Source organism: Nitrospira sp. (assembly GCA_024998565.1).
Lineage (GTDB): Bacteria > Nitrospirota > Nitrospiria > Nitrospirales > Nitrospiraceae > Nitrospira_A.
This window is the reverse complement of sequence record JACOEM010000001.1, coordinates 281,914-339,411: the sequence shown is the minus strand read 5'-3', so window position 1 is coordinate 339,411 and position 57,498 is coordinate 281,914. Positions and strand designations below refer to the sequence as shown.

The following is a 57,498-nucleotide window of genomic DNA, read 5'->3' as shown; positions in this document are numbered from 1 at the left end:
AGCTGTCGTGCAACCGGTTGTCGAACGATTCAAGCAGATCTACAGCGGACTGACGGTTCGCTCGTTGGGACTGCTGAACGAGTTGTACAGCGACGACGTCGAATTTCAGGACCCTTTTCGCCGGATCGCCGGACTCCCCGCCCTGCGCCACTATCTGGCTGCGCTCTACGCGCAGGTGGAGGCCTGTTCATTCCGGTTCGAGGACGATGTCCGGCAAGGCAATTGCGCCGTATTGACCTGGACCATGCAGCTGAATCACCCGAGGCTGAATGCCGGCGCGGTGGTGACGGTGCCCGGTTCGACGCTCATTCGTTTTCGAGACAAGGTGTTCTACCACCGCGATTACTTCGATGCCGGTGCGATGGTGTACGAGCAGCTTCCACTGATCGGCATGCTCATCCGGACGATCAAAGACCGAGTGTGACCTATGAGCCGAACCAGCCTCAATGCGCGACGGGTGTGGGTGACCGGCGCCTCGACCGGTATCGGCCGGGCGGTCACGCTGGAACTCGTTCGTCGTGGGGCCACCGTCTTTGCCTCGGCGCGGAACGAATCGGCGCTCAACGAGCTCGTCCGTGAATGCGGAGACGATCGTGTCACGGCGCTTCCGTTCGATGTGACCGACCGGGCCGCCAATCAGCGCGCGGTGAACGACATGCATCGCCGTGCAGGGGGCTTGGACATTGCCGTTCTCAACGCCGGCACCTGTGAGTACGTGGATGTGGCGGCATTCGACAGTGCGCTGTTCGAGCGGACGATCCGCACCAACTTCCTGAGCATGGTCTATGGGATTGAAGCGGCGCTCCCGCTGTTGCGGCAGTCACCGGCACCGCAGCTCGTGGGGATGAGCAGTACGGTGGCCTATCGCGGGTTGCCTCGCTCCGAAGCCTACGGGGCGTCGAAGGCGGCGATCAAGAACCTCTTCGAATCGCTGCAGGTCGATCTCGCGCCCGAAGGCATCAGCGTGTCGGTCGTGTGTCCGGGGTTCGTACGGACACCCTTGACCGACCGGAACGATTTCCCGATGCCGTTCAGGATCGAAGCCGAGGACGCGGCCCGACGCATCGTTGACGGGATCGAGGCCCGGAAGCCGGAGATTCATTTCCCGCGGCGATTCAGCCTGCTCTTCAAGTGCCTGGCCCTGATCCCGAGCCGCTGGTACATCGGCCTCTGCGCCAGGATGGTGAAGCAGCCATGAAGCTTGCCATTGTCGGCACGGGCATTGCGGGAATGACGGCGGCGCATGTGCTGCACCGGGATCATGACCTCACCGTCTTCGAGGCCGGTGCGTACATCGGGGGCCATACCAACACGGTCGATGTGGACCTGCAGGGGACGACCTATGCAATCGATACCGGGTTTATCGTATTCAACGACTGGACCTACCCGAATTTTATGGCGCTGCTGGATCGCCTGGGTGTGGCCTCGCAGCCGAGCGACATGAGCTTCAGTGTGCGGTGTGAGGAGACCGGGTTGGAGTACAACGGCACTACGTTGAACAGCCTCTTCGCCCAGCGGCGCAATCTGCTGCGGCCCTCGTTCTATCGCATGATCCGGGATATTCTCCGCTTCAATCGGGAGTCGCTGGAATTACTGGATGAACCGGGCCCCGGCCCTTCGTTGGGCGCGTATCTGGAGCAGAACCGTTACTCGCCGGCGTTTATTCGTCAGTACATCGTTCCCATGGCGGGGGCTATCTGGTCGGCCGGCCGCGCCACAATGCAGGAGTTTCCGGCGCGGTACCTCGTTCAGTTTTTCAAGAACCACGGCATGTTGTCGGTCGATGCGCGTCCGACCTGGAGGGTGGTGACCGGCGGCTCACGGCAATATGTCGAGCGCCTGGTGCGGCCTTTCCGTGACCGCATCCGGCTTCAGTCTCCGGTGGAGTCGGTCACCCGTTACGCGGACCGTGTCGAGGTGCGGGGATGCGACCCTCGCGGGATCCACCGGACCGAGTCATTCGACGGAGTCCTTCTTGCCTGCCATAGCGACCAGGCGTTGGCGCTGTTAGCGGACCCGTCTCCCCTGGAGAAGGAGATTCTCGGGGCGATCCGTTATCAACCGAATGAAGCAGTGTTGCACATAGACCGATCGCTCCTTCCGAGACGCCGCCTGGCCTGGGCGGCCTGGAACTATCATCTGGTGCCGAACCCGCCGGACCATGCCTTGGTGACCTATCACATGAATCGACTTCAGGGGCTGAGCGCGCCGTACGATTTCTGTGTGACGTTGAATCACAGCGCGGCGATCCATCCGGCGACGATTCTCCAGCGCATCACGTATCACCATCCGGTCTTTTCCCCCGAAGCGATCGCCGCGCAGCAACGGCACGGGGAGATCAACGGACGTCGGCGGACGTGGTATTGCGGGGCCTATTGGGGCTTCGGTTTCCATGAAGACGGCGTGAAGAGCGCCATGACGGCCTGTCAGGCGCTCACGGCGGGGCATGCATGAAGAGCTGCGTGTATGAGGGAACGGTCAGGCATCGACGCGATGTGCCGGTTCGCCATTCGTTCCACTACTCGATCTTCATGATGTATCTGGATCTGACCGAATTACCGGACCTCTTCCATGAACGCTGGTTCTGGTCTCCCGCGACCCCGAACCTGGCCTGGTTTAGGCAGAGCGACCACCTGGGCGATCCGGAGAAGCCTCTGGATCAGAATGTGCGTGATCTCGTCGAATCGAAGACCGGTCGCCGGCCGGCCGGTCCGATCCGGCTGCTTACGCACCTGCGCTACTTCGGGTACGGCTTCAACCCGGTGAGCTTTTATTATTGTTTCGACCCCGCCGATCGGCTGGTTGAGACCGTGGTGGCTGAAGTGACGAACACACCGTGGGGCGAACAGCATTGTTATGTGCTCGGTGCGTCCCTGGATGAGGGGATCGGTCGTCGACACCGGTATCGCTTCGGCAAGCAATTTCACGTCTCTCCGTTCATGGGCATGGATGTGGACTACGATTGGCGGTTCGGCACGCCCGGTGCAGCGCTTTCGGTGCACATGGAGAATTTCCACGGTGGAGAACGGTTCTTCGATGCCACGATGGTCCTGCGCCGGGAGGAGATGACCGGTAGGTCCCTGGCCCGTGTGTTGCTGCGGTACCCGCTGATGACGACGCAGGTGATTGCGGCGATCCATTGGCAGGCGTTGCGCCTGTGGTTGAAACGTTGTCCCGTCATTCCCCATCCCGACAGGTCCAGGCATTCCGTCGATGCAAGGAGGATATCCGGATGAATGACCTCGTGCCGACCGACTGTTCACCCGCCGTGGACCGGCGGCCGCCGCATGCCGCAGAGTCTGACCCTTCTCCCGGCCTGCTGGTCCGGATTGCCAGACGCATCGTCCGTGCCCGTCTGCGCCGGCTCATCCAGGGAACGATCACGGTGGTGGAGGGGCCGAGCCGCACGGTCTTCGGCGAGCCCTGCTCCGTCTCAACGCTCAAGGCGACGATTACCATTCTCGCGCCCGACTGTTATCTCGACATCGCGTGGAGCGGGACGGTGGGTGCGGGAGAAAGTTATGCCCGGGGCGACTGGCATTGCGACGACCTCACGGCGCTGGTCCGGATTTTCGCGTTGAATCGATCGCTCGTGGACGGTATGGAGCGGGGGGTGGCGCGCTTGTCCGCACCGCTGCTCAAGGTTGCGCACCGGCTTCGACGGAATACCAAAACGGGAAGCCGGCAAAACATTGCGGCCCATTACGACCTGAGCAACGAATTCTTTGCGCAGATGCTGGATCGGACCATGATGTATTCCTGCGCCTATTTCCAACGTCCCGACAGCACGCTGGAGGAGGCTTCGCGCGCCAAGCTCGATTTGATCTGCCGCAAGCTCCATCTGACGGAAGACGACCATCTGGTGGAAATCGGATCCGGCTGGGGCGGCCTGGCCTGCCACGCCGCGAAGACCTACGGTTGTCGAGTGACGACGACCACGATTTCCCGAGCGCAGTACGAACTGGCGGTTCGCCGGGTGCGTGAGGACGGCCTGTCCGATCGTGTGCGGGTGCTGCTCACCGATTATCGGGATTTGCCCGCGCTCGGCTTGCGGTTCGACAAGCTGGTTTCGGTGGAGATGATCGAGGCCGTGGGCCATGAATACTACCCCGCGTTCTTCGATGTCTGCAGTCGCCTGTTAAAGCCCGACGGGCTGATGCTGCTCCAGGCGATCACCATCGATGAGCGGTACTATGAGCGGGCGAAGCGGTCGGTCGATTTTATCCAACGCTTCATCTTCCCCGGTAGTTGCATCCCTTCCGTGAATACCTTGTGTCGGGCCATGGCGCAGGCATCGGACTTCAGCCTGTTGCATCTACAGGATATCGGCGCGCATTACCCGCCGACCTTGCGAGGCTGGCGCGAGAACCTGCGGAGGAATGTCGAGTACGTGGGGCGGCTCGGATTTCGTTCCGAGTTCCTGCGGCTGTGGGAATTTTATTTGTCCTACTGCGAAGGCGGATTCCTCGAACGGTCGATCTCGACAGCCCACCTCCTGTTCGCGAAATCCGGGTGGCGGCAGGATCCCCTGGCAGGATGAGCAACGCCATCGCTAATGCGGTGGTCTTTCAGGTCGGCTGGTGGATCGCTGTCCTTGGCACGGGTTGGGCCTATCACTGGATGGGCCCCATCCTGGTCGCCTGCCTGGTCGGTGTGAATGTCTGCTCCTCGGCCGACCGCCGCGCGACCGCTCGAATCGTTATCGTGGTTGGACTGTTCGGAACGCTGCTGGACAGCGCCCTCAGCTTCGCCGGTCTCCTCCTGTTTGTCGAGAACCCCTTCGCGCCCTGGCTGTGTCCGCCCTGGTTGATCGCACTCTGGTGCCTCTTGGCGACGACGTTGAACGGGTCTCTTCGTTGGTTGGCGGGGCACAATCGGCCGGCGGCGCTTGTCGGGGGGATCTTCGGTCCGTTGAGTTACTACGCAGGACAACAACTCGGAGCGCTCCGGCTTGGCCGCAATGAGACCCTCTCGTTGTTGTTGCTGTCTATCCTGTGGGCGGTCGTGCTGCCGCTGTTGTTGCGCTGGGCTTCGGGGCGGAGGAGCGCAAGTGGGTCCGGTGATGCTTGATGGGGGGATGCCGGACCGTCAGGCGGTGAATCAACGATCAGTACGCGGTTGCGTCTTCGGTGCCGGAGGGTGGCGTGAGGATTGTGGCTTCGGGTGCGCAGGCGCCGGTCGGGGTGCAAGGAGGGATTTCACGGGCCACGTGGTCTTTGTCCATGAAGACATCCATGCGCGTTCCCTCGACCACGTCTTCCGGTAGATAGGTCGAGAGAATGCTGTACCATAAGGGGTTGGACGCGTGGCGCATATACCAGGGGATGGCGGACGCCACGTTGAACGAGGGGATCGTGCCGAACCGGCAGGCATTGAAACAGACAAGGCCGGGGGGGGCATTCAGCATGGTGAGCGCCTGGCCGGGGAATACGGTGCCGTTCAGAAAGGCCGAGATGCCGAAACGGGCCGCCGTCGCATGAATGCCGAGGGTGCCGGCGCTCACATGCACGGTGATCGGCGCGACTTGCGTTCCGACCACTCCGTTGAGCGCCTGCAAGGATGAGTTCGCGCCTGCGGTGACGTTCATGCCCGAACCTGCTGTGCTCAACACCGACCCGCCGCTCGATATCACAGTCACTCCTGCACCGGTGCGCAGGGACCCCAGGGTAATATCTGCTCCTGCGGCATAGGCGATGGCGCCGGTGTCGCTGCTGGTCGTGGCGGTGGGCGCCATGGCCAACGGGCCGCTGGGCGCAGTGACCGTGATCGTGTGGGCGCCGGTCACCGAAAGGTGGGCCAGCTGGGTCACCGAGTTCGTGCCGGTCAGAGTCAGGTTGCCGCCACTTGACGTCAGCGCGCCCCCGATCGTCAGAGTGCCGGCATGGGCGTGCAGGTTCCCGGTGATGGTGGATGTGGCGAGCCTGAGCGCATTCGTGTCCGTGAGCGAGACGTGGTTGCCGCCGGTGATGCTGACGCTGTTGAAGTCGTTTCCGGCCTCGATCAAGGTGATGTCATAGGAGCCGGAGGCGAGCGTGGCGGCGCCGCCCACGGTCAATGCCCCACTTTGGGTGAGTGCGCCGTTGGTGGCGATGTCCAGGGTGCCGTTGACGGTTGACGCGCCGAGCACCAGCGCATCGCTGTCCGTCAGGGCGACATGGTTCGCACTCGTGATGTCGACACGCGAGAAATTATTGCCGGGCTGTGTGAGTGTGATGTCGCTCGCTCCTGCAGCGAGTGTCGTTCTGCCGGTGACGGTGAGAGCCCCGCTCTGGGTGATGGCGCCGCTCGTAGTGAGATCGAAGTGATCCGGGATATTCGAGGTGCCGAGAATGACGTCGCTCGCATCGGTGTATTGTACGTGGTCGGTCGTATTGGCTGAGAATGCCGTCACCTCATTTGTGTGGTCTGTCAGCGTGAAAGGGCCGCTGCCCAGAAGTCTCAAGCTTGAGCCGAGAATCCGCTGGGTTTGCGTGACTGCGCCGCCGCTCTGAAGAGTAATGGCGCCGCCTGCGCTCACACCTGTGACGGCGGGATGGAACCCGTCTGCGGTAGCTGTCACTGCGCCGATCGTGAATCCGTTGTTATTCGTGAAGGTCAGGTCGCCTGCCGTCGTCCGAGCCGCCAGTGTGACTACGTCATTGAGGGGCTGTGCCAACGTGATCCCGCTTGTCGCGGAGACCCCGGCGGTCTCCGCGATGAGGGTTCCTGCCGTTTGCGAAATCGCTCCCGTCGTCGTCAACCGCAAGGTCCCGGTCCCAAGCGTCAGGTCTTGCCCAATGGTGATGCCGCCGGTTCCGCCGGTGACTCCGAGGGATTGGTTTCCGCCGACATAGGGGGAGTTTTCAAAGGTGACCGCTCCCGCTCCGCCGTTCACGATCTGGATCGAACTGGGGGCTGCCGCCACGCCTGTGACGAAGATGTTGCCGCTGTGGGTCGGGCGGCCTATGGTAAAGCTGCCGGCCGTCAGACTTCCGAACAGGGATCCGTAATACACCGTGGTCGCCCGCGCAGTGTTTACATCGCCGAACTCGATGGTGTTCGTCAGGGTAGTCGGCGACAGTGTGAACGCGCCCGTTCCCGCGTCGATATTCGCTCCGTTGGGATTAAAGCTGTTCGTCAGGAATCTGATCGGGCCGCTGCCGGTCGTGGCCACCGTCTTTCCGCTTGTGAGCGAAAGGGTGGGTGCCTCGACCGTCAGGCCGGCTCCCGCCAGGGTATTGGTGGCGTGTTCCGCAAACGTGATGGCCCCGCCGGTGGAGGCGACGGTTGTGAGCTGGTTCATGGTCACGGCATCGTTGTAGGTCTGGTTGCCGGATGTGGTGACCGCTCCGCCGTTCACGGCGGTGGTGCCGCCGGAGTCGGTGGTCAAGCTCGTGAGCGCCGTGGTGGTTCCGACCGGCCCGCCGAAGGTAGTCGTGCCGGTCGTATTGACGGCCAGAGCCCGCGCTCCGTTGACGGTGCTGTTGAACGTGATGTCGTGATTGCCGGAGCTTGTCAATGTGGTGCCGCCGGCCAGTGTGACCGCGTCGCCGAATGTTTGCGCACCGGTGGTACTGAACGCGCCGGTGAGGCTGGTCGTCCCTCCATTGCCGCTCACGAACTGATTGATGCCGGTAAAGGCGGCCCCGTTGATGACGGTCGTCCCACTGAAGTTCAGCGTGAGATCAAACCCTCCGCCTGTGAGGGTCGAGCCGAAGGTCGGGGTGGTGCCGGTCATCGTCGAATGGGCGAGCAGCGTGAGCGGGTCGTTGTAGGTCTGCACACCGGTCGTGGTGACGTTGCCGCCGACTCTGACGCTTCCCGGCGCATCTGTGGCGAGAGAGGTCAGCGCGAATGTCTCCCCGACTGCTCCGGTGAAGGTTGTGATGCCGTTCGTATTGACGGCGAGTGTGCGGTTGGATCCGGATGAATCGACGGTATTCCCGAATGTCACGTGGCCTCCGGTGCCGGCACCTGCGCTGCCTCCGCCGGCAGCGATGGTCGTGGCGGCTGAGAGCAGCGATGCATCGGCCACGGAGATGTCCCCACCCGTCCCCGCGGTCCCGCTGCCGATCCGGTTGCCTCCTGTTGTCGTCACTGTCTGATGAGTGATCGTGGGTGTTGCACCGCCTGCATCGAGCGAGACCGATCCCCCATTGCCCCCGTTGGCGTTTCCGGCGAGCGCATTGCCGCCGATGGCCGAGATGGTTCCGACTCTGACATGGCTTCCTGTCGAGGTGATGCTGAGGGTGCCGCCTGCGCCGCCGGGTTGATCGGCGCCGTTGCCGTGGCTGCCGCTGGCGGTCAGGGTGGTCGCGGTGAGCGTGTCGGCACTAGCCAGGGTGAGGGCGCCGGCGGGGCGTCCGGCCGTCCCGGCCAGCGCGGTACCCCCGGAGGTGGTGACGGTGGTCAGGGTGGTCGCGCCCGTGGTGGACGTGATGGCGACGGCGCCGCCCGCGCCGTTGCTGCCGCCGGTCGTCGTGAGCGGCCCCGAAGTGACGGCGGTGCCCGTCAGCGTGATCGAGCCGGCGCCGCCGCCCGGCCCGGTGCCCGTGGCCGCGCCGGTGGATGCCGTCACCCCGGCGGTGGTGGTGACGGTCCCGGTGCCGGTGACGGCGACGACGCCCGCCTGGCCCCCGGCCTGATCGGTCCCGACCGCTGCGCCGCCGCTGGCCGTGATCAGGCCGGTGATCGTGCGGTTGACGCCGGTGATGGTGACATCGCCGCCGGCGGCCCCGGCATGAGTCCCGCCGGTCACGGCTGCCCCGCCGGTCGTGGTGATCGTACTCGTCACCGTGACGTGGCCCATCGAGTCCAACACGACGGCGCCGCCGGCACCCTGAGTGCCGCCGCTGGTGTTGATTGCGCCGGTTTGGAGCGTTGCCCCGGCCGTCGCATTGGTTTGCGTGACGGACACCGTCCCGGCCGCCCCGGCGAGCCCGGCGCCGCTGGCGTTGCCGGTCCGGCTGGTCAAGGCCCCGGTGGTGACGTTGCCGGTGGTGGGCGAGGTATTGGTGACCGAGAGGGCGCCGGCGGCCCCCCCGGCCGCGTTGCCGGTCCCGGCGTTACCGCCGCTGGCGGTCAGCGCCCCGGCCGAGGTGGTCACCGTGCCGGCCGCGGTGATCGAGAGGGCGCCGGCCTGGCCGCCGGGTTGATCGGCGCCGTTGCCGTTACTGCCGGAAGTCGTGAGGGCGCCGGTGGTGGTGACGGTGCGTCCGGTGATCGCGAGGTCCCCGCCGGCGCGTCCGGCTGTGCCGGCCACGGCTGTGCCGCCGGTGGTCTGGATGGTCGCGGCGGTCGCAAACTGGACGCCGCTTTGTGAGGACAGGGTGACGGGACCCCCGTCGCCGTTGGAGCCGCCGACGGTGCTGATGGCGCCGGTTTGCAAGAAGGCGCCGGCGGCCGCGTTGTGCTGGGTGATGGTGACGGTGCCCCCGGGGCCGCTGGCACTGGTGCCGCTGGCGTTGCCGGTGCGTGCGGTGAGGGCGCCGACGGCGAGGTTGCCCGCGGTGCTGTTGGTGACGGCGAGGCTTCCGGCCTGTCCTCCGGCAGCGGTGCCGGGGCCGGCGTTGCCGCCGCTGGCGGTCAGGGCGCCGGTCGTGACTCCGTTGGTCGAGGTGATGCTGAGGGTGCCGCCTGCGCCGCCGGGTTGATCGGCGCCGTTACCGTGGCTGCCGTTGGCCGTCAGGGTACCGGTGGTGACTCCGACGCCTGTGATTGCTACCGTGCCGCCGGCTCGCCCGCTGGTGTCGGCGCCTGCGGTTCCGCCGTTGGCTGTGACGGCACCCCGTAGATTGACGGCCCCGGTCGCGTTGATTGTGATGTGGCCCGCGTCTCCGCTCGCCAGTCCGGTCGTGGTGATCGTTCCGGCCGTGCCGCTGGTGATGCCGTCGCCGGAAATTTCAATGCCGCCGAGTCGGGCTGAGATCGCGGCGTTGAGGGCGACGTTGCCGCCTCCGATTCCATCCTGATCTCCGATCAGGCGGAGGATGCCTAATCCGGTGGAGGAAAGTCCGGCGTTGACGGTGATCGTATTGTGGGCGCGCAGGTCGAGGGAGTTGGCGCTGGACCAGGTCACGGCATTCGAGACCGTGATATTGCCGGCGCTCGCAAAGGGGCTCGTCGTGTCGACGATGACATTGTTGGTTGCAAGTGCGGTTTGCAGCGTGGTCACGTTCAGCGTCGATGTGGCGGTTGTGCCCGTGAATGTCGGAGCGGCGCTGATATTGGCGTTGGCCGCCGATGAGATGGTGATGTTGCTCGGGTCCAACAGGAGCGTTCCCGTGTTCCCCGCCGGTGCGGTCGTGTCCACGCGGCCGGTGAAATCAAGAGCCTGCTTGCCTGAGACTTCCACGAAGCCGCCGTGGCCCCCTGAGGCTCCGCCTTGTGCCGAAATGGTTCCGGCGTACTGAGTGTGGCCGTCTGCCCAGACAATGACTGTGCCACCGGAACCTTGTGTGAGAGCGTCTGCCGAGATGGATGCATGGTCGGCGACGCGGGTCGTGGTCGCGGTCGGTTCTGTCCCCCGTCCCTGGAACTGCCCGCCGATCAGCGCGGTGCCTCCGCCCCCGTCACCGGAGACATCGATGCGCGCGGTCGGTGTTAGCGTGACCGATTCGCCGAGCAGGGACACGCGGCCACCTGTTCGGCCGGGGGCAGGCCCGGAGGCGTCGATGCTTCCCGCCACTGTGACCTGCCCGCTGTTCCCTCCGTCGAGTCGCACGATTCCATCTTCGTGTGTGAGGCTGCGGGCGCGTACCACTCCACTCTGGTTGACGACGGAGGAGAAAATGTCACCAGCGGCGCTGGCCTGCAGAATGACCTGTCCGCCGTCCGCATGAATGGTCCCGCTGTTCTTCACCGCCGAGCCGGGGGCGGTTTCGTCGATACCCGTGACCTGTTCGAGGACTTTGCCGGCGAGCGCATAGTTGATGAGACCGTCGCCCATAAGATCGACCGTCAGTTTCTGTCCGGAGCCCAGTAAGGTCGTGCCCAGATTGGCGACGATGATGCCTTCGTTGGAGACGGCAGGTGCCGCGAGGATGACAAAGCCGTGTTCGGAGACCTGCAGCCTGCCCTGGTTGACGACGGTCTTCAGCCCCTTCAACGGATCTTGGGCAAAGAGGTAACGCCCGGCCATGAATTCTTCATCGCGCGTGTGCAAGGTTGACGCGAGGAGGCCGCCGACGTTGATCTGTGCGCCGGCGCCGAAGAGGATGCCATTGGGGTTGAGGAGGAAGATGCGCCCGTTGGCCTGCAGTCGGCCCAGAATGACGGAGGGATCTCCTCCGATCACCCGGTTGAGCGCAATAGCGTCGGCCGATGGTTGTCTGAAATGCACCGCTTCATCGGCGGCGATGGAGAAGCTCTTCCAATTCAGAATGGCCTTGTCGGTGGTTTGTTGGATGGTGATCGATTTGGGGGTGGATTGAAGGGTTGCGCCACCTCCCGCGACCCGGCCGTCTGTGGGGAGGGCGAGGGTAAGGCAGGGAACCAGTAAGTGGACTGCGGCGAGCAATCCGCAGAAGATTCGCTCTCTCCGCAGCGATGGCTTGCTGAAGGCGTAGGAAGCGGGGCCCGTTTTTGGCACCCGTGCCGGCGTATGATTGGGTGAATCGTGCATCAGAATCTGGTCGCCGCCTGGAGATACATCGTCGGGCTACGGTCCCCGGTAACGGTTCCCCCGCTCGGTTGTGGACCGACCGGAAACCCCAGGTCTGCTCGCAGGTGGATCGAATAGTACGGGAGTTCAGTCTGAAGGCCGATACCGGCTCCGCTCAGACTGCTGTATCTCCGCTCTCCCGGTTGAGGGTTTCGCAGGTGACCGGCGCCGTGATCGAAGAACAGTGCGGCTTGCGTCGAGGGGAGCATGGAGGGCAGGAGCGGGATCCGTGTTTCCGCGGTTACCGCGTAGCCCTCGTCCACGAATCGTTCCCCGAGTTGATAGCCCCGGACCGAATCCGGCCCGCCCAGTAACATCTGTTCGATGACGACCATGGGGCCGCTCGTGATTTGTCCGGTTCCTTTGAGGATCAACAGCGCGTCATGACCCAGGCTCTGAATACGCCCCACGGCGAGCGTGCCTTTGAGAAACCGGTTGTCGGCACCCGGCCTGGTGCTGATGGCCGTGTGATCGTCCATCCCGCCCAGGATTTCTCCCAGGCCATGGAAGCCATAGGCCGATAGATAGGTCCGGCCGTAGAGGTCCACTCGATCGTAGTTCACCCCGAGTTTGGCCATTCTGACGGTGTCATGACCGGTGAGAGTGCCGTTAATGAACAGGCGATTATCTTTGGCGGCGAATCCGGTATCGAGCAGGAGGGAGTGCCAGCGTGTCTTCACCACCGGATGTGTGATCGACAGGTCGTAGGTCTGTATTTTCCCGCGAATCTGGAGGGCGGCCAGCTCGGCGCCCACGTCGAACCGGCCCGTGGATCCGGAGAGCACCACCTTCGTGCCGTGCACGCCCACCGGCAGGGTGTATCCGCCGGTGATGAATTGCAGCCGTTCGGGATGGTCCCCCACGATTCCGTTGACCGTCAGTAGGGCACCCTCCCTTAACGCGTTCCCGACCTCAATGCCGGCTCCGAACCGGTTTCTCGAAATGTTGTTGAAGCCGTAGTTGTTGTAATCGAGCGTGGCGTGAATCGGTCGCTTGTCCTCAACACTGGCGCGTACATTGGTGCTACCTGTGAATTCTCCCGGTTCGAGCGCCGCGGAGACCTTGAGGTCAGGAGAGTCGTTCAGCAACAACAGGGCTCGCTCCAGGTCGGTATTCCTGATCACCCGTGCTTCCATCACGCCGGCGAATCCGCTGCGAATGAATTCCGTCGAGTAGAACCGGTTCCCGGAGACCGAGATGTCGCCGAGACGGCCTTCGAGCACGCTGATCTCGACCATCCCGAACTGAATACGCTGTTGGGGAATGTACGCGCTTGCGAGGGTATACCCCCGCTGTTTGTAGAGGTCGGCGACGGCGGCGGCGATGCGTTCGAGATCGGGGAGGGTCAGTGCCTGTTCGACATAGGGCTGCGTGAGGGCTTCGAGCTCGGCTTGGGAGATCACGGTGTTCCCGCTGAATGAAAAGCCCTTCACGAGCACAGCGGCGGGAGCGGCCGGTTGTTCGGCTGCGTGCGACGCAGAGATCGTCCACAGGCAAGTCACGATCAGGAAATCCCGGCCGAGTCGCGAAAGAAGTCGACACATCGTGTGGCGCATCTACCCTTGCTTCACTTTGCCGCCGGGCTATGTCAGAATGCCCCGACATCGAGCCCGTCAATGGTTCCCCGCGAGGCGGTGGTGTGCTGAAGTGGTTGCTGCTTCTGAGCGTGATCGGGATGTGGTCAGGCTGCGCGAGCCCTTCGGACCACTCTGCTGAGTCAAGCCCTCGGCCGGCTGCCGGTGAAGCGGGGCCTCCTCCCGCGATCGAACACACAGCACTACCGAAGCGGCCGACGACCACGTGCCCGCCTGCGATGAGAGGATCCTGTTAGGTGTCTGTCGCGCAGGGACGGCTCTATTGAGTAGGGCCATTTGATCGTACCCTGAAGGGTGGGCGAGGTCCATCTATATTCATGTTTTCGTGACGTTGAACTCATTAGATGTGGATACGTAAGATTTCATTACCGCATGGAAAGAACGGTTATGCTGCACGATGATCTGATCGCCGCGTTTCACAAGACTCAGTCGTTCAAGTGGGATCCGAAGGGCGGCTTCAAACTCGCCTCGGGTCTGACGAGCCCGTTTTATGTCGATTGCCGGACCTTGATGGCCTTTCCTCACGCGCGTCACTTGATGGCGCAACGGGCGTGGGAAGTGACTAAGGGGCTCGACATCGATTGTCTGGGAGGGTTGGAGATCGGAGCGATCTCGATTGCGACGACGATTTCAGACTTTGCTTATTTGGCAACGCCTCGTCGGGAGTGGCGGACATTTTTTGTCCGGAAGCAGCCGAAGGACCATGGGTTGGGCAGATTGGTTGAAGGTGTCGTGCAGGCGGGAGATCGGGCCCTCATCGTCGATGATGTGTTGACCAGCGGCGGGTCCGTGCTGAAGGCCATCGCGGCGGCGCGAGAGGCTGGGTTGAAGGTGACCGATGCGTTGGTCATCGTCGATCGGAAAGAACAGGACGGTCGTGCCCGCGTGGAGGGCACGGGAGTGAAGGTCGTGAGCCTCCTGACGATCGAGGATCTTATGCAAGGGCGCCATAGTTCTTCCTAGCTCATTTGCACTGAAACTGAATGCCCCAACGGCGTTCTTCGACGATATCGTTCGAGCTCGCGATGGGACTGGCCTGGCGCAGCCGTCCTTTAGTTTCCCCTTCGCGCACCGTCGTCCATCCCCCTGGGCATTTCTGCTCCATGAGCCGCACCGCTTCCTTCCGGAAGGACGAGAGTAAATTGCCCTGTTCGGCGCGATAGGGGTAGATGACTACGCCGCCGTTGTCGACTTCTTTGACCATGATGGCCCCTTCCCCGCAGCCGGATGCGCTCAGGAGCAAGGAAACGGCAACCACTCTTGACCAGCTTTTCATAAGGCTCCTATCATAGGACGTTCGTCAACCTTCTCGGTGTGAGCAAAGGAGCGGCGACGATGAGATATCTGAGTGGTCTTCTCAGCCTGGGTGTGCTCTGCGGTCTCCTCTTGGAGTGGCCGCAGCCCACCTTCGCGTATCATTCCTATACCTTGACGGTTCAGCAACTGCGAGCCGGGCTGCTTAAGGCACCATCGACTGGAGCGAAGGGGTTCCTGTTGGTCGATGTGCGTTCGCCCGAGGAGCATGCGTCCGGCATGATTCCGGGGACCGATCGAAATATCGACTTTCGCGAGATGAAGACGCGACATCGGGAGCTCGGTGCGGCCTTGAACGACCATATCGTCGTATATTGCCAGTCCGGCCATCGCAGCAACATTGCGGCGGAGACGTTGGCCGATCTGGGCTATACGCACGTGTACAATGTCGTGGGCAGCATGAACGCCTGGACTGAGGCCGGCTTTCCCGTCTCGCCTGGGCGGTAGATCGGCCTTGGTCATCGGCCGCGTGATGATGGTGAGGCATCCGGAGCGGGTATGGTGCGCGGGTGTGTCCGGGGGCTGATGCCGATGACGGTCGGCAGCGGGATGTGTACGCCGATATTACCTGCCAGGAGTGATCGCCAGGTGGCTTGCGACGTGGTTTCCTGGGCGGCATGGAGAAGGTCCGGGCTGGCGATCACATCCGAAGAGGCGCCCCCGTCCATGGCCATGGCCTGTTGGATCGACGGGATCTGTCGATGGAGACAGTCGGCCAGGTGGTGGAGCGAGACGACATCCACCGTCTTGATCACAAGTATTGCGCCTTCCCCTTCTTCGGCAACCACGGTTTGAAACGCCCGTTTCCCGCTGTCCCGGACCCGGAGTTTTCCCGTCCGGTCGAACAGCATCAGCGATTGTGCGGCCTCCCGGTAAGGAGGGGTTTCTTCTGTAAATCCGTCGAAGGCAAGGTCCAGCACACGGGCTTTCCGGAGCCTCCCGTCGGTCGGTTCCGCTGCGAATAGTCCCTGCCATGAGTGATGTTTCTTTGTACCGAGCGACCGCCCTTCTTTCAATAAGACACCCAAGTACGAGTAGTCTTCTCGAAACAGGCCCGCATTGAATAAGACGTACGCATCGGTCCGTTGCTGCCAGTCGTGGATCGAGAGCGGGGCGCGGAGACCTTCATCGCGATATTGATAGATGGAGAACCGGAACCGTTCCGGATCGATGTGCAGCATGAGCAGGGACGGAACCTGGGGGCAGGCCTCGATGGGGCTCCAGAGCGCCACCTGCATACCTGTGGTCAAGCGCTCCCATGGCACCCCGGCGGGAGGCGCCGCATCGGCTTGGGGTCCGTTACTGAGGCAGAGCGCGAGCAGGCAGCCGCAGAGGAGCCTCAACCGGTGAACGGATCGTCGGTCCTTCAGGCAGCGGCCACGCATGACGAGCGTCTCTCTTTCCTCCTGTCGATCTCTGTGAATGTGCTTTCCCGATCTCGCGCGACCTCAGTATAAAAAGGATGCGCAAAAGGGTCAAATTTCCGGTGGTGTCTGCGGTGTGCGCAGACGCGCCGTCAGGAGGCTCGTGCGGTGCGCGGTGCCTGGTCGGGAGGGGAATGGTGTGGTGCGCTCCCCGTCGCGGAAGCGGAGGAATCGAGCAACGCCCGTACCGTGCGCAAGAGGAGGTCGGGCGTGAAAGGCTTCTGGAGGAACGTCGTTCGATGCGGGTCCATGCCGCTGTTCACGGAGATATCGTCCAAATAGCCCGACATGAACAGCACCCTGAGGTTCGGCTTGATGACGGACAGATGTTGTGCCAGTTCGCGACCGTTCATCCCCGGCATGACCACATCGGTGAGCAGAAGGTCCACATGGTAACTCTGCTGTGTGGCCGTGAGACAGGCCTCGACGCCATTCTTGGCCTCGATCACCTGATAGCCGGTCTTGACCAGTTCGTGACGGACCAGATTGCGCACCCCGCTATCGTCCTCGACGAGAAGGATGGTTTCCGATCCCTGGCGGAGGCGGCCTTGCGGTGCGGTGGCATTCGCGGTAGGGGCTTGCGGGGTGACGCGCGGAAAATACAGGTCAAAGGTGGTGCCATGCCCGACCTGGCTCCACACATCGATCCCGCCTCCGCAGGTGGTTACGATGCCGAAGACCGTCGACAGCCCCAGTCCGGTACCCTTGTGTTCTTCCTTCGTCGTAAAAAACGGTTCGAATAAATGGGCGAGCACGTCGGCATTCATGCCGCATCCGGTATCGGTGACAGTGAGTTTCACATACTGTCCCAATGGCAGCGGGTGGAGATGATGCATCGGAGTCCGTGCCAGTTCCGTTTGCGAGGTTTCGATCGCCAGGAGGCCGCCGTTGGGCATGGCATCCCGGGCATTCACGACCAGATTCATGAGGACCTGTTCCAGTTGTCCGGGGTCTGCCTTCACATGGCCGTTAAAAGGATCAGGGCGGATCACGAGTTGAATGTCTTCACCGATGAGTCGCCGGAGCATGCTTTCCACATTGCCGACGATCGAATTCAAGGGGAGGATTTTTGGCTCCAGCGGCTGCTTTCGGCTGAAGGCCATGAGTTGGCGAATCAAACTCGCGGCCCGCTCCCCGGCCTTTTGCATCTCTTCGATCTTGGCGCGGATGGGATTGCCTGAGGGCAGTTCCCCCATGAGCACCTGGCTGTGTCCCATGATGACCGTCAACAGATTGTTGAAATCATGGGCAAGTCCTCCTGCGAGACGTCCGACGGCTTCCATCTTCTGGGCCTGACGAAACTGCTTTTCGCTCACACGCAGGGCGTCCTCCGCCCGTCTCCGTTCCAGCCGCTCGTCCAGTTCCCGCAAGGTTCGTTTGATGGAGGGAACGAGCCGCCCCAGGCGCTGCTTGGAGATGTAATCGGTGGCTCCGTGCTGCATCATGTCGATGGCAAACTCTTCTCCTTGTGTGCCGGAGACAAATAGAAACGGCACGTCAGGATGCAGGGTGCGGGCGAGGGAGAGGGCTGCGGCTCCGTCGAAGCCGGGGACGGTGCTATCGGCTAGGATGAGACTGAACCCCTCTTGGCGAAGTGCAGCCAGAAACTCCTCACGTGTCTGCGCCTGTTTCAGTTGGCACTGAATGCCGGCGTCCCGGAGGGTTGTGGCAACCAGCTCCGCGTCGGCGGGGTTGCTCTCAAGATGAATGAAGCGCAACGGCTGAGTCATCGTGTGTATCGGGAACAGAATCCTGAACAGGGGGAGGTCACCGGCCGGTTGCTCGGCTCGCCCCCTCGGGAGGCGGTTCGTTGATTATCCCCCAGAACACACCGAGCTCTTTCACGGCCTTGAGAAACTGATGAAACTCGACCGGCTTGACCACATAGGCATTGGCGCCCAATGCATAACTTTCAACCAGATCCCGTTCTTCCCTGGATGAGGTCAGCATCACCACCGGGATGGGTTTCAGGGCGGCGTCGTTCTTGATGGTGCGCAGGACCTCGAGGCCGTCGACTTTGGGCATTTTCAAGTCGAGGAGCACCACCGCGGGATTACCCTGGAGCCGGGCTTTGAAGTGGCCACGGCAGTAAAGGTAGTCCAATACTTCCGCACCGTCGTGACAGAGGATGACTTTGTCGGCCAGGTGATGTTCTTCCATCGCCGCCAAAGCGAGCTCGGCATCGCGTGGATTGTCTTCCGCCAGTAATATGGGTTTGGTCAGGGTCATGCCGATGTCCTCGCCAACGGGAGGCTGACGTAAAAAGTTGCGCCCTCGCCGAGCGCACCTTCTGCCCAGGTTTTCCCGCCATGCCGGTGAATAATGCGTCTGACATTGGCCAGGCCGATACCCGTCCCCTCGAACTCATCCGCTCGGTGGAGCCGCTGAAAGACGCCGAACAGCTTGTTCGCGTAGCGCATATCAAATCCTACCCCATTGTCGCGTACGAATAACACCGCTTCCTCCAGCCCGTTGTCACGGCTTCCGATCTCGATGATGGCCTGCGGCCGCGTACCGGTAAATTTGATTGCGTTGGCCACGAGATTCATAAACACCTGCCGCAGCATGGCTGCGTCACCTGTGACTTCCGGGAGTTGAGCGATTGTCCATGAGATTGTCCGATCTTGCAAGTCATGTCGCAGATCGTGCAGTACGGAGGCGATCAATTGGTTCAGGTTGACCGTTCCACGCAACATTTCCTGCCGACCCATTCGTGAAAACACTAACAGATCGTCGATGAGTTGCCCCATCCGGGTGGCGGATTCAGAAATCGTCTGGAGGTACCGCTTGGCCTTGTCGTCAAGCGAGATCGAGGCGGCTTTGGCCAGCAGCGAGGCATAGCCGTCGATATGCCGCAGCGGGGCCCGTAGGTCATGGGATACGGAATAGCTGAACGCCTCGAGCTCTTTATTGGCGGCCTCCAGGAGTTCCCCGCGGCGCTGGAGCTCATCGGCGATCCGCCGCCGTGCCGTGATGTCATGCCGAATCAGGTAGTACACGGCAGCCAGCAGCACGAACAGCAGAAGGGCGCCGATGATGAGGAGGATGATGCTGGAGCGTGTGGTGGTGGTGGATTCGATGACGCGTTGCGCGAGGGCCTTGGTTTCGTCCTGCTCCATCTGCGCTTGCAGGCGACGGGCGGAATCGAGCGCGGTTGTGGCGACACCGGCCAGGGCCATTGTCCGAACGGATTCGAACCCCGTTTCGTTTCGCAGGTCGATCGCGGCTCGCTCTTCCCGCAGCTGCTGTGTGATCAATTGTTCGAGTTGTGTCACGCGCTCGCGCTGAATGCTGTCGGGTTCCGTGAGTTCACGCAAGTAGCCGAGATACTCCGGTGCACGTTCTCGCAAGGTGTTGTAAGCGGCGAGGTAACTTTCATCCCCGGTGACCAGGAATCGTCGATGACCATTCTCCGCATCGTCGATGGCTTCGCCGGTTGCGGCCAGGGATTGGATGAACTCATGACTTCGCTGGTCGTGATGACCGTTTCTGATGAGGATCGTCATATTGCGATAGGAAATGGCGGAAATGACCAGGATGCCGGCGAACACGAGGCCGAATCCTGCGAGTACGCGTTGTTCGATGGAGCGTTTCTGGAATGCCAGCACCAACGGCCTAAGAAAGGAGATGCGCAAGAGAATCCGCTCGCTCCAGGGGAGGGCGGGCAGAACGCACTCGACGTCGGGATTGACGGCCTGTTGGGACTTCGGTTCGTCCATGCCCATGCGAGATCCAGGCGGATGAATTGGGGCGAGCCCACACAAGGCTGCGGAGCCTCGGTGAACCGCTCAGAGATCAGGAGATTGTATTGTAGCAGAAGCTATTGATAAGCGAAGGGATTTGATTGAAGTCGTAAGGCGTATCCTGGCCGGCCTTATCCGCCGAACGGCGCGACTGGTACGGGAATGGAAGCGGCAGGGCCGAGCAGATTGGAAAACATCAACGTGGCTGCCACGGCCCAGTCGAGGAACGGCTGTGGGTAGATGCCGATCACGAGTGTGCCGGCCAATCCGACATAGATGACCGCCCGCAACGGACCCGTCGTCTTGATGGGGGAAGAATCGAGTGGTTCGCTGATGTACATCTTCTTGACGACGATCAGGTAGTAGTACATCGACACGACGATGTTGACGAGGCCGACCGTGATCAGGATATAGAGCCCCTCCTTGATCGCCGCGACAAAAATATACAATTTGCCGATGAAGCCGGCGAGCGGAGGAACTCCGGCCAGCGACAACAGGAAAATCAGCATGGCAAAGGCGAGAAACGGCGAGCGCCGGTTGAGTCCGCTGTAATCGTCGATTTCATCGCTGCCCACTGCATTGCTGATCGCCATGATAACGGCGAAGGCTCCGAGGTTCGCAAAGAGATAGGTCAGGAGGTAGAACAAGATGGAATCGGTCCCCATCTTGGTCCCTGCTGCCAGGCCGATGAGCACGTTGCCGACTTGCGCGATACCGGAATAGGCCAGCAGCCGCTTCACATTTCGTTGTGCGATTGCCACGATGTTGCCGTAGGTCATCGAGAGGATGGAGGCTGCCACGATGAGCAATGCCCAGGCCGGCTTGAAGGTGGCCAGCGCCACTAAGAAGAGGCGCAGCAGAATCGCAAAGGCGGCTACCTTGGGCGCGATTGACAGAAACGCGGTGACCGGCGTCGGTGCGCCGTGATAGGTGTCGGGGATCCATGAATGGAACGGGACCGCGCCGATCTTGAATCCCAGGGCGGCAAAAATAAGAAGGAAGCCGATGACGAGGCCGGTAGTCGGGGCTGCGCCAGTCATGTCCGAGAAGACGAGTTTGCCTGTTTCACCATAGACGAGGCTAATGCCATAGGCGAGCAAGCCCGCCGCAAAGACGCCCAGGATGAAGAACTTGAGCCCGGCTTCGTTGGATGCCATATCGTCACGGAGATAGGACACCAGGACATAAAAGCCGAATGTCGCGAATTCCAGGGTCACGAAGAGCGACAGCAAGTCGTTGGCGGAGGTCATGAACATCATGCCTAATGCCGACATGACGACGAGGAAATAGTATTCCCCCCGGAAGAAAGAAAAGCGGTGGACATAATCGATCGACAAGAGAATGACCAGGATCGTGGCGAGGAGGATCATCACTTTGAAGAAGATCGCCATCCGATCGAGAACGAACATCTTGCCGAAGAGAGTGCCGGTGATGCCGGTGACATCGAACCAGGCCAGGCAGGCCAGCGTGATGACCAATCCAAGAATGCTCAGGTACGCGAGCTGTTCTTGAACGATCCGCTTGAATGAAAAATCGACAATCAGGACGACGCACAGCCAGGCAGTGAGGAACAGCTCCGGTAGCAGGAGCAGAAGATCGCTGACTGACAGGGTAAGGGAAAAAGTCATCGCGGGGTCACCTTCGCAAGTGCTTCACGGGAAGCGGATGTGGGTACGGTTGGCGAGGTGGCATGTGGAAGGTTCATAGGGTGCTCCGCAACCGGGACGACCTTGGTGATACGAGCGATCAAGGGATCGACTCCGGATCTGACGACGGAGTAGAGGTGCCCCGGGAAAATTCCGAAACTGATGCTGACGGTGATCATGATCAGCAGCGGCATACGATCAACGACGGTCACGGCATCGTGGGAGTGGCTGTATTTTTCCGCCATGGAGCCATAGAACAGGCCGCGCATCATCTTGAAGAGATAGGCCATGGTCAGCACGATACCCAGGACGGCAACGACGACCTGGAAGGGATATTTGTTCCAACTGCCGACGATGATCATGACTTCAGCGATAAAGTTCACGGTCCCGGGCATTCCGATCGAGGCCATGCAGCCGATCACGAAGGCGGCGGAAATAAATGGCATCCGGTTGGAGAGGCCTCCCAGCGAGGGAATGTCGCGGGTGTGGGTTTGATCGTAGACCCAGCCGGCCATGGCGAAAAGCATCCCGGTGGCCATAGCGTGAGCGAACATATAGATGACGGCCCCGCTCAGGCTGATGTAGTCGAGCGCGGCCATGCCAAGGAACACGTAGCCCATATGGCTAGAGCTGGAATAACCGATGACGTACTTGGTGTCCTTTGCATAATAGGCGACGAGTCCGCCGTAGATGATGCTGAAGATGCACAGCACCGCGGCAATGGGCATGAGTTCGCGGGTGGTCTCCGGCAGGATTTCGAAAGCGACCCGGATGATCGAGAAATGTCCCAATTTCATCAGCACGCCCGCGTGCAACATGCTGGTGGCAGCCGGGGCGGCCGCGTGGCCGACGGGAGACCAGGAGTGCAGCGGCCAGATCGGAGCGATCGACGCAAAGCCGAAAAAGATCAACAGCCAGATCAGCGTGGCCAGGGGACCCGAGAAATGGGCCTGCTCACGCAACACCAGAATGTCGAAGGTATTGAGTCCTGAGAACTTGTAGATCAGGAGAATACCCATCAATGCCGCGACGGCGAAGGCGGACAGAAACAGGACCAGCTTCATGGCCGCATATTCTTTGCTGTTCGCGCCGAAATTGAAGATAAAGCCGACGGAGTCGCGCTGCTTGAGGCCTTCGGCGTCCGTCATCTCGAGATACTTTTTCGTATGGCTCCCCCACATGCCCAAGAGGAGATACATGGGGATCACGGACATTTCGTAGAAGAAATACAGGAAGAACAAATCCAGCGACATGAAGACGCCGATCGTCGCTGCGGCCAGAATGAGAATCCAGATGTAAAACTCTTTAACCCGGTCTTTGATATGCCAGGAGACGAAAATGCCGGCGAAGAGGAGGATGCCGGAGGCCAGGACCAGCGGGGTGCCGATTCCATCCACCCCGAGGTGAAGGGAGATCCCCAGTTGTCGTGACCATTCAATCCGCTGGATAAACTGGTAGCCGCCTTTCAACGGGTCGTAAGCGTAGAAAAGATAGACGGAAGCGATCAATGAGACAAAAGCCGAGCCGGCTGCAATGCCGCGGACCAGCGAGAGCTGGCGGTTGGAGACGAAGATCAGAGCCAGGGCCCCGACAAACGGCGCGAAGAGAATAATGAGCAGCGTGTATTCAGCCATGGTCCTACTTAGCCGGCACGTGGATGACAGTGTCTACCGAGGCCACTTTGGCACGATCCAACCGATCGACGAGAGCTTGAATCGATCCATTCATCATTCTCAAAAAGGGTGACGGATACAGGCCGATCCACAGAATCATCACCGAGAGTGAGAGTGCGATGGTGATTTCCCGCATGTGCAGGTCCTTGATCGTGGCGGAAATATTCTTGCTCAGCGGGCCGAGCATGGCTCGCTCGTAATACCACAAGAAATAGGCTGCTCCGAAGATGACCCCGGTGACCGCCACGGCTCCATACCACCATTTGGCTTTGAAAGCGCCGAGGAGGATCAGAAATTCCCCGACAAAACCATTGGTCCCAGGCAGTCCGATGGAGGCCATGCCGATCAACAGGAGGAATGAGGCCAGGAGCGGTACCTGTTTTGCGAATCCTCCGAAGGAGGACAATTGGGAACTCTGTTGTCTGGTGGATAAGAAGCCTGCCATGAAGAAGAGACCGGCGGTGCTGAAACCGAGGTTGATCATGGTCAGGAGGCTCCCCTGCAAGCCCTGAAAATTCAGGGCAAAGAGCCCCACCACCACAAACCCAAGGTGGCTGATGCTACTGAATGCGAGGAGGCGCTTGAAGTCCGATTGAATGAGTGCCACCACCGCCCCGTACAGAATTGCCGCGAGGGCCAGGACCATGACGATTGAGACGACGCCTTCGCTCTTCGATGCATCGGGCAGCAACGGGAAGGTAAAACGAAGGAAGCCATAGGTGCCCAATTTCATGCCGGCCAACATGACGGCCATACCGATGGGTCCTTCAACGAGGGCATCAGGGAGCCAGGTGTGAAATGGGAACACCGGCGCTTTGAAGGCGAATCCCATGAACATCAGCCAGAAGATCAAAATCTGCTGGGAGAGCGGGATCGGGACCGAGAGTAACTCCAGCAGGTCGAATGAGTAGACGTGGTCGAGGTGGTGAGTCACCGCCCACTGGTGATAGTTGATGTCCAGCAAGGCGATGCCGACCAGCATGAAGACGCTGCCCAGGAGTGTGTAGAGCACATACTTGAGGGCTGCGTAATGGCGCTCTGCTCCTCCGCCCCACAATTTGATCAGGAAGTAGCTCGGGATGAGCATGAGTTCCCAGAAGACGAAGAACAGAATCAGGTCGATCGAGGCAAAGATACCCATGGTGGTGGTCTCGAGGGCCAAGAGCGCCATGAAGTACAGGCGGACCTGATTGCGCACGGTATCCCAGGAATAGATGACGACCAGCACGGTGAGAAAGGCAGTCAGCCCTACAAAGAGTACGCTGATGCCGTCGACGGCGAGGTGGTAGCCGATGCCGAGCGCCGGCATCCACCGCGCATGCTCGGCGAATTGCATGGCAGCGGAATCCGGCACGAAGCGCACGAGCACCAGGCAGGCCAGGGCCAGTTCCACCAGGGTGATACCCAATGTCGTCGTCTTGAGGAGATCTTCGTCTTCGATCAACCAGAGCACCGCCGCGCCCGCGAGTGGGAGGAAGATCAGGTACGAGAGGATCGGGAATCCAAAACTGAACTCTTCAAGCATCGTGTGTCCAGAAATTCTGCTGCGTCAGCGTGATAAATACCCGTTGGAACCGCTTCCGGTCCAAATCAAAAGAATGAGGTGCACGAGAATAAAGAGTCCCGCCACAATGATGGCCGCGTACTGATGCACCATGCCGGTCTGAAGCCGCCGCCACGAGCGGGCCAGGAGGTGGTTCGCATAGCCGATGATGTTCAAGCCGGCATAGACCACATGTTTTTCGGTCCAGGTGATGGCCGCTGAACTGGCGTCTGTCCCACGATCGATAGATCGGACCAGGCCGTCGATGATCGTACGGTCAAACCAGTCGCAAAGTCTCCCGATCTGCTTGGTCGGTTCCACGAACAGCCGGTCGTACAGTTCGTCGACAAAGTACTTGTTCAGCAGGGTCGTGTACACGCCCGGCATCCGTGCGGCGAGTGCATCTGCTGCGGAGGAAGGCCCACTGTAAAAGTAATGCGCCAGTCCCCAGCCCAGGAGCGCAATGACGGTGGCCGTGCCCATCAGTCCGAGCATCAGCCCAGGCGCGGTGGCGTGCTCCTCCCCGGCCACACCTGCGACCGAGTGCAGGAAGTGGTGGAACCAGCCGTTTTCAGGCGGAACACCGGGAAAGCCACCAATGACGGAGAGGGTGGCTAACACGACGAGGGGCCCGACCATCACCATGGGGGATTCGTGGACGTGTTCCGCGGTGTGGTGATCCAGCCGGGAGGTGCCATAGAACGTGAGATAGGTCAGTCGGAACATGTAAAACGAGGTCAGGAATGCGCCGACCGCTGCCATGCCATAGAGCACATAGTGATGATGCACGAACGCATGGCCCATGATTTCGTCTTTGCTCCAGAAGCCCGCTAAGGGCGGGATTCCGGCGATCGCGATCGTGCCGATGAGGAAGAGGGTATGTGTCCAGGGGATCTTCGACTTCAACGCGCCCATCTTGCGTATATCCTGCTCGCCGGACAATGCATGGATGACGGACCCGGCCGACAGGAACAAGAGCGCTTTAAAGAACGCATGGGTCATCAGATGGAAGACCGCGGCGGTGTAGGCACCGAGGCCACAGCCGAGGAACATGTACCCGAGCTGACTGACGGTTGAATAGGCCAGGACGCGCTTGATGTCGGTCTGGACTAGGCCGATCGTGGCAGCGAAGAGTGCGGTGAGTCCGCCGATCCAGGCGACGGTCGTCATGGCGGTGGGCGACAGATCGAAAATTGCGTGATTCCGGACGATCATGTAGACGCCCGCCGTAACCATGGTGGCCGCGTGGATGAGCGCACTGACCGGCGTCGGGCCTTCCATCGCGTCGGGCAGCCAAGTATAGAGCGGAAGTTGTGCGGACTTTCCGACGGCTCCAACCAAGAGGCAGAGTGCGATGGCGGTGGCCATTTCAGGCGACAGCTGTGCGGCATTCTGCATGACCTGGGTATAGTCGAGGGTTCGGAAGTTCACGAACACCAGGAAGATCGCCAGGAGGAATCCGGCATCACCGATTCGATTGACCACGAAGGCTTTGGTGGCCGCTTTGGCAGCGGAGACCTTGTCGTAGTAGTACCCGATTAGCAGATAGGAGCAGAGTCCGACGCCTTCCCAGCCGATAAAGAGGACGACGTAGTTATTGCCCATCACCAGCAGGAGCATCGAAACCATGAAGAGATTCATGTACACGAAGAATCGCGTGAAGCCGGATTCTCCGTGCATGTACCCCACGGAGTAGACGTGGATCAGGAAACCGACTCCCGTGATGACCAGCAACATGATGCAGGTCAATGGATCGATCAAATAGGCCAGATTGATTGTAAGGTCGCCGCCGAAAATCCATTTGTAGGCGACGACTTCCCGAGCCGCGCCTGTTCGGAGGGTTTCCGTGAAGACGGCCAGCACACAGAGGAAGGACATCAGGACCGAGCCCCACGCAAAGCGGTGCGCCAGGTCGTGGGAATACCGATGCCCGAAGAGGCCGTTCACAATGACGGCCATCAGCGGGAACAGGGGAATCAGTTTGACGATCAGATCAATAGAGTCGGACACGTTACCACTTCAACAAATTCATTTCGTCGACGTTGGTTGAAATCTTGCCGCGGAACACCACGATGATGATAGCGAGTCCGATGGCCGCTTCCCCCGCTGCAATGGCGATAATGAAGAGCGCCACGATTTGGCCCTGCATGGCTTCCAGGTAATGGGAGAAGGCGACCAAGTTGATGGTGGCCGCATTCAGCATGATTTCGACCGACATCAACACAATAATAAAATTGCGACGGATCAGGACGCCGAGCAAACCTGTCGCAAACAACACCGCACTGACAGCCACATAGGCGGACAAAGGAATCATGTGTCACGCCTCGTTTCGATCGACTTGGGGGTCTTTGCGAGGACGATCGCGCCGACGATGGCTCCTGTCAGAAACACCCCGATGATTTCAAATTGAAGCAGATAGTCGCTGAACATCTTGATGCCGATGGCGTGGGCGTCTCCGTTCATCAGGATCGCCGCCGTTGAGGCATCGCCCTTTGATCCGCCGAACGGGGATCGCACCAACAAGAACAGGAGATAGGCCAAGCCGATTGCCGCTGGAGCTAGGAGATACGGAGCCTTGGCGTGGAAATAGCGGTCGTCTGTCTTGAGGTTCAGCAGCATGAGGACGAAGAGATAGAGCACCAAAATGGCGCCGGCGTAGACGATCACTTGGACCGCCCACAAGAATTCCGCGTTCAGCATGACGAAGAGGCCTGAGACGTGAAGGAGCAGGGCCAGGAGCGCCAGACCGCATTGCACCGGATTCTTCAGCGCGACGGTCAGAATGCCGGCGACAATACTTACCACTGCGAAATACGCGAAAAACACGAAGGCCATAACTTACGATCAGCTCAAATGTTTGGGTTGTGACTGTGTGGGTTTGAGAACCGACTGGGGAAAGTAATAACGATACTCCCGGCTCTCGTCCGAATTCTTTTCTTGATTATGGGCGTACAGATATTTTTTGGCGTCTTCGAGGTGACGTTCGCCGACCTCGTAGAGCCTTTTCTTGTCGAAGAGGAGGGTGCGCTTGTCGTGGGTCGAGTATTCGTACATCTTGGTCATTGCAAGCGCGTTGACAGGGCATGCCTCGACACAATAACCGCAAAACACGCACTTGGTGATGTCGATGTAGAACTCGCTGGCAAAGCGCTGCAAGGGACGTTCTGGGTCTTCCTGGCTGATGACTTTTATACAACGGGATGGACATGCCGCTTCGCAAAGGTCGCAACCCACGCAGCGGTCCCGGCCGTCTCCATAACGCAGCAGCCCTAATGCACCGCGGTGACCGTCGGGGATGGTGCGTTGTTCGCGCGGGTATTGGAAGGTGATGGGGCGATGGAACATATGCTTGAAGGTCACCTTCATGGCGTCCCAGATTTCGTAGAACAACGCCGCCTGAAGAATTTTCTTGGTCAAGGCCCCGACACTCATTCCCACCACCTCTGTCGACATCAAAAAGACGAGCGAGCTTACTCTTACGCACCAACCTTTTCAATCGTTACACGCGTGGATTTGAAGTACGGAACTCCCGTGACTGCATCCACCTCTACGGTCATCAGGTCCTTCACGGCCGGCTCATTGAAATGCTCGGGGAAGAAGCACGATCCGGGTTGGATATCGGGATCGGCTTTGGCGCCGGCTTGCACGGAACCCTGCCGAGAAGTGAGGCGTATGGTGGATTGCTCGTTCAGCCCGAGTCGCTCCACGTCGGCCGGATTCATGCGGATTCGCCCATTGTTCGGTTCGATATTGATAAGCCCTGAGGCACGCGTGGACATTTTCCCGGAATGATAGAGCACTTGTCCGGTCAGTAAGGTAAAGGGCTGCGTGCCGTCGCTGGACGTTGATTGCGCCGTATGGCTGCGATACCGGCTCGCGACTTCAGCTGCGTAGCCGTTGGACAAATAGGCATCGGGGGATGGCGAGACGCGGCGAGGCTGGCCGAGATTATAGTAGCCCGGCAGCAACTTCATGATTTCATTCTGGACGTCTTGCGGCGATTCATAGGTCCAGTCATATCCCAAACCGTTGGCCAGCGCCGTCATGATATGCCAGTCCGGCAGGCTTTCCCCGACCTGATCAACTGCCTGACGCACACGCAGGACTTTGCCCTCCAGATTGGTGAAGGTGCCGTCCTTTTCGGCGTAGGTGGCGGCCGGGAGGACGACATGCGCCATTTGCCCTGTCTCTGTGAGGAAGGGGTCTTGAACGATGAGCAGCTGGAGCTTTTCGAGCGTCCCCTTCACGTCCATAGAGGCCGGTAAGGTGGCCAGGGGATTTTCTCCGATGACATACAGTGCCTTGATCTGGCCGCTTCGAATACGGGCGAGAATCTCCAGGAAATTGGCGCCGGTTCCGCTGGCAGGAAGGGTCACGTCCCAAGCTTTCCCGAAGCGTTCCCTTGCGCTCGGGTCATCGAATCGTGCCTGGCCGGGGAGGAATTCCGGCGCAACGCCCATATCCACTGCACCCTGTTCATTAACTTCTTCTGTGACTGTGGTCACGCCGCTCCCGGGCTGGCCTAGCTTGCCGGTCACCCAGGCCAGATCAATCAGCTTGAGAACATTCTGGTATCCGTTCGGCTGCCGGACGATACCTTCGGCACACAAGGCAATGGCGCGCGGTGCTTCTGCGAAAATCGCGGCAATTTCCCGGATCTGGTCTGCCGCAATGCCGGTCTCCGCGGAGACGTGGTCGAGAGAGACATGGGCCAAGGCTTGCTTCAATGCGGCAAAGGCCTGCGGATGCCGGGTGGTGCTCGCTTCATCGACGAGGTCCTGCTCAATCACCGACTTCACCAACCCGTCGATCAAGAACGATTCGCTGCCTGGCTTGACCAAGAGCGGATGTGAGGCTAGTTGCGCAATGTTCGTATTGGCCGAGTCCACGACGATGACTTGCGAACGATACACGCGAATGGCTTCCTTGATGCGGACAGCCGTCAGCGGGTTGGTCTCCGTGATATTCGAGCCGATGAGCAGGATGGCCTTGGCTTTGGTCAAATCTTCCCAATCATTGAGCGGACGACCGACACCGACCGCATGACGTACGGCATGAACATAGTTCAGGTGGCCGTAGCGCGCACTGCTATCGAGCTGGTTAGTTCTCAGGCCGGCGCGCATGAGTTTCTGGAAGAGATACAATTCTTCGTTCGTGCAGCGCGCGGTAATCAGCCCGGCGATCGACTCCGGTCCGTGCTTCCGATGAATGTCGGACAGCCGATCGATCACAGTCTGCATCGTATCGAGCCACGGTGTTTCCGTCAGTGTCTCGCCTGTGCGGACGAGGGGTTGCCGAAGCCGCTGTTCACTGTCGATGTACTGGAATCCGAACCGGCCGCGAACGCAGAGCCCACCGTGTCCCTTGGCGGTTTCAGTCCGGTCGCCCCATTTATTTTTCCAGGAGAGCGGAGAAGTCACGCGGACGACTTCGGTGTCTTTGGTTTCGAGATGCATCTGGCAGCCATCGCCACAATAGTTGCAGGTGGTGGTGGTTTTCTTCATCTGCCACGGCTTGTAGAGGTACTTGGAATATTTGTTCGTGATGGCGCCGACCGGACAGACGGCCAGACAGTCTCCGCAAAATTCACAGGCAAGGGGTTGGTCCCCTTTGGCCACGACCTGGTTGAATCCGCCCTTCTTCATGAATTGCAATGCATCGATCATCAGCACGTCTTTGCAGACGTTGATGCATTCGGCGCAAGCGATGCAGCGATTCATGTTGAAGTCGAGTACGAGGCTCCGCGTGTCTTCGGGAATGAACTTTTGCTTCGCATTGGCGAGATTGGTCACGCCGTGCTGGAACGCCATGTCCTGGAGCTCGCAATGTCCGTCTGCGTCGCAGACCGGGCAGTCCAGCGGGTGAACCGAGAGATGTTTTTCAACGGCCTTCTTTCGTGCCGCAAAGAGGTCGTCGCCGTCTGTGCGGATCACCATGCCCGCTGCCGCCTTGGCAGTGCAGGAACGGACCGGGGCCTTCTTGCCTTCCTGCATGACCAGGCACATACCGCAGGATCCGAAGGGATCAAACGTGTAGTGGTAGCACATGGCAGGAATAATCTTCCCCGTGCTGGCAATGACATCGTACAGCGAGACGCCGTCTTTGGCCGATACCGTCCGTCCGTCGATCGACAGTTCGATCGTGGCCGCTTCGACGTCTGGATTGGTTGCTGGTTTCAAACCCATGGAGTTACCTCAAGTCAAAAGCGATGGGGCGAAAGAATGAATCAGCGCCGCTCACTTTCTCCTTCGTGCTGTATCGGTCTTCATCGATCGCATTCTCCCATGACGATATCGTAGGTGCCGAAAATCGTCACGGCGTCCGCGATCATGTAGCCTTTCGACATATGATCGAATGCGCCCATATGGATAAACGACGGGGCGCGGATTTTCAGCCGGTACGGTTTCCCGCCGCCCGTGCTGACGATGTAGAAACCCAATTCGCCTTTATGCGCTTCGGTCCCGCAGTAGATTTCTCCGGGAGGCGCGTTAAACCCTTGCGAGAAGAGCTTGAACTGCTGAATCATGGACTCCAGGTTCGTGAACACGCGTTCTTTTGGAGGCAGAGTCACGCTCGGCACATCCGCCATAATCGGGCCGTCCTGTATTTGCTCAAGACACTGACGGATGATCTTGACGCTTTCGTAGAGCTCCTGCACGCGGATCCAGTACCGGTCATAAGTGTCGCCGTTCTTTCCGACGGGGACGCTGAATTCACACTTGGGGTAGGCGGAATATGGCTCGTATTTGCGCAGATCGTAATCGACCCCAGAACCTCGTAAGGTCGGTCCGCTCAAACCGAAGCTCAGTGCATCCTCGGCCGAAATCACGGCCACGCCTTTGGTGCGCGCCAGCCAGATGCGGTTCTTCTCCAGGAAGATCACGTACTCATCGATCTTGGGAGGGAAGTAGTCGAGAAACTGTTTCAGCTTGGCGAACAGGGACGGTGTGAAATCGCGCTCGACGCCGCCGATACGGTACCAGCTCGTCGTGAGGCGAGCGCCGCAGAGTTCATCAAACCAATCGAGCAGAATTTCACGGTCCCGGAAGCAATAGAAGAAGACCGTCATCGCCCCGATGTCGAGGGCCTGCGTACCGAGCCAGAACTGGTGGCCGATAATGCGCTGGATTTCCGCGACGATGGTGCGCAAGTACTCGGCTCGGTCCGGCACGGTGATGTTCATGAGCTTTTCGACGGCGCGGCAATAGGCGAAGTTGTTGTACATCGCACACACGTAATCCAGGCGGTCGGTGTGTGGAATGAACTGATGGTATGTGCCTTCCTCAGCCAGTTTTTCCACACCGCGGTGGAGAAAACCCATCACCGGGGTGGACTTGACCAAGCGCTCGCCCTCCAGCTCGAGGATGACTTTCAGCACCCCGTGCGTGCTGGGGTGCTGCGGCCCCATGTTGAGGAGCAGTTCTTCCGTTCGCAGTGTTGGAAGCGTCGCGTCTTCCGGATGTTCCGGGTCGACTTTATAGACCGTAGTTCGTTGATCTTCGAACTGTGCCATGAGCGTCTAGTAGTCCTAAATGGCCGCCCCTACCGGCTCGGCTCGTCCAAAAATTCAAACGTATCGCGCCACCCTTTGCCGCGGAGCGGAAAATCTTTGCGGAGGGGGTAGCCTTCTTCATACTCGTCCGGCATCAGAATGCGGCGAAGATCTGGATGGTTCCGAAACCGGATGCCCATCATGTCGTACACCTCGCGCTCCATGAAATCAGCGCCCTTCCAGATGTCGGTCAAGGAGTCGACAATACAATCCGACTCCGGAACCCGAGTTTTCAGGCGAATGCGCTGCCGGGTTCGAATCGAATACACTTCATAGACGACTTCGAAACGTTCCTCGTCGTCCGGCCAATCGACCGAACTGACATGAACGATGTAGTCGAACCTCAGGGCCGGGTCATCGCGCAAAAACTTGCCGATGTCGTGCAAGGCCTCACGTTTGACGGTGACGGACACATCCCCGCGCCACTCCACCACCATGGTGCAGGCGTCTGGAAAGGTATCCTCGATACGTTTGGCCAGTTGACTCATTCGATTAGTTTCCGCGCGTCAGACCTTCAGGGCGTCTTTCACTTCTTTCGGCTGCGCGAGGAATACACGCTTTTGCATGATGCGCTCTTGCAGTTTCAGAATGCCATCGAATAAGGCCTCCGGAGTCGGGGGGCACCCCGGCACATAAATATCGACCGGCACAAAACGATCCACTCCCTGCACGACGCTGTAACTGTCGTAAATGTTTCCGGATGTTGCGCACGATCCCATAGCAATCACGTACTTCGGTTCCGGCATCTGGTCGTAAATCTTGCGAATCACGGGGGCCATACGGCGGCAGACGGTTCCGGCCACGATCATGAGGTCGGATTGGCGGGGGGAGGCCCGAAAGACCCCGGCGCCATATCGATCCATGTCGTAACGGGACGAGACGGCGGCGATCATTTCAATGGCACAGCAAGCCAGTCCGAAGGTCATCGGCCACAGGGACCCTTTTCGGGCCCAATTCACGGCTTTCTCTACCGTAAGAGTAATGACATCGGGAGTCCCGTCTTTATCGTGGCCTCCCAGTTGAATTAATCCCATTCCAACGCTCCTTTTCGCCACGCGTAGACATAGGCGACGAGGAAAAGTCCGATGAAGATCAGCATCTCTACAAGTCCAATCAGACCGATCTTGTTGAAAACAATCGCCCAGGGATACAGAAAGATGACTTCCACATCGAAAATGACGAACAGCATGGCAAAGATGTAGTAGCGAACAGGGAACGGCATCCGAGCATCGGAAAACGGTTCAGATCCGCACTCATAAGTGGAGAGTTTTTCCGGTTCCGGGTATTTCGGCTGGACGAAGTAACTGATGAGCAATGTACCCGCACCGAACGCCAGTGCGACGAACACAAACACCAGGATCGGAAAATATCGACTTAAGTACTCTAAGAGGAGCTCGGAACCGGCCATTGGCTCGAACCTTAACGGGTTTGAGGGCTTATAGGGCTAATTAGGAGGTCGGAATCTTAGCCCCTGCCTATTTTTAATAGCAAGCGCACAAAGGACCTAGGCCTCTAGTCCCGAAAGTCCTAGAAACTGAATACTGTCCAGCAGTTAGGTGCCACGGCGGATTGTGGCTATGAGCCGGGGAGACTTGCGTTCTTCTTGGGAAGTGTCGGCGATGTGTCGGGGGTGGCTTGGCTATTCGAGGATCCTGTCCTCATCTTGTCGGCCGGGGTTCTTAGCGCACTCGGCGGGGATCCGACGCTGATATCCCATTCTGAAGCCATGGGCGTGGCGGTTCGAACCTTCAATCTGCGGGGCATTTGAGTGTTGATGCGCCGCTTCTCTGTTCCCACGCCATACCTCGCTATTCAGACGCCCTGCTATCGATACCTGCCGAATCGTCACTCCGGTGCGAGGCTTACGATAGCACCCGTGGAGACCTGAAGCAAACCGTCCAGCGCCGTCCCGTTTCTTGACAAGCCCCTGCTCTTTGCTAAGGTTGCTACAGATAACCCTCCTAGGTGTGATCAATATGAGGACATTACCCATGCGCGCCAGCCTGATCATCCTGTCTTGCAGTCTCGCAGCCGTGACGGCCATCCCTGTTTATGCCCAGAACGCTCAAAGTGTTCGCCTGGGGGAAGCCGCCCTCACGTATGCCGCCGGCTCGATTCGACAAGAGATGCCGATCGACGGGGTTATCAATGTGATTACCGGGGACAACCAACTCTCCGGGAACCGGATGATGTTGGGTTGGTCTGGGACCGATACCCTCTATCTCAAGTTGAAGAATCCCGGTGATGCGGCGCTCGGTGATCTCTACACCGTATACCGGCGCTCGCGCAAAGTGTTTCACCCCATGACCAAGCAGTACATGGGCTATATCATCAATAGAGTGGGGGTGGTGAAAGTCATTCAGATAGACGCGGCACTGGTTGGCGTCCAGGTTGTTCGGTCCTACGCTCCCCTCTCCCCTGGTGATCCGGTCATGCGGTTTACACCGCCTTCAGCAGAAGAAGTCGTTGAGACCGCCTCGGGGTATGCCGAGATCGAAGCCATGATTGTTGAATTGCAGGCCGATAAACATATGTCGCTCGTATCGCAGGGAAACCTGGTCTATCTCGACAAGGGACAAGACGAAGGCCTTCGTTCCGGCGAATATCTGGAAGTCTTCCGTACCGGCGGTGGGCTTCCTGAGCGGAAAATCGGGGAAGTGAAGATTCTTTCTACCGAGCCCCACACGGCTACCGCGGTGTTGTCCAAGGCCACGGCCCGTGCGCTGATCGGCGACCGCGTTCGCTCCAAACACGTTTCGCCTGTTGAGGTCATGCAATATGAGAACGGGGACTCGGATGTTCCGGCTGCGACGGTACAACCGGTGATGAACGCCAGGACGGACAGCGCTGCCGCGATGCCGAGCGAGTCCCATTCGATGAGCAAACCCAGGGTCGAGCGCGCTCATGGAAGCACCAGGATCAATCTTGATGATCTGGCAGATCAGTTGGAATATGAATCCGGTGAGGTGAAAGTGAAACCTGCCGGCGTACCCATTCTGGAACAACTGGCGGAGTATTTGAGGACTGCTGCGGTCTCTCAGCAGGTGCGCGTGGAAGGTCACTCCGACAATATGGAGATCGGGCCGTCGCTCAAAGGCGTATTCCCAACCAATTGGGAGTTGTCCAAGGCCCGTGCCGCCGAGATCGTGCGGTATCTGATCGAGAAGGGTGGCATGGATTCGGCGAAGTTATCTGCCGTGGGGTATGGCGCGAGCCGTCCTGTTGCCAGCAATGGGACCGAGGAGGGCCGCAAAAAGAACCGCCGTATCGAGGTTGTGCTCGATTCTCCGGAGGAGGGGACCCAGGCCCAATCCGCGAAGGCGCCGCTGAATGAGAGCGATCCGATCCCTGCGCAGTTTACGTATAACAAACTGGACGCGGCACCGGCATCCACCGCCGTCATGCCGTCCGCCTCAGCCACCTCGGTAGGATCAGCGTCGGTGGATGCACCGATCGCTCCCGCTCCCTCGGATGTCGCAGTGCCGGTTTCGCCTGTCGGCGGTGACACGGCCTCGGCCCCGCCCGGTTCGTAATGAGTGACGGGCGACCGGTCTCTTCCGAGGAGGCCTGTCGCCACAGGTGTGTTAGATCCTCCCTCCTGGCAGATAGCCCCCCGCTTCCAGTACGGCGTCCCGTCAGTGCCCTTCTCGCAAGGACCGTGATTGTTGCGCTCATCCGGTGTTGTTAGAATGCCGCATGTTCGATCACCGCTCGTCCGCAACTCCGCCGGTGGCTCCTGCGCCTCCCCTAACATATGCCGATGTGGTGTTGCCGCGCCGCCTTCACCGGCCCTTTACCTATGTGATCCCCTCTTCACTCAAGGGGCAGGTCGCAATCGGGCAATCAGTGATCGTGCCGTTCGGGTCCCAGGACCTTCACGGTCTCGTCACGGCGGTGTATGACCGCCTTCCGCTCGGCGCTCCCGAGCAGGGGCTGAAAGCCGTCCGCTCCCTTGCCCCAGTGTCTCCAGACCACCTGCTCACCTCCAGTCAAATCGATCTCAGTCGGTGGGTGGCCGACCGATATGCCGCACCGTGGGGGCAATGTATCAAGCTTGTCGCGCCTTTTGTCGATCAGGTCGGTCGGCGGCCATCACGGTATCGGCCGACGGCGCAGGGCATGGACAATTCGTCCGTACCTGAGGGGTTGGGAGAAGTGGAAACTCAGGTGCTTTCGCGCCTTCGTCGTCGTCCCAAGGGCATTACGGAGGCCTCCCTGGTACAGGGCGACAAGTCCCGTGTCATGCGCGCGTTGCAGGTACTGATTCGAAGAGGGCTTGTGGTGCGCTGCGATGATGCGGTTGTCCCGAGGGCGGTTCGTGAAAAAACATCTTCTGCTCCGGGGGCGGAGCAGAAGGTGTTCGCGAGATTGACGGTTGATGACTTGCCACCACCGCTGGAGGCGGCAGGATGGCCTGATACCGTTGGCCGGGCGATTTCGCAGGACACATGCGACTCGTTTCTGGTTCAGGGGGCTCGAGCTACCAGACTCTGGTGTCTTGTGCAGGCAGTCCAGGCCACGATACGTCGTGGGCGGCGAGTGTTGGTGGTCACAGGGGACGTCGAGAATGCCAGTCGATTGGCCGAAGCCCTGTCGGCAGCGGGAGAACGGCCGTTGCTCCTGCATAGTGGTCTTTCGGCAAGGGAACGCGCAGCCGTGTGGCAATCGGCGCAGGATTCGTCGGCCACGCTCCTAGTCGGTACCCGCATGGCGGTGTTTGCACCCATCGATCGATTGGGATTGGTGTGGGTGGAAGGTGAGGACGATGCGTCCCTTAAGGAGGAGCAATCGCCCCAGTATCATGCGCGAGAAGTGGCACGGCGGCGCGCACTCTGCGATCAAGCCCTGTTGGTGCTGGCCTCGAGCCATCCGTCGTTGGAGAGTTGGTCGGCGGTTCAGCAAGGGGCGATGACGGCTTGTGTGTACCGAGACCCGGCAGGTGCTCCGAGAGTGCAGGTCATCGATTTGAGGGAGTACTCCAGGGAGACCCCGGCAGGCACCTTGTTATCGCCGCCGCTCTATGACGGCATTCAGGACGCCCTGCGGCAGAAGACCCTGGCGATTCTCTATCTCAACCGTAAGGGGTTTGCGAGCGTCTTGCATTGCGGCGATTGTGGTGCGATGCCGCAATGTGATGCGTGTAGTGTGGCGCTGACGTTTTTCCGGCAGAGCAATCATGTGCGGTGCCATTACTGCGGGCGAACGAAGCCGGTCCCGGATCATTGTGCTCGGTGTCAATCGCTCAAGCTGGAGCCGATCGGGTCGGGCACGGAGCGTATCGAGGAGGCTGTACGGCGAAAGTTCCCTCTGGCGCGGGTGGGTCGTGTGGATGGTGAGACGATTCGCCGGCCTGCTGATGCACGGGCGTTCAGTCGGCTGCTTGCCGCCGGTGAATTGGACATCGTGATCGGCACGCAGATGCTGTTCCGGTTCGGCCTTCAGGCGCGGGCTGCCTTTGTCGGTGTTCCGGATGCCGATGCCGGTCTTCATGTGCCGGACTTTCGCTCGGCAGAACGGATGTACCACGGTCTGGTGGACGCCATGGAGCTAGCCCGACCCGCTCATGCCGGAGGCGTGGTGATGATCCAGACCCGGTTAACGGATCACCATGCGATCATGGCGGTTGCCACGGGCGATCACTCGGTGTTTCTTGAACAGGAGCAGGCCTTTCGGCAGATGCTTCAGTATCCGCCGCTGACCTCGCTTATGAGGTTGGATGTAACCGGGACGCTTGAACCGGCGGTGGCCCGGGCCGCCGGTCGTTGGGCAGCGCTGCTACGAGCGGAGGTGGCGAGTCTAGAACGGCATAAAGCCACAGCCGGTAGTAGGGTGCCTCTGGAGGAGCGTTCAACCGGGCTGGGTGGAGAGACGAGCCACATTGTTATCCTGGGGCCTTCTCCGGCACCACACGCCAAGGTGCGAGGTCGCTACGGCTGGCAGATTCTGGTCAAGTCCCTGTCTCTTGAGGCAGGCAGAGTCATCGTTGTGCGGACCCGTGAGGTGCTTGATCGGGAGTCGCGACGAGGGGGCCTCCGGTTCGATATCGATGTCGATCCGGTTGCGATGGCGTGATGTGAGTCAGCGCCTGGCCCGCTTCTTTTTGCCCCGTGCCGGGACCGGCTCGGTTCCGGGAGGCGGCACCGGTGGAGCGTTCTGTTCGCGTATACGTTTGAACAGCCCGAAGGCGAAGGTAATCCAGAACACCGAAGTGAACAATCCGAACAGCACGGCGTTCAGAATCGTTTCCATCTGCTCCTCAGTCGGCTGACTTCCTCCCATCCTCATTCGAATCATCGTCACGATCGGCCAGGTCATACTTTCGATGCCGAGCCCCATGGTGGTCCAGGCCCAGACGGCGGCGATGCTGCGTCCCTGCCACCAGAGAAAGGCCGTTGACGCGACGGCGACGGGCAAGGCCCAGACGGTCGCCGCCTGCTCCCACATGACGAAAATCCCGATCGCGACGACGATGCCGCCGAGTATCGCGTGCAGCTGCGGAGTCCACCACGTCTTCATGATCCCGTCTTTCTTGTGTGAAAAGGAAAGGAAGGCGGGCGCTAGTGTGCGGATCGATGTGTCGGAAGTCAATGCGACAGTGGGCGTTATGACGAACGGACGGAAAGTGACGAGCCTCGCTCAGCCGGCGATTTCGGCTTGAACGGCATCCAGGAGCTGTTGCATCTCGAAGGGTTTCTGGAGCGTACGGCGTGCGCCCAGCATGCGGGCCACATCCAGGAAGTTTAAGATGCCGATCATGTCGCTGCCGCCGGTGATGGCCATAATCCTGGCCTCGGGAAATTCTCGGCGGAGCGTCAAAATACTCTCAAGGCCGTCCTGGTCCGGCATCAGGATATCCATGATCACGAGATCAGCCGGCGATTGGCGATAGTGGGACAGCCCTGCTTTGCCGTCGGCCGCTTCGCGGACGTGATAGCCTGCCTGCTCCAGCGTGCTCCGAATCAGTTGGCGAATCGCTTCTTCATCATCGACGATCAGGACCGAGGGCATAACATTCCTCACAGGAGTATTCGTGCCGAGTGTCTGGGGATTGGATTGCGGCGCTCAGAAGACGGCCGGAGGCGGCGTTTCGGCACCGGTTAATTACCACAGTGAATTTACCGCTCTTTGTCATGCTCAGCAAGAAATTCCTTCGCTTCCGTAAGGGGTGTTGCGCGCTCGCGGCTCGGTTCCTGGCCCACTGCCTGATGAGGCTGAAGCATCGCGGGCAGATAGACCTCAATGGTGGTGCCCTGGCCGGCCGTGCTGGTGGCGCGGAGTGTTCCGCCATGCTCGCTCACGATTCGCTGCAACTCCCCGAGCCCTGCTCCCGCTTTGCTTCCCGTCGGGGGGGGTGCGAAAAGCGGATACATGTTGGGCGTCCGGATGTCAGGGGGAATGCCGTCACCGGTATCCGAGATCATGAGGCGCACATATTGACCCGGTGGGAGCGGAAGGTCGTGACCGGTCATCGAAGCATCGAGACCCATATTGTCGAGGCGGACTTCCAAGACCCCTCCGCTGATCGTCATGACCTGTTGGGCCCGTGCCAGCAGGGTCAGGCAGAGTTCGTGTATCTGGGTTGGGTCGGCCAGCACGGGGTTGGTTGCACCGGGAATCCATTCGCGGAGGCTGATGGACTCCGGCAATTTCATCTTCAGGCCTCGCAGTGTTTCTTTGAGGAGGATATCCAGGGAGAGCGGCTGTTTCGCGCCGTCCGCCAGTCGACCGACCATGAGCATTTGTGTGACGAGATCACGAGCTCGTTTCGATGCGAGGATTACCTGCTGGATGTGGCCATGGACGCGACTGTCCGGCACGAGTGACGGCAGCGCCAAGTCCGAGAACCCCATGATGGCGGTCAGGCAATTGTTAAATTCATGGGCGATGCCGCCGGCCAGCGTCGCCACGGTCGCCATTTTTTTTGTCCGATGCAGTTGCCCGGCGATGACCTTCCGTTCGGTGATATCGGTGCCCAGAATTTGGATGGCTGGATGTCCGTCGAACATGACCGGGGCCGCTGTCAATTCGACGTCAATGACCATTCCATCGGGTCGTACCAATTGTCGCTCGACCGGGGGAACGGGCGTAGTTTCGGCCAGGGGGAGGTCGTGCAGAAACTCTTTCGGGAAACAATCCCACAACGCGCGTCCCTCAATCGGGTGTGCGGTTGTGAGTCCGAAAAGCCGGGCCCCGGCTTCATTGATGAAGAGGACGACATTGTCTGCATAGACAAGGATTGCGTGGGGCGATTGTTGCGCCAGCGTCCGGTAGCGCTCCTCGTTGGCGTGCAGGGCGTCCAGTGCCAGTTGTCTGGGGGTAATGTCGCGCACGATGCCGACGTAACCGCCGGAGGGTCCTTCGCCGGTGCGCAACGGGAAGGCTTCCGCCATGACCCAGCGTAGCGACCCGTCCGGCCGCCGGAAGCGAAACTCCCGTGAAAAGCTCCGTTCGGCGCTGGTGGCGCCGGACCATTCGCTACAGATCGGGTCATGGTCTTCAGGTGCCAGCGCATTGCGCCAGCATTCCCCGGGCGTCGATGTGACAGGAAGTCCCGCGATGCGGCGCAGCCGCTCATTCAGGTACAGCGTGCGGCCTTCGGGGTCCGACAGAAAGATGCCGATGGATGCTTGACCGGACAGGGTTCGGACAAGGGCCTCAACGGTGCTGGAATCTCCCGATGGCGGGAGGGCCGTTGTCACGTCTTGCGCAGTCACAGGTGCCTCCTTCGTCTGTTGTCAGCGGGTTGCATCCTCAGTAGGCGTTCCTTCACCAAGCATGGATGCGAGAGGGTTGGCAGGACTGCTTCGGCGGAACGTTCGTAAGGTTTGAAGTGTTGCACTCCCCATCCAGTGAACAGGCATACACGCCGCACATCATAGCACCAAGCCGGAGCAGGCGGTTAGAGATGATTGACAATTGGGAATGTAATTGGGCCCTAGTGGAATAGGGCCGTTTATCTGTGGCGGAGGAGTCATCGCAGAGCCGTCGATCCTGGCTGGTGGCCGCACAACGAGGCGGACGGCGTACGTGCTGGCTGGGTGCACCTGCCGGAAGGAAGAGGCGCCTGAAGATAGTGCTGAAGGGAACGTACCGTCTCTGCGGGAATTGCTGAAGGACCGCGAGTTCGTCGAACGACTGTTGAGGTTGGTGCCGAAGGCGGGATGAAGCAACATTCATACGCATGGATGGTTTGCTTTCAAATTAGCGCGATGTTACGGCTTTTCCTCTATTAGCAGTTCGTATAACATGTTTACAAGTCTTCCTATTCGGCTAGTAGGGTTTGTAAAACGTATAGCATGTCACCTTCTCGCCGGCCCTTAAAAAGGCCTCGCAAACAGAATCCTTGGAATATTCCGGATTGGCGTGATCCGGACGAGTATCCCAGGCCAGAGGGATTGAGTCTTACCCTCTGGCGTTGGGAATTCTTGCGGCGTTTGTCTGATTATCGAGAAGATTGGAAAACTCACGCGGAAGCCTCGTATAGGTGGCAGCTTGAGCGAGCCGCTGGAGAGATACCCGCAATCCACGTTCCCACACCAGACGATCCGGCTTTCCGAGCTGAGGCGGTATACCTCTACGATCAGAATCCGGCATTGTTCACAGCAGCCATGTCTCGTATCAAGCGATATGGCCTTGCGGGGGGACTCCTGCCGAATCCATCAATCAGAGTTCCTTCTAATTTGCAGTTCCTTTTAGGCTTCTGCGGAATGTTAGAAGGTCCTATGGATGGTACTGGAGGTTTTGTTCTGAAAGAGAATGAAGTCATGTTCTCCTTCGACCTTTCCAGTCCTCTCCACCAACAAGTAAAGATGGTTCATCGGTTACTGAAACACATGCAAGTTCACCGATTCGGAAAGGAATTGTTTAGACGACCGAAGAAAGATGCGTGGCCACTTTATTTGCGTACTCTGGATGCCCGAGATCAAGGTGTGACCTATGAGAAGATTGGCAAGGTTCTCTTAGGGGAGCACCTGGAATCATCTAATGATCAAGCCGCCCCTCGGGGCAAACAATTTCACGATGAAGCGATTTACCTAGCACTGAACTTTCCCCCTGATGATCTGGATCAATATTTTCCTTACCCCACCCTAGCCCCAGTTTCTTAGCTTTAACGCCAGTCGATAAAACATATTCTTAAACTTCTGTGCGAGCGGTAGCCTTTCTTTCGGGAACACATTCCATGTGTTCAATGTAAAGGAGGAATCAGATGCCGCACGTCAAATCAGCCTCAAAGCGCCCCCGTCGACCACTTGGCCCGCCGATCCAATTTCATGACCTTCCGGACTGGGTTCCACCGGCTCAAGCGGCACAGTTTCTAAGAAGTGGCCTTGTCACGGTGTATGACCTCTGCCGAAAAGGCACCTTGCCATCACGTCGGTTTGGCAGGCTTGTGCGAATCCCGAAGGAGTCCTTGCGGCCCACTGTCACGGGACCAGAGGCGAAGTGATCGTTGCACATCCTTACGTGGCAGAGGGCGAAGCGTGACGGAATATCAGGATGAAGATTGGCCAGAGGCACCAGACCATGAGCAGCCACCAGCGGGTAAATATCTTATCAGCTATGCGCGATCTAGAAGGGTCGTGCGCTTCAATCGGAACAAGATTGAAATGGATTTTGTGATTGTTGAACCAGCCCGATGGGCGAAGAAAGTTGTCACGATGTATTTCGCCGCTCCTGAGAATGGACCGATCAGCCCTAGCTCAAAATATTTTGAAGTGTGGTGTTTGGCGAACGGCGGAAAGCCGAAGCGAGGCGACCGCATGACGCCTCAAGTCTTTCATGGGTACTGGTTGGCAGAGCTTGGGCACACGAAAAAGAAAGCAGGGCGCGACGGGAAGTTGCGCGAATTGGAAACTTACGAAATGCCTCGATTGGTTGTGTTGAGTCTGATCGAACGCGCAGCAGGAGCGCCGGTTTTGTCTTCTAGGAGGGGGTCAAAGGGTACCCCTCGGATGAACTGAAATGAGCAGAAGTGAAGTGAAAGATGAAGAGAGCAGAGAGGAGATGAAGAGAGAAGAGATGATCTCCTCTCCTCCTCTCATGCAGAAGCACCATCCTAAGCAATGCTGGTGCGGCGTTTTCGCGTTCATTTGTCAAAATTTCACATCTTCAGACGGCTCATCCCCGTCTGAACGCCTCCATGAACGGAGGCGACTACCATGGATAAGTATCCCCTCAGGTCGGTGCTCAAGTGCCGGCCTGAGGCCATGGGGTTCACAAAGGAGGCTCTATGCAAGTGTTCACTGATCCAAGTCGAAATCAGGTGATTATTCGAGGCGAGGGAAACGAGATCAGGCTTTCTTGGGCGGCTGCGCTGAATCTTGGCAGTCTGCTGATTCAGAAGGCCGAGGAAGCCGAACCGGCGGCGAGACCTGGAAAGACCTATGAACCAGTCACAGAGCGCGATCCGCAAGAGCGCTGGCATGACACAGGGAGCAAATAACGTGGCGTCAAATCAAGGCAATGCGGGCAGGACTGGGGGGAGGGATTGGCAAGCGCTGGCGACGATTGGCGACGTTCGCCGGATGCTTCGGTTCTGCATCTTGGAAGTGAAACGCGGACGCCTTTCGACCAAAAAGGCCAACACCATGGGCTACCTGGCGAACCAGCTTATCAACTGCATTGAGGTCGAAGAGTTTGAGTCTCGCCTTGCGAAGCTCGAAGGCGGGCGCGTGGGAAATGAATTCGAAGGTGGAGTCAGCATCACGGTGAACGCATGAAGCAGGGATTGCTTAAACGGCTGGAACGTCTCGAAGTCCGGACTGAGGATCGTGGCGGATTTCTTCTTGTCCCGGAGACGTACCCATCATTCGATGAATGGGCGAAGGACTGGCAGCACTACGAGGCCGGACAAAGTGAAGCGAACATGCGGCATTCGGCCAGCGGGTTTTCGTACGAATCGGGGCCAATTTCCAGACGGCGCGGGCGGGTTCTTAATTTCGAAGTAGGGAGGGCATCGTGAAGTTTTTTCAGGTCGAAGATACGCATATCGATTTAGCAAAGATCGACTTCATTCAGGAAGAGCCGCAGCACCAGCAGGCTGCGCCGATGATCGTTGTGTATTACATCGGCCGTCATTTTCGAATTCGATCTGACTCCCCCAAATGGACAGAGCTTCAAGCGCTGCTTCCTTCAACGTACCTGCGAATTCAGGGGGCGCATATCGACGTGAGAGAGATTGCGTATGTGAGGGAAGAGGCGCAGAGCCAGGGGCAGCCGCTCTGCGTCATTTATTACCACGATCGAGAATTGCGGATCGTCAAAGGCTCTAGCGAGTGGAACGAGCTAGTAGCCGTGATGTACCCGGAGGCCTAGCCTTGAATCGATCGCTTCGGAAAAGACTGGAACGCCTCGACGGTCAAACCAGTGGGAAGCCTCGCTGGGTGGTGGTCAACTATGACTCTTCAGAAATGACGGAAGACGAAGCCGTGGATCAGGCCCACAAGTGCGGCCTGCTGAAGCCTGGTGATGCTTTGATGGTGTTTCCTGTCCAAATCACTTTGGAAGACTGGGAGGCACTTGTCCCGCTTTGGCATGAATGCATCGTGAACGGCGCAAAGTGGCATGAGCTGCCGTTCTGGGCCGGGGGAAGTGCAAAGGTGCCGAAGCTGAAGTTCGACGGCGGAAAATTGAACGCATGAAAACGCACAGTTACAGAGCCATGCAAGCCACTTACAAACGCTGGAGGCCCTATGTCCGATGAGGCAGTTCTAAGTACACGAATCGATCCGAGTGGGTTTCAACAGGGCGCGGCGACGATGGAGGCCACCATCCAAAGGATTTCCAATTCCTGGGTTGGCATGTCCGCTAAGGTCTTCGTGTTCGAGCGGACCATGGAACAAGCTTGGAGAGTGGCCAAGCAAGGGGCTGAATTCGATGAAACCCTGGCTCGTTTGAACCGGCAAGCCGGGGTGTTCAATCAAACGGCTGATCACATGGTGAGCCGCTTGAAGAGTGTGACAGGTGGACAGCTGTCCATGGCTGAAGCGGCTGAGATCGCCAGCAAAGGGCTCATGCAAAGTATGAATCCCGATCAGATCGAGAAGATGGCAGCAGCCGGGGAAGTGTTGAGCGATGTTTACGGAGGTACCGTCAAGAGTTCGATTGACGAGCTGTTGCAGTCCACCGCGACGATGAGTTCACGGTCTTTGCAGGCGAAGGGAATTTACATCGATCTTGAGGAAACGGTCAGGAGGTATGCGGTCTCGACGAATCGCACCGTTGAGCAGATTTCTAAGCAGGAGCGGGCCACGTTGGGAGCGAATGCCATTCTTGAGAGCCTCGACAAGACTATGCAGAAGGTCGGAGATTCGGCCCCTTCCTCGGCGGACAAAATGGCCGAGATGGAAGCGCGGTTGAAAGATATGGGGAATGAAGCGTCTCGGCTCAGCACGTCGCTTTTGTTCCTGGCCGATCAAGGCGTGAATTACTTATACGACAAATTAACTCAGCTACTCCCGATCATCGGAGAAGGCGAGAAGAAGTTTAATGAGTTCTTCTCGCTCAAGCCGATGGCGCTGGACAAGAGCCTGCAGGGAAAGAGCAGCGCAGAGGCCTTTCAGCTCGATCCTAAGCTGCGGGCGATTCAAGCTGAGGGTAGCGCTGAGCGTATGCGGGCGCAGATCGAGGCGGAACGTAACAGCACCATTTCGGGATTACAGCATCAAAGCAGGCTGCTGGGATTTGATCAGCAGCAGGGGCAACAGGGAGTCGGGGCCGGTGTGGGCGCACTGGACTTTCTCAAGGCTCAGCAGGACGCGAAGTTGCGTGAGCTGGCACTTGAGGGAGAAACGCAAAGCAAACTGCTGCAGCTGGAAACAGAGACGTATCACGCCCGTATTGCGTTGGGCTTCGAAACCACAGAGGAAAAGATCAAAGCGGAAGAAACCTATAAGACCAAAGTCGCATCGATCAATGCGGAAGTGGCGAAGAGCGTACAGGAGTTCAATCATGCTTCAACCGAATTCCTAGAGGAACAGAAGGTCCTGCAGGGTAGCCTGCAAGAGCAAATGGGGCGACAGATTACGGATGGGTTGATCTCGACTTTCAAAGTTGAGGAAGACCTTCGGCACAAATCCCAAGATGACACGATTGCGTATTACCAGAACCTTGCCAAGTTCCAAGAGGCCTACGGCACCTCCCGCGAGAATCAACTTACGACTCAATATGACCTCGTGAGGGCCACTCTCGCAAAGGAGTTGGATGTCACCTTTGAGACAGCGGAGAAGGTGCTGAACGCCTGGAGGAATGGCGACAGCATCCGTGCGGCTGAATTGCTGGAAAACACACGATACACCTGGGACCAAGTCACCACGATCATGATGGGGGCTTTGGCGGATCAACGGGCGGTGTCGGAGAAGTTCTCCGATGACTTCTTTGGCGGATTTGCCAAGTCGATGAAACGGTATGTCCAAGATCAAAGCATGTTCGGGCTTGGCGCAGATCAGGCCCGATCCGTCGCTCAAGCTATGCAACAAAGCTTCAAGACGTTCTTCTTCGATGCGATGGAGGGAAAGGTCAAAGGGCTGAAAGATGTCCTGCAAGGGCTCACTGACTTTATGAAGAACATGGTGGCGGATGTGGGCTCGAAGCTCATCAGTCGAAGCCTACTGACGGGGCTTGATGCGCTGCCTGGTCTGTTCAGTAGCGGTGGCGGTGCCATACCAGCTGGCGGATTCAACGCGGCCTCGTTGTTGGGAATGAAAGGCTTCGCCGATGGGGGAATCACGGATGGTCCCGCGATTGCCGGGGAAGGTCGATACAGAGAAGCCATCGTTCCATTGCCGAACGGCCGTTCCATTCCGGTGGAATGGAGAGGTGATCACTTCACCCCCCAGCGGCCTTCAACAACCATGTCCATGCCGGTCACGGTGAACGTGCATAACTCCGCGAATGCGGACGTGCAGACCGAAACGCGACAAGGGCCGGATGGGAATCCGCAGATCGACGTGTTTATTAACAACGTGGTCAAGCGCGGCATGAGAAATGGGGAATATGATCCATTCATGAAACAATTCGGCGCGAATCGCGTACCCGTGAGGCGCGGCTAAGGTGAAGCCGAAGAGACTGTTCGGAACACAAGAGGCTAGAACCGGCATGAATGCAGGAGATCAGCACCAATGCTAAACCGATTTTGCAAACGGAAGGGCCTGAATCGATGTTGAAGGCCGACTATCCAAAATTTGAACGCGCCCTCAAACGGTTCGCGCAAAAAGTAGAACTTGATGGAGCAATCCTCACCAAGCGGGTTGCGGTCGATCTGTTCAGGCGGATCATCCAAAAGACGCCAGTGGACACCGGACGCGCTCGCGCCTCTTGGAATATTGCCATCGGTGCGCCTGATCTTCGGGTGATGCCTGAGGGGGCGTATACCGGCGAGCAGCTGAGCGGCCTCAAGGCTGCAACAGTACTCGCGACCTATGGCGCCGATGCGAGGAAACGGCTTCCCCCGATCTATATCACCAACAATCTGCCCTACATCGTGGAGTTAGAGAAGGGCTCCAGCCGGCAAGCGCCACGGGGCATGATGGCGCTATCACTCATGGAAGTCACCAACAACCTGAACAGGCTGACAGGAGCTTGAACAGGCATTCACAACAACCAAGGAGGTTCCAGACCCTATGTTAAACACACCATCACTCAGGATTCTCATCTCGAACGAGATGATCAATTACAACCGGCGGAACATGGAGACACCTTTCCTGAACCGTCGAACAGAGCTACTTGGCGGCGTGCTGAAGAACGTCGAAAGTTATGAAGTCATCGAGAAGCGCATCACGGCCGATCGCTTCATGAGCGACGAAGGCAAGCGGGCGAAACTCGCTGAAGAAGCTACGAAGGCGTTGGCAGGTTTCAAAGGGTTTGGGGTCAAGATCGGAGAGATCGAGGACCACCTGAGACAGTTATCGACTCGCCTCTTTACCGTGGTGCGACCAAAGCGGGATGAAACGATTCAGTTCCTCCGGGAACAGGAGATTCGGGGCCACTATGTCGATATGACTCAGCCGGAACGGGATGCTGTGTTTCTTCATGCCGCTGAACACGACGGAGACGAAACCCTGCTGGCTCTTCTGGACGCTCCAGTTGGACAGATGGTCAGTGAGGACGTGAAGACCAGGGCACTTGAGGCGCGTGCCAAGCGCGTGTTCCCGGAAGATTACAAGATCTACGAACAGAACAAGCTGCTACTCGATGTGCTGAACATGATTCGAGAGAGCGTGGGAAATTGGCTGCGATGGTTGGCTGTCACCAGGGAAGCGATCATCGAGATATTAAAGCTAGATCCCAACACCCGGATGTTGGCGAGTGACACGGAACTTGAAGGACTGTCTCCTTCTAAGTTTGTGGCAGCTCGCAGCTAGGGAGCAGGTCACGGGCGTTTTATCGCCGCTACGTGTATGGCTGGGTGTCCGGCTGTAGTGCGGGAGAGAGGTTTAGGTGTGCCTCTCTCCTGCATACCTTGGTTGTAAGGTCGTGTGGAGAATAATTAATTCAGATGACTAGAAGTATGGAAAGTGAAGGTGAGGTGGCTGATCGATTGTTGACCGCAGGCTGAAAAAAACCGACGTGCTTTTTGCGGATATTCGTAGGCGTTCCATCCGCTGCGATGACGTTCCTCGATGAGGACTTGTGAAGGATCGGTTTGCGTAATAATCAGTTCAGCCAACGGCGCAAGCTCTGTCATGAAGGCGCCGGATAGCTGTTGGCGATTGATCATGAGGGAGGAGTGATTCTTTTCCGATGTCAGCCGAAACATGTTGGGCCAGGTATCCACCGACTCCTCAAGCCGATGCATGAGACAATTCGCCAGCTCTGCATGGTGACCAGGAACTTCCGCAAGGTACGTTAACGGCGTTTCTCTAAACTCTTTCACCGTCATGGCGCAGGCTGAAAGACTCAGTAAGGCAGGAATGAGTGCCACTCTAAATCTGTTCATCGATGGTCTCCACCAATCAAACCTGTCTCGTGAGGCGCATATCATCATTCAATCATCGCGCTTTTTATCAAATAGATGATCCGGCAATTGATTTGGTGGAAGAATGGTCGGAGTTCTGCGCGGTAATTGGCCGCGCTCCCATTCTGGCCGTCCATATTTCTCGCTAAAGTCTTGCTGAATAATGATTGGCTGTTGTGGCTGTGCGCGCGTGCAGGCCCAGACAATGGCAATGATCCATCCGAGAACCGTCCATCCGGTGAGTAGATTCAGAATGAAAATGGCAAGCGTATTGTGGTGGCTGCGTGCTTGAGCAACGATGGTTGGGAGGAAGTACACGATGAGCCACAACCCTATATAGGCTATGCCTTCAACGCCTTTATCACTCATACTTCCTCCAACGGGAATTAGGGCACAGTTCGCCCTCTGGTTCACATGGCTGACACATTTTCCATTATCTTGTTCGGCACCATCTTTTTCCCTTCACATCTTCAAATACTTACAGGGCTTACAAACCACTCGCAAACGTTCTTCAGCGTCCCTGTATGACATGACTGACATGTCAGTCATCAGGGTTTTTTCTTTTCGCGGTATTTCTTCAGTAAGTCTCGGATTGACTCATCGATCAAATCGTTAACCCACCGTTCTTTGTCCACAGCTAAATACTGCAGCTCTTTCATCAGCGCCGGATCGAGGCGAATACCGAACGCTTTCTTTTCTATTGGGTCTTTTTTTCGGCTCATAGGGCGGCAGATTACAAGCTCTAGAAATCACTAGTCAATCCTATAGATTGACAGTCATTTGAATAATTAGATATACTGCTATCAGATAATCACATGGAGGTCCTATGGAAATGGTTAAGATCCTCGTTCATATCCCAAAGCCGATCAAAGCCAGGTTGAACGCGCTCCGATCAACCGGAACGACTGCCAGCGGCCTGATTCGGCATTTACTCAATCAACACTTCGGTCTGCAGCAAACCACAACCAAAAGGAGGGGCTAGTCATGGAAACTATCAACGCACAACAAGAGCGCCGTGTTCGAAAGTTAGCGAATGGCTTGGGGTATCGACTCTTGAAAGATCAGCGGGGGATTCATTTGAACAACCTCGGGGAATACCAGCTTGTGAACGATAGAGGCATGGTGGTTATGGGGTCAACGTTTGACGCGTCGATTGATCAGATCGAAGAGTATTTGAAGGACGAAGCGAAGAGTTAGGCAAGCTTCGAACATTTCAACCAGCCCGCGAAAGGGCAGAAAGGCAGGTGAGTACGATGGGTAAGACAATCGTTATGTACGACGTGTGCGATGACTCAGTAGGCTTAAATCCTACTCCTTCACTGGGCCTCTTATTCCCAACTCTTGCGGAGGCGTTGCAAGAATTGAAAGAGCAACGCCTGGAATATCCTCGAGCCTATATTGCGAAGGTTATCCATGCCCCGTACCGCAAAAAAGCGGTCAAGAAAGGACGGTGATCAATGGAGCCACAGACGGCACAGCAGGACAGCCCTATTAAACGCGCCTCTCAACGGGTGGAGGATTTGCGGGGTTATTGCCGAATTGCAAAGAGCCAATGGGACGAACACGACGAAGTGCGCTACATGCTCGGTCTTATCGAGAATCGGCTCACTGACACGCTGAAGGATCTGGCGCAGCAGGAATAAAACAAATGGCTAGCAGTAAGAACATATTCAGCAGGAAGGACGGTGAATGATGGCCAAATCAATGACGGTGTACGAAGTGGTGCGCGATGAGCCGGGGAATCCGTTTGATCCAATCGGTTTTCAAATGAGCAGCCTCGCCGATGTCAAAAAGAAATTGAAGACTGTGAAGGTGCGGTACCCAGACGTCTACATTGCAAAAATAACCTACGCTCGATACGTGCCGGCCAAGAAAGGACGGTGACACATGCGCGGCCATATCTTTCAGCGTTCGGAAGGAAGCTGGACCATCGTGCTCGACATAGGCCGGAAGGTGGATCCGGCGACAGGCAAGCTCAAGCGCATTCAAAAATGGAAGACGGTTCGGGGGACCAAGAAGGAAGCTCAGGCCGAACTGACGAACATGCTCCACAACCTGAGCCGTGGACAAGTGATCAGCCCCTCACGCATGACCTTGGGGGAATGGCTGGAGGAGTGGATCAAATCGGCCATCCAGCCACACAAACGGCTTCGGACCTATGAAACCTACCGATCCGTCATTGATCGCCATCTGAAGCCCGTTTTAGGCCAATACCGGCTATGCGATTTGAGGGCGAGTCACCTTCAGGCCTACTACCAGGCTGAAAAGCTTGCTTCAGCTACCCTTCAGCAGCATCACACGATCCTGCACAGCGCTTTGAAAGCGGCCACGATGCAGGATCTTATTCCACGCAATGCCGCGAGTTTGGTCATAGGCAAGCCTCGGCGCAGGGATGGGCATGAAAGCATTCTCCAAAACTGCTGGGAGCCCGAAGAGGCGCGGAAGTTCCTGGACACGGCCAAGGCGGACAGCCCACAAGGGGCCGCTCTGTACTCTCTGGCACTCGATAGCGGGGCCAGAAAGGCGGAACTGTGCGGGCTCAAGTGGTCGGAGGTCGATGTTGAACGACAGTCCATTTCCATCGTTCGCCAGTTGGTCAAGGTCCGCAACGAGCCACTATTCGGCCCACCGAAGAACGGGAAGTCACGGACGGTTCTGCTAGATGAGAAGACCATCGAGGTTCTGAGGAAGCAAAAGGCCGCGCAAGCCGCTCAAAAACTGCTTCTCGGAACGGCCTACAAGGACCATGGGCTTGTCTTTGCCCGTGACTTCGGCCAACCCCTCACCTTGAACAATATCGGGCAACGGGAGTTCGCCAGGCTTATTAAAGCGGCCGGTGTGAAACCGATCACGTTTCACGGCCTTCGCCACACCTGCGCGACGTTGGCCCTCAAGGAAGGGGTTCCGGTGAAGGTGGTATCGGAACGACTCGGACACAAGCGGATAGAGATCACGCTCAACGTGTACGCGCATGCTCTACCCTCCATGCAGCAAGAGGCGGCTGCAAAGCTGGGGCGATTGCTCCACGGTTAGCGAATCGTTTGCAGGAGAGAGAAGGAGAAAACGTAAGTGCTTGAAGAATCAGCAGGGGTTGAAAGTTGGTGCCGAAGGCGGGACTTGAACCCGCACGGCTTGCGCCACACGCCCCTCAAACGTGCGTGTCTGCCATTCCACCACTTCGGCAACCGAGAGTCTCTCCGTCGAAACATGAAGCCAGGTACACACCAGCGAGACGGCAGTGAAACGCGCGTTCTCGCTACGCAGGCGCCAGGCTTCAGAGGAAACGCATTATAGAAGTGGTCCAAAATGCTTGTCAATCAACTAGTTGTCCAGTAGAATTCACGCGTGCTGCGCGGACCTGTCGCAGATCCTTCCTCATCACAGCGATCAGCAGGCCAACAAGCGAGATGACGCCTCTCTCACTGTCACATATTTCGGGCACTAGTCGGCAGACTGACATCGCCGCGTTGTTTGATGTCGATAATACCTTGCTTCCCGGTCAGGCGAGTGAAGTCCGGTTTTTTCGCTTTCTCTGGAAGCGGGGTCTTGTGGGGTGGCGCGAGCTACGGGACAGTGTCGGCTGGGTGCTTCGTAATGCACCCCCGGTGTCATTGCACCCCCTGCGTGAGCGGAAGCTTTATCTGGCCGGGAAGGCTGCGGCAGAGGTGGAGTCGCTGGCCGAGGAGTTCTGTCGTGCCGAGCTGTTTTCGCGTCTCTCGGCGCAAGGGCTCGCGCGGATGGACGAACATCGTCGGGCCGGACACCATATCGTGTTGGTGACCGGATCCCTCGACTTCCTCATTGCTCCGTTGGCCACCTTGCTGGAGGTGCCCACCCTGCTGGCCGCGAAACTGGAACGGCAACAGCGTCGTTTTACCGGCCAGGTCTGTGCCCCTCTTCCTTATGGACCCGGCAAGCGTGCCTTGATCGCTCGGTTGACACAGGAATCACGCATTGATCTGACGCAGTCGTTTGCCTATGGCGATAGTCCCGGCGATGTTGAGTTGCTGGAAATGGTGGGGCACCCGTTGGTCGTGAATCCGATTCGCGGAATGGATCGCATCGCGCGACGCAATGGATGGCCTGTGACGAGATGGAAATAAGTCCCCCGATTCATCCATCGGTGCGACGTTGAGCTGCTGAGTCAATCGATGATGGTCAAGATTACCGAAATTTTTTACAGTATCCAGGGCGAGTCCACCTATGCCGGCCGTCCCTGCGTCTTCGTCCGTCTAACTGGTTGTCCGCTCCGGTGCACCTGGTGCGACACGGCGTATGCCTTCTACGGCGGTCGAGATCTGACGATCGACGACATCGTCGATCAGGTCCGCGCCTTCGCGTGCGATCTTGTTGAAGTGACCGGAGGAGAGCCGCTCAGCCAGCCGGCGTCTCTTCCGTTGCTGAGCCGCCTGTGTGACGAGGGGTTCGAGGTGCTGGTGGAAACCAGCGGGGCCATCGATACGGCCGGCGTCGATCGGCGTGTCCATGTGATTCTTGATGTGAAATGTCCCGGGAGTGGGATGACGGATCGAATGTATTGGCCGAACCTCGATCGGCTCGCACCTCACGATGAAGTGAAATTTGTGATCAAGGATCGATCGGACTATGAATGGGCGCGGGACGTGCTCCATCGTTACGATCTTCCGGCGCGGTGCACGGTGCTCATGAGTCCGGTGTTCGGCGAAGTGGAGGTGCGGCACCTGGCGGAGTGGATACTGGCCGATAAGTTGCCGGTGCGGTTCCAGCTCCAAATGCACAAATACATTTGGGCGCCGGATATGCGCGGCGTTTGAGAGGGGTGTGATTCTTAAGGACGGGCAGTCTGTGAGCGGCTGATGATGAACGCTGAACGGCAAGAACCAGGGGAGGATTGATGAAGAAGATCCAAGTTCACGCACAGGTCGGACGGGCAGAAAACGAGGCGGCCGAGGTTCTGGTGTTGCTCCATTGCGAGGGTGGCTCTGATCTCACGCAGGAGGCTGCCGCCATCGATGCGCAACTCGGAGGACAGCTCGCCGCTTTGATTCAGCGCGGAGAATTCGAAGGGAAGCTCGGCGAAGGATTGCTGGTCCATACCCAGGGCAAGGCCAGAGCAAAACGGCTGTTGTTGGCTGGATTGGGTAAGGAAAAAGATCTCCGTTTGGATGCGTTCCGCCAGGCGCTTGGTACTGCGATCAAACGTGTCCGTCAGGCGAAAGTGACCTCCTTCGCCGTCGTGTTGCCGGCCGCCATGCTGGAGGAGATTCCGGTCCAGGATGTGGCGCAGGCAATGGCGGAGGGCGCCATTCTCGGTAACTATCAATTCACCGCCTATCGTAGCCCCAATGGAAACAAGCCGATCGACGTCGAACGGCTGACCATCTACACGTCGCAAGCCTCGCTGCTCCCCCAAATGATCGAGGGCATCCGGCGCGGTGTGGCGACTGCTGAAGCGACGGTGCTGGTTCGCGACCTGTGCAACCATCCGGCCAACGTGATGACGCCGACGCGCATCGTACGCGAGGCCAAGGCGGTGGCCAAAGAATCCGGTGTGCGTCTGAAGGTGCTCGAACAGAAGGACATGGAACAGCTCGGCATGGGTGCCCTGCTGGGTGTGGCGCGTGGCAGCCATGAACCGCCCAAGTTCATCATCCTGGAATACAAGGGTACCAAAGCGAAGAAGGGCGATCCTCCGGTGGTGCTGGTGGGAAAGACCATCACCTTTGACACCGGCGGCATTTCGCTGAAGCCGGCCGAAAATATGGAACATATGAAGGCCGATATGACGGGCGGCGCTGAAGTGCTGGCGACGATGCGGGCTGCCGCGCGGCTCAAGCTTCCCCTCCACCTCGTCAGCATTCTGCCCGTAGCCGAAAATATGCCGGGCGGGCGGGCGATGCGGCCGGGCGATATCGTGACGACGCTGTCCGGAAAAACGGTAGAGGTTCAGAACACCGATGCCGAAGGCCGACTGATCCTCTCCGATGCGTTGGCCTATGCCACCCGGTACAAACCGGCGGTGTTGATCGATATTGCGACCCTGACCGGCGCCTGCGTGGTGGCGCTCGGCCAATTTGCCATCGGGATGTTCGGCAACAACGATCAGGTGAAAGAACAGGTCCGGATCGCCGGTCAACGCGCAGGCGAGCGCGTGTGGGAGATGCCGTTGTGGGAGGAGTATTTCGAGCAGCTCCGCAGCGACGTGGCGGATATGCGGAATATCGGCGGCCGGGGCGGAGGGATGATTACCGCCGCCTTGTTCCTGAGCAAATTTGTCGGCGATTGCCCCTGGATCCATCTGGACATTGCGAGCACCGACTGGAGCGAACGTGAGCGAGCGTATCTGCCGAAGGGTCCGACCGGGATCGGCACACGCCTGCTCATTCAGTTCCTCCTGGACCGCACGTTGCCGTAGCGCCTGCTTCTCACCAGATCGTCGGAGTAACGAGTGATGACATTACGCGAGCAGATCGGTCAGCTGTTTATGATGGGCTTCACCGGGACCACGGTCACCAAAGAGCTGGCCTCGTTTCTGACAGCGTACAAGCCGGGTGGCGTCATCTTTTTCCGCCGCAATCTCGAGTCGGTTCAGCAGATCGTCGATCTCACCAACGGGCTGCAGAAACTGTCGCCCGTTCAGCCGCTGCTGATCGCGATTGACCAGGAGGGCGGCCGGGTATCCCGGCTGCCCGCCGAATTTACGATTTTCCCCCCCTGCGGACAGCTGGGGCAGTGCAACTCCAGTGAACTGGCCTACTCCGCTGCCGCGACCATTGCCAAAGAGTTGCGGGCGGTGGGGATCAATATGAACATGGCGCCGGTGTTGGACGTGAACAGCAACCCGGACAATCCTGTCATCGGCGATCGGGCGTTCGGCGCGTCTCCCGAGCTTGTCGGCGAGATGGGGTTGGCGACTATCGGAGGGCTGCAGGACAATCTGGTGGTCGCGTGCGGGAAGCACTTCCCCGGCCATGGCGACACGGCGACGGATTCGCACAAAGAGCTTCCCGTCGTGGATGCGGGGCTTCAACGGTTGCGCGATACGGAGTTTCCTCCCTTTCAGCAAGCCATTCGCTATGGTGTCGCCAGCTTGATGACCGCCCATGTACTGTATCGGGCCTTGGATCCGGAGGCGCCGGCAACCCTCTCTTCTGCGGTGATCCAGCGCTTGCTGCGCGAGGAGTTTCGATATGAGGGCGTGGTCTTTACCGACGATCTGGAGATGCATGCCATTATCGATCACGACGGGATCGGCGAAGCGGCCGTCCGGTCGTTTGTGGCCGGATGCGATGTCCTGCTGATCTGCAAGGACCAGGATCGTGTCATGACCGCCATGCAAGCCATGGAGCGTGCGGTGAAAGATGGCCGGATCACTCAAGAGAGGCTGGACCAGTCGCTGGCCCGTGTGGCACACCTGAAGGCACGGTACCTCCATCCCTACAAACCGGTCACGATTTCCGATGCGCGGTTGGTGGTGGGGTGCCGGTCGCACAAAGTCCTGCTCGATTCATGGCACAAGGCCTATGCGCGTATTCCCCAACCCAAGTCAGTCGAGACGGCGCAAGCCACATCCTCACAGGATTCTCCGGTCACGCACGTGTGACCGGCGCGCATCCTGTTGCCATCGCTTCTCGCTCGAAACCCATCGCGTAACGGCCCGTCCTTTCCCGCGAGCAATGGGTGCCCGTCTGATGCCTGGTCAGCCTCCAGGGCTGTCTGGTGGAGAACGCGGTCACTCCAGTCTATACTGGCTTTTCGCCAGACGATCTGATTCACTATCAACTCAGCTGACGGCTTGTTTCTCTCCTTTCATGTCGAGGCGCTATGGCGATCAAAAAAGGTGACATTCTCGACGAGCGAAAACGCTTTCCGGATTCGTGCGGGTTGGTGGTCAAGGTGACCGGGGGCGGTGAGGGTTTCCAGAAGATTCTCTGTTGCGGGCACGAGCTGACTGAAGAGGATGTGGTACCGGATATCATCTCGTCGAGAGGCCGGAAAAAAGGTGCATTGCTTCCCGGGGCTATGCTGGAGGAAAAGCGGCAGTTCACCGACTCTTGCGGTCTGCGACTCATGGTGATCGACGGAGGCGCCGGCTTTCAGGGGATCGACTGTTGTGGCCACATCATCACAGCCAAGGCGGTCAACGGCTTGAAATTCGGTGAACCACGTGAGGACTTCCCCATGCAGACTGGTCCGGCAGGTACAGCATGACCCCGCCGGTGACCCCTCCCGGGCCTCTTGAGAAGTCCCGCCGGGCAACCATGCAGTGGTTGCTCGGATTCATGGACCATTTAGATCGGTTGGGCTATGTCGCGGCGGGATTCAGCTTGCTGGCCCTCGGCATGCTGATTTTTGTTCATGCCTGGTACGCCTTTTTCTTGCGCTCCACCGATGTCCCGCTCCTGCCTGCCGGCCTCAAGCTGTTGAATGATCT

General features: G+C 58.7%; 56 protein-coding genes and 1 tRNA gene (1 of these 57 only partly in view). 31 read left to right on the top strand and 26 right to left on the bottom strand.

What is annotated here, in order from left to right; all coding sequences use genetic code 11:
• Positions 1-7: 7 nt before the first annotated feature.
• The 6 genes from H8K11_01705 to H8K11_01680 are packed head-to-tail and all read left to right on the top strand — an operon-like array spanning position 8 to position 5,070.
• Positions 8-424, top strand: a complete 417-nt coding sequence (locus H8K11_01705; protein MCS6262444.1) for a nuclear transport factor 2 family protein — start codon at positions 8-10, stop codon at positions 422-424.
• 3 nt (positions 425-427) lie between these two features.
• On the top strand, positions 428-1,198 hold the full coding sequence (locus H8K11_01700; protein MCS6262443.1) for an SDR family NAD(P)-dependent oxidoreductase: 771 nt from the start codon (positions 428-430) through the stop codon (positions 1,196-1,198).
• Positions 1,195-2,454, top strand: a complete 1,260-nt coding sequence (locus H8K11_01695) for an FAD-dependent oxidoreductase (GenBank protein ID MCS6262442.1) — start codon at positions 1,195-1,197, stop codon at positions 2,452-2,454. Before H8K11_01700 ends, H8K11_01695 begins: the two co-directional genes overlap by 4 nt.
• On the top strand, positions 2,451-3,236 hold the full coding sequence (locus H8K11_01690; protein ID MCS6262441.1) for a DUF1365 domain-containing protein: 786 nt from the start codon (positions 2,451-2,453) through the stop codon (positions 3,234-3,236). The genes H8K11_01695 and H8K11_01690 overlap by 4 nt, the downstream gene beginning before the upstream one ends.
• Positions 3,233-4,540 carry a class I SAM-dependent methyltransferase gene (locus H8K11_01685; GenBank protein ID MCS6262440.1) on the top strand — a complete coding sequence of 436 codons (1,308 nt, stop codon included), beginning with the start codon at positions 3,233-3,235 and terminating at the stop codon, positions 4,538-4,540. The genes H8K11_01690 and H8K11_01685 overlap by 4 nt, the downstream gene beginning before the upstream one ends.
• On the top strand, positions 4,537-5,070 hold the full coding sequence (locus tag H8K11_01680; GenBank protein ID MCS6262439.1) for a DUF2878 domain-containing protein: 534 nt from the start codon (positions 4,537-4,539) through the stop codon (positions 5,068-5,070). Before H8K11_01685 ends, H8K11_01680 begins: the two co-directional genes overlap by 4 nt.
• A gap of 37 nt (positions 5,071-5,107) precedes the next feature.
• Here H8K11_01680 and H8K11_01675 read toward each other — a convergent pair whose 3' ends face one another.
• Positions 5,108-11,602 (bottom strand): filamentous hemagglutinin N-terminal domain-containing protein, encoded by a 6,495-nt coding sequence (locus tag H8K11_01675; protein ID MCS6262438.1) that lies wholly within the window; start codon positions 11,600-11,602, stop codon positions 5,108-5,110.
• Complete coding sequence (locus H8K11_01670) at positions 11,602-13,197, bottom strand: ShlB/FhaC/HecB family hemolysin secretion/activation protein (protein MCS6262437.1); 1,596 nt, start codon at positions 13,195-13,197, stop codon at positions 11,602-11,604. Before H8K11_01670 ends, H8K11_01675 begins: the two co-directional genes overlap by 1 nt.
• Before the next feature lie 426 nt (positions 13,198-13,623).
• Between H8K11_01670 and pyrE the strand changes: the two genes are divergently transcribed.
• A complete protein-coding gene (gene pyrE / locus H8K11_01665; GenBank protein ID MCS6262436.1) occupies positions 13,624-14,199 on the top strand; it encodes an orotate phosphoribosyltransferase in 576 nt (191 codons plus the stop codon).
• A gap of 1 nt (position 14,200) precedes the next feature.
• Here the strand turns inward: pyrE and H8K11_01660 are convergent, their stop codons facing one another.
• On the bottom strand, positions 14,201-14,512 hold the full coding sequence (locus tag H8K11_01660; protein MCS6262435.1) for a hypothetical protein: 312 nt from the start codon (positions 14,510-14,512) through the stop codon (positions 14,201-14,203).
• 59 nt (positions 14,513-14,571) lie between these two features.
• On the opposite strand from H8K11_01660, the gene H8K11_01655 reads away from it, so the two are divergent.
• Positions 14,572-14,997, top strand: a complete 426-nt coding sequence (locus H8K11_01655; protein MCS6262434.1) for a rhodanese-like domain-containing protein — start codon at positions 14,572-14,574, stop codon at positions 14,995-14,997.
• A gap of 11 nt (positions 14,998-15,008) precedes the next feature.
• Here the strand turns inward: H8K11_01655 and H8K11_01650 are convergent, their stop codons facing one another.
• From H8K11_01650 to ndhC, 16 genes are all read right to left on the bottom strand, one after another.
• The gene (locus H8K11_01650; GenBank protein MCS6262433.1) at positions 15,009-15,935 is read right to left on the bottom strand and encodes a phosphodiester glycosidase family protein; all 927 of its coding nucleotides are present in this window, start codon (positions 15,933-15,935) and stop codon (positions 15,009-15,011) included.
• A 131-nt stretch (positions 15,936-16,066) separates the two neighbouring features.
• Positions 16,067-17,704: a response regulator gene (locus tag H8K11_01645; GenBank protein ID MCS6262432.1), complete on the bottom strand. Its 1,638-nt coding sequence runs from the start codon at positions 17,702-17,704 to the stop codon at positions 16,067-16,069.
• A gap of 37 nt (positions 17,705-17,741) precedes the next feature.
• Positions 17,742-18,203, bottom strand: coding sequence for a response regulator (locus H8K11_01640; protein ID MCS6262431.1), 462 nt, complete (start codon positions 18,201-18,203; stop codon positions 17,742-17,744).
• Positions 18,200-19,153 (bottom strand): hypothetical protein, encoded by a 954-nt coding sequence (locus tag H8K11_01635; GenBank protein ID MCS6262430.1) that lies wholly within the window; start codon positions 19,151-19,153, stop codon positions 18,200-18,202. The genes H8K11_01640 and H8K11_01635 overlap by 4 nt, the downstream gene beginning before the upstream one ends.
• Before the next feature lie 695 nt (positions 19,154-19,848).
• On the bottom strand, positions 19,849-21,345 hold the full coding sequence (locus H8K11_01630) for an NADH-quinone oxidoreductase subunit N (protein ID MCS6262429.1): 1,497 nt from the start codon (positions 21,343-21,345) through the stop codon (positions 19,849-19,851).
• Entirely contained in the window at positions 21,342-22,997 is a 1,656-nt protein-coding gene (locus H8K11_01625; protein MCS6262428.1) for an NADH-quinone oxidoreductase subunit M, read from the bottom strand. The genes H8K11_01630 and H8K11_01625 overlap by 4 nt, the downstream gene beginning before the upstream one ends.
• Before the next feature lie 4 nt (positions 22,998-23,001).
• Complete coding sequence (locus tag H8K11_01620; protein MCS6262427.1) at positions 23,002-24,561, bottom strand: NADH-quinone oxidoreductase subunit M; 1,560 nt, start codon at positions 24,559-24,561, stop codon at positions 23,002-23,004.
• A gap of 24 nt (positions 24,562-24,585) precedes the next feature.
• Positions 24,586-26,589 carry an NADH-quinone oxidoreductase subunit L gene (gene nuoL / locus H8K11_01615; protein MCS6262426.1) on the bottom strand — a complete coding sequence of 668 codons (2,004 nt, stop codon included), beginning with the start codon at positions 26,587-26,589 and terminating at the stop codon, positions 24,586-24,588.
• 1 nt (position 26,590) lies between these two features.
• Positions 26,591-26,893, bottom strand: coding sequence for an NADH-quinone oxidoreductase subunit NuoK (gene nuoK, locus H8K11_01610; GenBank protein MCS6262425.1), 303 nt, complete (start codon positions 26,891-26,893; stop codon positions 26,591-26,593).
• The gene (locus H8K11_01605) at positions 26,890-27,414 is read right to left on the bottom strand and encodes an NADH-quinone oxidoreductase subunit J (protein MCS6262424.1); all 525 of its coding nucleotides are present in this window, start codon (positions 27,412-27,414) and stop codon (positions 26,890-26,892) included. Before H8K11_01605 ends, nuoK begins: the two co-directional genes overlap by 4 nt.
• 9 nt (positions 27,415-27,423) lie before the next feature.
• On the bottom strand, positions 27,424-28,011 hold the full coding sequence (gene nuoI, locus H8K11_01600; GenBank protein MCS6262423.1) for an NADH-quinone oxidoreductase subunit NuoI: 588 nt from the start codon (positions 28,009-28,011) through the stop codon (positions 27,424-27,426).
• A 44-nt stretch (positions 28,012-28,055) separates the two neighbouring features.
• On the bottom strand, positions 28,056-30,764 hold the full coding sequence (locus H8K11_01595; protein ID MCS6262422.1) for a molybdopterin-dependent oxidoreductase: 2,709 nt from the start codon (positions 30,762-30,764) through the stop codon (positions 28,056-28,058).
• An 80-nt stretch (positions 30,765-30,844) separates the two neighbouring features.
• Positions 30,845-32,092, bottom strand: a complete 1,248-nt coding sequence (gene nuoD / locus H8K11_01590) for an NADH dehydrogenase (quinone) subunit D (protein ID MCS6262421.1) — start codon at positions 32,090-32,092, stop codon at positions 30,845-30,847.
• A 29-nt stretch (positions 32,093-32,121) separates the two neighbouring features.
• On the bottom strand, positions 32,122-32,619 hold the full coding sequence (locus tag H8K11_01585) for an NADH-quinone oxidoreductase subunit C (protein MCS6262420.1): 498 nt from the start codon (positions 32,617-32,619) through the stop codon (positions 32,122-32,124).
• A gap of 18 nt (positions 32,620-32,637) precedes the next feature.
• Positions 32,638-33,165: an NADH-quinone oxidoreductase subunit B gene (locus tag H8K11_01580; GenBank protein MCS6262419.1), complete on the bottom strand. Its 528-nt coding sequence runs from the start codon at positions 33,163-33,165 to the stop codon at positions 32,638-32,640.
• Positions 33,156-33,539: an NADH-quinone oxidoreductase subunit A gene (gene ndhC, locus H8K11_01575; GenBank protein MCS6262418.1), complete on the bottom strand. Its 384-nt coding sequence runs from the start codon at positions 33,537-33,539 to the stop codon at positions 33,156-33,158. The genes H8K11_01580 and ndhC overlap by 10 nt, the downstream gene beginning before the upstream one ends.
• A gap of 568 nt (positions 33,540-34,107) precedes the next feature.
• On the opposite strand from ndhC, the gene H8K11_01570 reads away from it, so the two are divergent.
• Positions 34,108-35,664 (top strand): OmpA family protein, encoded by a 1,557-nt coding sequence (locus H8K11_01570; protein MCS6262417.1) that lies wholly within the window; start codon positions 34,108-34,110, stop codon positions 35,662-35,664.
• A gap of 163 nt (positions 35,665-35,827) precedes the next feature.
• Complete coding sequence (gene priA / locus H8K11_01565; protein MCS6262416.1) at positions 35,828-38,203, top strand: primosomal protein N'; 2,376 nt, start codon at positions 35,828-35,830, stop codon at positions 38,201-38,203.
• A 6-nt stretch (positions 38,204-38,209) separates the two neighbouring features.
• Here priA and H8K11_01560 read toward each other — a convergent pair whose 3' ends face one another.
• From H8K11_01560 to H8K11_01550, 3 genes are all read right to left on the bottom strand, one after another.
• Positions 38,210-38,647 carry a hypothetical protein gene (locus H8K11_01560; protein MCS6262415.1) on the bottom strand — a complete coding sequence of 146 codons (438 nt, stop codon included), beginning with the start codon at positions 38,645-38,647 and terminating at the stop codon, positions 38,210-38,212.
• 120 nt (positions 38,648-38,767) lie between these two features.
• Positions 38,768-39,139 (bottom strand): response regulator, encoded by a 372-nt coding sequence (locus H8K11_01555; protein ID MCS6262414.1) that lies wholly within the window; start codon positions 39,137-39,139, stop codon positions 38,768-38,770.
• A gap of 107 nt (positions 39,140-39,246) precedes the next feature.
• A complete protein-coding gene (locus tag H8K11_01550; GenBank protein ID MCS6262413.1) occupies positions 39,247-40,845 on the bottom strand; it encodes a PAS domain S-box protein in 1,599 nt (532 codons plus the stop codon).
• Between the two features lie 720 nt (positions 40,846-41,565).
• Here H8K11_01550 and H8K11_01545 point away from each other — a divergent pair.
• The 10 genes from H8K11_01545 to H8K11_01500 all read left to right on the top strand — a co-directional run bounded on the left by H8K11_01545 (position 41,566) and on the right by H8K11_01500 (position 48,492).
• Positions 41,566-42,237, top strand: coding sequence for a hypothetical protein (locus tag H8K11_01545; protein MCS6262412.1), 672 nt, complete (start codon positions 41,566-41,568; stop codon positions 42,235-42,237).
• A 101-nt stretch (positions 42,238-42,338) separates the two neighbouring features.
• Positions 42,339-42,578 (top strand): helix-turn-helix domain-containing protein, encoded by a 240-nt coding sequence (locus H8K11_01540; protein MCS6262411.1) that lies wholly within the window; start codon positions 42,339-42,341, stop codon positions 42,576-42,578.
• Between the two features lie 34 nt (positions 42,579-42,612).
• Complete coding sequence (locus H8K11_01535) at positions 42,613-43,092, top strand: hypothetical protein (protein ID MCS6262410.1); 480 nt, start codon at positions 42,613-42,615, stop codon at positions 43,090-43,092.
• Between the two features lie 269 nt (positions 43,093-43,361).
• On the top strand, positions 43,362-43,574 hold the full coding sequence (locus H8K11_01530) for a hypothetical protein (protein MCS6262409.1): 213 nt from the start codon (positions 43,362-43,364) through the stop codon (positions 43,572-43,574).
• Between the two features lies 1 nt (position 43,575).
• Complete coding sequence (locus tag H8K11_01525; GenBank protein ID MCS6262408.1) at positions 43,576-43,851, top strand: hypothetical protein; 276 nt, start codon at positions 43,576-43,578, stop codon at positions 43,849-43,851.
• A 238-nt stretch (positions 43,852-44,089) separates the two neighbouring features.
• Positions 44,090-44,446 carry a hypothetical protein gene (locus H8K11_01520; GenBank protein MCS6262407.1) on the top strand — a complete coding sequence of 119 codons (357 nt, stop codon included), beginning with the start codon at positions 44,090-44,092 and terminating at the stop codon, positions 44,444-44,446.
• 68 nt (positions 44,447-44,514) lie between these two features.
• A complete protein-coding gene (locus H8K11_01515; protein ID MCS6262406.1) occupies positions 44,515-44,772 on the top strand; it encodes a hypothetical protein in 258 nt (85 codons plus the stop codon).
• Positions 44,773-44,823: 51 nt separating this feature from the next.
• Positions 44,824-47,181 carry a hypothetical protein gene (locus H8K11_01510; protein MCS6262405.1) on the top strand — a complete coding sequence of 786 codons (2,358 nt, stop codon included), beginning with the start codon at positions 44,824-44,826 and terminating at the stop codon, positions 47,179-47,181.
• Between the two features lie 50 nt (positions 47,182-47,231).
• On the top strand, positions 47,232-47,714 hold the full coding sequence (locus H8K11_01505) for an HK97 gp10 family phage protein (GenBank protein ID MCS6262404.1): 483 nt from the start codon (positions 47,232-47,234) through the stop codon (positions 47,712-47,714).
• A 37-nt stretch (positions 47,715-47,751) separates the two neighbouring features.
• Positions 47,752-48,492 (top strand): hypothetical protein, encoded by a 741-nt coding sequence (locus tag H8K11_01500; GenBank protein MCS6262403.1) that lies wholly within the window; start codon positions 47,752-47,754, stop codon positions 48,490-48,492.
• Positions 48,493-48,617: 125 nt separating this feature from the next.
• Here the strand turns inward: H8K11_01500 and H8K11_01495 are convergent, their stop codons facing one another.
• The 3 genes from H8K11_01495 to H8K11_01485 form a co-directional block, all read right to left on the bottom strand.
• Positions 48,618-49,067 carry a hypothetical protein gene (locus tag H8K11_01495; GenBank protein ID MCS6262402.1) on the bottom strand — a complete coding sequence of 150 codons (450 nt, stop codon included), beginning with the start codon at positions 49,065-49,067 and terminating at the stop codon, positions 48,618-48,620.
• A 48-nt stretch (positions 49,068-49,115) separates the two neighbouring features.
• Positions 49,116-49,454, bottom strand: a complete 339-nt coding sequence (locus H8K11_01490) for a superinfection immunity protein (protein MCS6262401.1) — start codon at positions 49,452-49,454, stop codon at positions 49,116-49,118.
• A gap of 179 nt (positions 49,455-49,633) precedes the next feature.
• The gene (locus tag H8K11_01485; protein ID MCS6262400.1) at positions 49,634-49,807 is read right to left on the bottom strand and encodes a hypothetical protein; all 174 of its coding nucleotides are present in this window, start codon (positions 49,805-49,807) and stop codon (positions 49,634-49,636) included.
• A 262-nt stretch (positions 49,808-50,069) separates the two neighbouring features.
• Between H8K11_01485 and H8K11_01480 the strand changes: the two genes are divergently transcribed.
• The 5 genes from H8K11_01480 to H8K11_01460 are packed head-to-tail and all read left to right on the top strand — an operon-like array spanning position 50,070 to position 52,118.
• Positions 50,070-50,282, top strand: a complete 213-nt coding sequence (locus tag H8K11_01480) for a hypothetical protein (protein MCS6262399.1) — start codon at positions 50,070-50,072, stop codon at positions 50,280-50,282.
• Between the two features lie 56 nt (positions 50,283-50,338).
• Positions 50,339-50,539, top strand: a complete 201-nt coding sequence (locus H8K11_01475; protein ID MCS6262398.1) for a hypothetical protein — start codon at positions 50,339-50,341, stop codon at positions 50,537-50,539.
• Positions 50,540-50,542: 3 nt separating this feature from the next.
• Positions 50,543-50,728, top strand: coding sequence for a hypothetical protein (locus H8K11_01470; protein MCS6262397.1), 186 nt, complete (start codon positions 50,543-50,545; stop codon positions 50,726-50,728).
• A 46-nt stretch (positions 50,729-50,774) separates the two neighbouring features.
• Positions 50,775-50,969: a hypothetical protein gene (locus H8K11_01465; protein ID MCS6262396.1), complete on the top strand. Its 195-nt coding sequence runs from the start codon at positions 50,775-50,777 to the stop codon at positions 50,967-50,969.
• A gap of 3 nt (positions 50,970-50,972) precedes the next feature.
• Positions 50,973-52,118 carry a site-specific integrase gene (locus H8K11_01460; GenBank protein ID MCS6262395.1) on the top strand — a complete coding sequence of 382 codons (1,146 nt, stop codon included), beginning with the start codon at positions 50,973-50,975 and terminating at the stop codon, positions 52,116-52,118.
• 66 nt (positions 52,119-52,184) lie between these two features.
• Here H8K11_01460 and H8K11_01455 read toward each other — a convergent pair.
• Positions 52,185-52,268: transfer RNA gene (locus H8K11_01455), tRNA-Leu, on the bottom strand.
• A gap of 224 nt (positions 52,269-52,492) precedes the next feature.
• Between H8K11_01455 and H8K11_01450 the strand changes: the two genes are divergently transcribed.
• The 6 genes from H8K11_01450 to H8K11_01425 all read left to right on the top strand — a co-directional run.
• Positions 52,493-53,188 (top strand): HAD family hydrolase, encoded by a 696-nt coding sequence (locus tag H8K11_01450; GenBank protein MCS6262394.1) that lies wholly within the window; start codon positions 52,493-52,495, stop codon positions 53,186-53,188.
• Between the two features lie 51 nt (positions 53,189-53,239).
• Positions 53,240-53,878, top strand: coding sequence for a 7-carboxy-7-deazaguanine synthase QueE (queE, locus tag H8K11_01445; GenBank protein ID MCS6262393.1), 639 nt, complete (start codon positions 53,240-53,242; stop codon positions 53,876-53,878).
• Between the two features lie 80 nt (positions 53,879-53,958).
• Positions 53,959-55,479 carry a leucyl aminopeptidase gene (locus H8K11_01440; protein MCS6262392.1) on the top strand — a complete coding sequence of 507 codons (1,521 nt, stop codon included), beginning with the start codon at positions 53,959-53,961 and terminating at the stop codon, positions 55,477-55,479.
• A gap of 36 nt (positions 55,480-55,515) precedes the next feature.
• Complete coding sequence (gene nagZ, locus H8K11_01435; protein MCS6262391.1) at positions 55,516-56,667, top strand: beta-N-acetylhexosaminidase; 1,152 nt, start codon at positions 55,516-55,518, stop codon at positions 56,665-56,667.
• Between the two features lie 221 nt (positions 56,668-56,888).
• Complete coding sequence (locus H8K11_01430; GenBank protein MCS6262390.1) at positions 56,889-57,275, top strand: hypothetical protein; 387 nt, start codon at positions 56,889-56,891, stop codon at positions 57,273-57,275.
• Positions 57,272-57,498: the start of a phosphate-starvation-inducible PsiE family protein gene (locus tag H8K11_01425; GenBank protein MCS6262389.1), read on the top strand. It continues 298 nt past the right edge of the window; only the first 227 of its 525 coding nucleotides appear in the window; its start codon is at positions 57,272-57,274; the stop codon falls past the right edge of the window. The genes H8K11_01430 and H8K11_01425 overlap by 4 nt, the downstream gene beginning before the upstream one ends.

Coding starts and splice junctions, on each gene's coding strand:
- H8K11_01630 (MCS6262429.1), bottom strand. CDS start 21,345: ATGACTTTTTCCCTTACCCTGTCAGTCAGCGATCTTCTGCTCCTGCTA.
- H8K11_01690 (MCS6262441.1), top strand. CDS start 2,451: ATGAAGAGCTGCGTGTATGAGGGAACGGTCAGGCATCGACGCGATGTG.
- H8K11_01470 (MCS6262397.1), top strand. CDS start 50,543: ATGGAGCCACAGACGGCACAGCAGGACAGCCCTATTAAACGCGCCTCT.
- H8K11_01555 (MCS6262414.1), bottom strand. CDS start 39,139: ATGCCCTCGGTCCTGATCGTCGATGATGAAGAAGCGATTCGCCAACTG.
- H8K11_01560 (MCS6262415.1), bottom strand. CDS start 38,647: ATGAAGACGTGGTGGACTCCGCAGCTGCACGCGATACTCGGCGGCATC.
- H8K11_01670 (MCS6262437.1), bottom strand. CDS start 13,197: ATGCGCCACACGATGTGTCGACTTCTTTCGCGACTCGGCCGGGATTTC.
- priA (MCS6262416.1), top strand. CDS start 35,828: ATGTTCGATCACCGCTCGTCCGCAACTCCGCCGGTGGCTCCTGCGCCT.
- H8K11_01595 (MCS6262422.1), bottom strand. CDS start 30,764: ATGGGTTTGAAACCAGCAACCAATCCAGACGTCGAAGCGGCCACGATC.
- ndhC (MCS6262418.1), bottom strand. CDS start 33,539: ATGGCCGGTTCCGAGCTCCTCTTAGAGTACTTAAGTCGATATTTTCCG.
- H8K11_01465 (MCS6262396.1), top strand. CDS start 50,775: ATGATGGCCAAATCAATGACGGTGTACGAAGTGGTGCGCGATGAGCCG.
- nuoD (MCS6262421.1), bottom strand. CDS start 32,092: ATGGCACAGTTCGAAGATCAACGAACTACGGTCTATAAAGTCGACCCG.
- H8K11_01645 (MCS6262432.1), bottom strand. CDS start 17,704: ATGACTCAGCCGTTGCGCTTCATTCATCTTGAGAGCAACCCCGCCGAC.
- H8K11_01680 (MCS6262439.1), top strand. CDS start 4,537: ATGAGCAACGCCATCGCTAATGCGGTGGTCTTTCAGGTCGGCTGGTGG.
- nuoK (MCS6262425.1), bottom strand. CDS start 26,893: ATGATTCCTTTGTCCGCCTATGTGGCTGTCAGTGCGGTGTTGTTTGCG.
- H8K11_01585 (MCS6262420.1), bottom strand. CDS start 32,619: ATGAGTCAACTGGCCAAACGTATCGAGGATACCTTTCCAGACGCCTGC.
- H8K11_01685 (MCS6262440.1), top strand. CDS start 3,233: ATGAATGACCTCGTGCCGACCGACTGTTCACCCGCCGTGGACCGGCGG.
- H8K11_01640 (MCS6262431.1), bottom strand. CDS start 18,203: ATGACCCTGACCAAACCCATATTACTGGCGGAAGACAATCCACGCGAT.
- H8K11_01540 (MCS6262411.1), top strand. CDS start 42,339: ATGCCGCACGTCAAATCAGCCTCAAAGCGCCCCCGTCGACCACTTGGC.
- H8K11_01460 (MCS6262395.1), top strand. CDS start 50,973: ATGCGCGGCCATATCTTTCAGCGTTCGGAAGGAAGCTGGACCATCGTG.
- H8K11_01675 (MCS6262438.1), bottom strand. CDS start 11,602: ATGCACGATTCACCCAATCATACGCCGGCACGGGTGCCAAAAACGGGC.
- H8K11_01700 (MCS6262443.1), top strand. CDS start 428: ATGAGCCGAACCAGCCTCAATGCGCGACGGGTGTGGGTGACCGGCGCC.
- H8K11_01625 (MCS6262428.1), bottom strand. CDS start 22,997: ATGGCTGAATACACGCTGCTCATTATTCTCTTCGCGCCGTTTGTCGGG.
- H8K11_01580 (MCS6262419.1), bottom strand. CDS start 33,165: ATGGGATTAATTCAACTGGGAGGCCACGATAAAGACGGGACTCCCGAT.
- H8K11_01480 (MCS6262399.1), top strand. CDS start 50,070: ATGGAAACTATCAACGCACAACAAGAGCGCCGTGTTCGAAAGTTAGCG.
- H8K11_01570 (MCS6262417.1), top strand. CDS start 34,108: ATGAGGACATTACCCATGCGCGCCAGCCTGATCATCCTGTCTTGCAGT.
- H8K11_01650 (MCS6262433.1), bottom strand. CDS start 15,935: ATGCGTGGCCGCTGCCTGAAGGACCGACGATCCGTTCACCGGTTGAGG.
- pyrE (MCS6262436.1), top strand. CDS start 13,624: ATGCTGCACGATGATCTGATCGCCGCGTTTCACAAGACTCAGTCGTTC.
- H8K11_01695 (MCS6262442.1), top strand. CDS start 1,195: ATGAAGCTTGCCATTGTCGGCACGGGCATTGCGGGAATGACGGCGGCG.
- H8K11_01660 (MCS6262435.1), bottom strand. CDS start 14,512: ATGAAAAGCTGGTCAAGAGTGGTTGCCGTTTCCTTGCTCCTGAGCGCA.
- H8K11_01510 (MCS6262405.1), top strand. CDS start 44,824: ATGTCCGATGAGGCAGTTCTAAGTACACGAATCGATCCGAGTGGGTTT.
- H8K11_01485 (MCS6262400.1), bottom strand. CDS start 49,807: ATGAGCCGAAAAAAAGACCCAATAGAAAAGAAAGCGTTCGGTATTCGC.
- nagZ (MCS6262391.1), top strand. CDS start 55,516: ATGACATTACGCGAGCAGATCGGTCAGCTGTTTATGATGGGCTTCACC.
- H8K11_01505 (MCS6262404.1), top strand. CDS start 47,232: ATGCAGGAGATCAGCACCAATGCTAAACCGATTTTGCAAACGGAAGGG.
- H8K11_01530 (MCS6262409.1), top strand. CDS start 43,362: ATGCAAGTGTTCACTGATCCAAGTCGAAATCAGGTGATTATTCGAGGC.
- H8K11_01635 (MCS6262430.1), bottom strand. CDS start 19,153: ATGGCCCTGGCCGGTGTCGCCACAACCGCGCTCGATTCCGCCCGTCGC.
- H8K11_01655 (MCS6262434.1), top strand. CDS start 14,572: ATGAGATATCTGAGTGGTCTTCTCAGCCTGGGTGTGCTCTGCGGTCTC.
- H8K11_01500 (MCS6262403.1), top strand. CDS start 47,752: ATGTTAAACACACCATCACTCAGGATTCTCATCTCGAACGAGATGATC.
- H8K11_01450 (MCS6262394.1), top strand. CDS start 52,493: ATGACGCCTCTCTCACTGTCACATATTTCGGGCACTAGTCGGCAGACT.
- H8K11_01475 (MCS6262398.1), top strand. CDS start 50,339: ATGGGTAAGACAATCGTTATGTACGACGTGTGCGATGACTCAGTAGGC.
- H8K11_01605 (MCS6262424.1), bottom strand. CDS start 27,414: ATGGCCTTCGTGTTTTTCGCGTATTTCGCAGTGGTAAGTATTGTCGCC.
- H8K11_01440 (MCS6262392.1), top strand. CDS start 53,959: ATGAAGAAGATCCAAGTTCACGCACAGGTCGGACGGGCAGAAAACGAG.
- H8K11_01490 (MCS6262401.1), bottom strand. CDS start 49,454: ATGAGTGATAAAGGCGTTGAAGGCATAGCCTATATAGGGTTGTGGCTC.
- H8K11_01620 (MCS6262427.1), bottom strand. CDS start 24,561: ATGCTTGAAGAGTTCAGTTTTGGATTCCCGATCCTCTCGTACCTGATC.
- H8K11_01430 (MCS6262390.1), top strand. CDS start 56,889: ATGGCGATCAAAAAAGGTGACATTCTCGACGAGCGAAAACGCTTTCCG.
- nuoI (MCS6262423.1), bottom strand. CDS start 28,011: ATGAGTGTCGGGGCCTTGACCAAGAAAATTCTTCAGGCGGCGTTGTTC.
- H8K11_01495 (MCS6262402.1), bottom strand. CDS start 49,067: ATGAACAGATTTAGAGTGGCACTCATTCCTGCCTTACTGAGTCTTTCA.
- queE (MCS6262393.1), top strand. CDS start 53,240: ATGGTCAAGATTACCGAAATTTTTTACAGTATCCAGGGCGAGTCCACC.